Annotated in this window: 56 protein-coding genes (2 of these 56 running past the window's edge); 37 read left to right on the top strand and 19 right to left on the bottom strand. The window is 73.4% G+C overall.

The genetic code is table 11. The features are described 5' to 3' along the window. On the bottom strand, window positions 1–577 hold the 5' portion of the coding sequence (locus ACPZVR_RS21200; protein WP_436701671.1) for a choice-of-anchor P family protein. It extends 665 nt beyond the left edge of the window; only the first 577 of its 1242 coding nucleotides appear in the window; its start codon is at window positions 575–577; its stop codon lies beyond the left edge, outside the window. Between the two features lie 190 nt (window positions 578–767). Here ACPZVR_RS21200 and ACPZVR_RS21205 point away from each other — a divergent pair, with 190 nt between their 5' ends. The 9 genes from ACPZVR_RS21205 to ACPZVR_RS21245 all read left to right on the top strand — a co-directional run bounded on the left by ACPZVR_RS21205 (window position 768) and on the right by ACPZVR_RS21245 (window position 9336). After that, window positions 768–1859, top strand: a complete 1092-nt coding sequence (locus tag ACPZVR_RS21205; RefSeq protein WP_436701672.1) for an NAD(P)-binding domain-containing protein — start codon at window positions 768–770, stop codon at window positions 1857–1859. A 104-nt stretch (window positions 1860–1963) separates the two neighbouring features. Further along, window positions 1964–2566 carry a thiamine phosphate synthase gene (gene thiE / locus ACPZVR_RS21210; RefSeq protein ID WP_436701673.1) on the top strand — a complete coding sequence of 201 codons (603 nt, stop codon included), beginning with the start codon at window positions 1964–1966 and terminating at the stop codon, window positions 2564–2566. A 4-nt stretch (window positions 2567–2570) separates the two neighbouring features. Beyond that, entirely contained in the window at window positions 2571–3590 is a 1020-nt protein-coding gene (locus ACPZVR_RS21215) for an FAD-dependent oxidoreductase (protein WP_436701674.1), read from the top strand. Next, complete coding sequence (gene thiS, locus ACPZVR_RS21220) at window positions 3587–3787, top strand: sulfur carrier protein ThiS (protein WP_436701675.1); 201 nt, start codon at window positions 3587–3589, stop codon at window positions 3785–3787. The genes ACPZVR_RS21215 and thiS overlap by 4 nt, the downstream gene beginning before the upstream one ends. Next, a complete protein-coding gene (locus ACPZVR_RS21225; protein ID WP_436701676.1) occupies window positions 3784–4560 on the top strand; it encodes a thiazole synthase in 777 nt (258 codons plus the stop codon). The genes thiS and ACPZVR_RS21225 overlap by 4 nt, the downstream gene beginning before the upstream one ends. Then, window positions 4557–5120 carry a thiamine phosphate synthase gene (locus ACPZVR_RS21230; protein ID WP_436701677.1) on the top strand — a complete coding sequence of 188 codons (564 nt, stop codon included), beginning with the start codon at window positions 4557–4559 and terminating at the stop codon, window positions 5118–5120. Before ACPZVR_RS21225 ends, ACPZVR_RS21230 begins: the two co-directional genes overlap by 4 nt. Further along, the gene (gene thiD / locus ACPZVR_RS21235; RefSeq protein ID WP_436701678.1) at window positions 5117–5788 is read left to right on the top strand and encodes a bifunctional hydroxymethylpyrimidine kinase/phosphomethylpyrimidine kinase; all 672 of its coding nucleotides are present in this window, start codon (window positions 5117–5119) and stop codon (window positions 5786–5788) included. Before ACPZVR_RS21230 ends, thiD begins: the two co-directional genes overlap by 4 nt. After that, window positions 5785–7482 carry a phosphomethylpyrimidine synthase ThiC gene (gene thiC, locus ACPZVR_RS21240; protein ID WP_436701679.1) on the top strand — a complete coding sequence of 566 codons (1698 nt, stop codon included), beginning with the start codon at window positions 5785–5787 and terminating at the stop codon, window positions 7480–7482. Before thiD ends, thiC begins: the two co-directional genes overlap by 4 nt. A 513-nt stretch (window positions 7483–7995) precedes the next feature. After that, window positions 7996–9336 carry an HNH endonuclease signature motif containing protein gene (locus ACPZVR_RS21245; protein WP_436701680.1) on the top strand — a complete coding sequence of 447 codons (1341 nt, stop codon included), beginning with the start codon at window positions 7996–7998 and terminating at the stop codon, window positions 9334–9336. Window positions 9337–9408: 72 nt separating this feature from the next. Here ACPZVR_RS21245 and ACPZVR_RS21250 read toward each other — a convergent pair whose 3' ends face one another. Continuing rightward, window positions 9409–9900 (bottom strand): DUF6194 family protein, encoded by a 492-nt coding sequence (locus ACPZVR_RS21250; RefSeq protein ID WP_436701681.1) that lies wholly within the window; start codon window positions 9898–9900, stop codon window positions 9409–9411. A gap of 26 nt (window positions 9901–9926) precedes the next feature. Here ACPZVR_RS21250 and ACPZVR_RS21255 point away from each other — a divergent pair, with 26 nt between their 5' ends. Further along, window positions 9927–10697 carry a MerR family transcriptional regulator gene (locus ACPZVR_RS21255; protein WP_436701682.1) on the top strand — a complete coding sequence of 257 codons (771 nt, stop codon included), beginning with the start codon at window positions 9927–9929 and terminating at the stop codon, window positions 10695–10697. On the opposite strand, the gene ACPZVR_RS21260 is transcribed toward ACPZVR_RS21255, so the two are convergent. Next, window positions 10621–11289: a YdeI/OmpD-associated family protein gene (locus ACPZVR_RS21260; RefSeq protein ID WP_436701683.1), complete on the bottom strand. Its 669-nt coding sequence runs from the start codon at window positions 11287–11289 to the stop codon at window positions 10621–10623. The two genes, ACPZVR_RS21255 and ACPZVR_RS21260, sit on opposite strands and share 77 nt — an antisense overlap. Before the next feature lie 55 nt (window positions 11290–11344). Here ACPZVR_RS21260 and ACPZVR_RS21265 point away from each other — a divergent pair, with 55 nt between their 5' ends. Beyond that, window positions 11345–12358, top strand: coding sequence for an asparaginase (locus tag ACPZVR_RS21265; protein WP_436701684.1), 1014 nt, complete (start codon window positions 11345–11347; stop codon window positions 12356–12358). Window positions 12359–12360: 2 nt separating this feature from the next. Here the strand turns inward: ACPZVR_RS21265 and ACPZVR_RS21270 are convergent, their stop codons facing one another. Beyond that, window positions 12361–13563: a DUF4032 domain-containing protein gene (locus tag ACPZVR_RS21270; protein ID WP_436701685.1), complete on the bottom strand. Its 1203-nt coding sequence runs from the start codon at window positions 13561–13563 to the stop codon at window positions 12361–12363. A 130-nt stretch (window positions 13564–13693) separates the two neighbouring features. Here ACPZVR_RS21270 and ACPZVR_RS21275 point away from each other — a divergent pair, with 130 nt between their 5' ends. From ACPZVR_RS21275 to ACPZVR_RS21290, 4 genes are read left to right on the top strand one after another with little or no spacing between them, the layout of a single operon-like run. Further along, a complete protein-coding gene (locus ACPZVR_RS21275) occupies window positions 13694–15028 on the top strand; it encodes an extracellular solute-binding protein (protein WP_436701686.1) in 1335 nt (444 codons plus the stop codon). After that, window positions 15025–15948, top strand: coding sequence for a carbohydrate ABC transporter permease (locus ACPZVR_RS21280; protein WP_436701687.1), 924 nt, complete (start codon window positions 15025–15027; stop codon window positions 15946–15948). Before ACPZVR_RS21275 ends, ACPZVR_RS21280 begins: the two co-directional genes overlap by 4 nt. Window positions 15949–15952: 4 nt before the next feature. After that, window positions 15953–16798 (top strand): carbohydrate ABC transporter permease, encoded by an 846-nt coding sequence (locus tag ACPZVR_RS21285; protein ID WP_436701688.1) that lies wholly within the window; start codon window positions 15953–15955, stop codon window positions 16796–16798. 7 nt (window positions 16799–16805) lie between these two features. Continuing rightward, window positions 16806–18005 carry an ABC transporter ATP-binding protein gene (locus tag ACPZVR_RS21290; RefSeq protein ID WP_436701689.1) on the top strand — a complete coding sequence of 400 codons (1200 nt, stop codon included), beginning with the start codon at window positions 16806–16808 and terminating at the stop codon, window positions 18003–18005. Here the strand turns inward: ACPZVR_RS21290 and ACPZVR_RS21295 are convergent, their stop codons facing one another. Continuing rightward, on the bottom strand, window positions 18006–18908 hold the full coding sequence (locus ACPZVR_RS21295; RefSeq protein WP_436701690.1) for an alpha/beta fold hydrolase: 903 nt from the start codon (window positions 18906–18908) through the stop codon (window positions 18006–18008). Window positions 18909–18965: 57 nt separating this feature from the next. Here ACPZVR_RS21295 and ACPZVR_RS21300 point away from each other — a divergent pair, with 57 nt between their 5' ends. Beyond that, complete coding sequence (locus tag ACPZVR_RS21300) at window positions 18966–19796, top strand: esterase/lipase family protein (RefSeq protein ID WP_436701691.1); 831 nt, start codon at window positions 18966–18968, stop codon at window positions 19794–19796. A 42-nt stretch (window positions 19797–19838) separates the two neighbouring features. Here the strand turns inward: ACPZVR_RS21300 and ACPZVR_RS21305 are convergent, their stop codons facing one another. After that, on the bottom strand, window positions 19839–20570 hold the full coding sequence (locus ACPZVR_RS21305) for a DUF981 family protein (protein WP_436701692.1): 732 nt from the start codon (window positions 20568–20570) through the stop codon (window positions 19839–19841). A 109-nt stretch (window positions 20571–20679) separates the two neighbouring features. Between ACPZVR_RS21305 and ACPZVR_RS21310 the strand changes: the two genes are divergently transcribed. Beyond that, window positions 20680–21300, top strand: a complete 621-nt coding sequence (locus ACPZVR_RS21310; protein WP_436701693.1) for a TetR family transcriptional regulator — start codon at window positions 20680–20682, stop codon at window positions 21298–21300. Between the two features lie 49 nt (window positions 21301–21349). Here the strand turns inward: ACPZVR_RS21310 and glpX are convergent, their stop codons facing one another. The 5 genes from glpX to ACPZVR_RS21335 are packed head-to-tail and all read right to left on the bottom strand — an operon-like array spanning window position 21350 to window position 25532. Further along, a complete protein-coding gene (gene glpX, locus ACPZVR_RS21315) occupies window positions 21350–22363 on the bottom strand; it encodes a class II fructose-bisphosphatase (RefSeq protein WP_436701694.1) in 1014 nt (337 codons plus the stop codon). Between the two features lie 41 nt (window positions 22364–22404). Then, window positions 22405–23475, bottom strand: a complete 1071-nt coding sequence (locus ACPZVR_RS21320) for a sulfate/molybdate ABC transporter ATP-binding protein (protein WP_436701695.1) — start codon at window positions 23473–23475, stop codon at window positions 22405–22407. Then, window positions 23472–24257: an ABC transporter permease gene (locus ACPZVR_RS21325; RefSeq protein ID WP_436701696.1), complete on the bottom strand. Its 786-nt coding sequence runs from the start codon at window positions 24255–24257 to the stop codon at window positions 23472–23474. Before ACPZVR_RS21325 ends, ACPZVR_RS21320 begins: the two co-directional genes overlap by 4 nt. 7 nt (window positions 24258–24264) lie before the next feature. After that, window positions 24265–25080 carry a molybdate ABC transporter substrate-binding protein gene (gene modA, locus ACPZVR_RS21330; protein WP_436701697.1) on the bottom strand — a complete coding sequence of 272 codons (816 nt, stop codon included), beginning with the start codon at window positions 25078–25080 and terminating at the stop codon, window positions 24265–24267. Window positions 25081–25091: 11 nt separating this feature from the next. After that, window positions 25092–25532 (bottom strand): TOBE domain-containing protein, encoded by a 441-nt coding sequence (locus tag ACPZVR_RS21335; protein ID WP_436701698.1) that lies wholly within the window; start codon window positions 25530–25532, stop codon window positions 25092–25094. A gap of 81 nt (window positions 25533–25613) precedes the next feature. Between ACPZVR_RS21335 and ACPZVR_RS21340 the strand changes: the two genes are divergently transcribed. Beyond that, complete coding sequence (locus ACPZVR_RS21340) at window positions 25614–26195, top strand: DUF4245 family protein (RefSeq protein WP_436701699.1); 582 nt, start codon at window positions 25614–25616, stop codon at window positions 26193–26195. Window positions 26196–26198: 3 nt separating this feature from the next. Here the strand turns inward: ACPZVR_RS21340 and ACPZVR_RS21345 are convergent, their stop codons facing one another. Then, the gene (locus ACPZVR_RS21345; protein WP_436701700.1) at window positions 26199–26447 is read right to left on the bottom strand and encodes an exodeoxyribonuclease VII small subunit; all 249 of its coding nucleotides are present in this window, start codon (window positions 26445–26447) and stop codon (window positions 26199–26201) included. After that, window positions 26440–27687: an exodeoxyribonuclease VII large subunit gene (gene xseA, locus ACPZVR_RS21350; protein WP_436701701.1), complete on the bottom strand. Its 1248-nt coding sequence runs from the start codon at window positions 27685–27687 to the stop codon at window positions 26440–26442. The genes ACPZVR_RS21345 and xseA overlap by 8 nt, the downstream gene beginning before the upstream one ends. 28 nt (window positions 27688–27715) lie before the next feature. Here xseA and ACPZVR_RS21355 point away from each other — a divergent pair, with 28 nt between their 5' ends. Genes ACPZVR_RS21355 through ACPZVR_RS21370 form a run of 4 tightly spaced genes read left to right on the top strand, consistent with a single transcriptional unit; the run spans window position 27716 to window position 30842 of the window. Next, window positions 27716–28681: a PfkB family carbohydrate kinase gene (locus ACPZVR_RS21355; RefSeq protein WP_436701702.1), complete on the top strand. Its 966-nt coding sequence runs from the start codon at window positions 27716–27718 to the stop codon at window positions 28679–28681. A 9-nt stretch (window positions 28682–28690) separates the two neighbouring features. Then, entirely contained in the window at window positions 28691–29551 is an 861-nt protein-coding gene (gene truA / locus ACPZVR_RS21360; protein ID WP_436701703.1) for a tRNA pseudouridine(38-40) synthase TruA, read from the top strand. Continuing rightward, on the top strand, window positions 29548–30147 hold the full coding sequence (locus ACPZVR_RS21365) for a class I SAM-dependent methyltransferase (RefSeq protein ID WP_436701704.1): 600 nt from the start codon (window positions 29548–29550) through the stop codon (window positions 30145–30147). The genes truA and ACPZVR_RS21365 overlap by 4 nt, the downstream gene beginning before the upstream one ends. Window positions 30148–30170: 23 nt before the next feature. Beyond that, on the top strand, window positions 30171–30842 hold the full coding sequence (locus ACPZVR_RS21370) for an SIMPL domain-containing protein (RefSeq protein ID WP_436701705.1): 672 nt from the start codon (window positions 30171–30173) through the stop codon (window positions 30840–30842). Window positions 30843–30860: 18 nt separating this feature from the next. On the opposite strand, the gene ACPZVR_RS21375 is transcribed toward ACPZVR_RS21370, so the two are convergent. Then, the gene (locus tag ACPZVR_RS21375; RefSeq protein ID WP_436701706.1) at window positions 30861–31535 is read right to left on the bottom strand and encodes a maleylpyruvate isomerase family mycothiol-dependent enzyme; all 675 of its coding nucleotides are present in this window, start codon (window positions 31533–31535) and stop codon (window positions 30861–30863) included. A gap of 74 nt (window positions 31536–31609) precedes the next feature. On the opposite strand from ACPZVR_RS21375, the gene ACPZVR_RS21380 reads away from it, so the two are divergent. The 6 genes from ACPZVR_RS21380 to ACPZVR_RS21405 all read left to right on the top strand — a co-directional run bounded on the left by ACPZVR_RS21380 (window position 31610) and on the right by ACPZVR_RS21405 (window position 38676). Continuing rightward, a complete protein-coding gene (locus ACPZVR_RS21380; RefSeq protein WP_436701707.1) occupies window positions 31610–32158 on the top strand; it encodes a PadR family transcriptional regulator in 549 nt (182 codons plus the stop codon). Further along, window positions 32155–32880 (top strand): ABC transporter ATP-binding protein, encoded by a 726-nt coding sequence (locus ACPZVR_RS21385; protein ID WP_436701708.1) that lies wholly within the window; start codon window positions 32155–32157, stop codon window positions 32878–32880. The genes ACPZVR_RS21380 and ACPZVR_RS21385 overlap by 4 nt, the downstream gene beginning before the upstream one ends. Then, the gene (locus ACPZVR_RS21390; RefSeq protein WP_436701709.1) at window positions 32877–35630 is read left to right on the top strand and encodes an FtsX-like permease family protein; all 2754 of its coding nucleotides are present in this window, start codon (window positions 32877–32879) and stop codon (window positions 35628–35630) included. Before ACPZVR_RS21385 ends, ACPZVR_RS21390 begins: the two co-directional genes overlap by 4 nt. A gap of 53 nt (window positions 35631–35683) precedes the next feature. Beyond that, a complete protein-coding gene (locus ACPZVR_RS21395) occupies window positions 35684–37393 on the top strand; it encodes an ABC-F family ATP-binding cassette domain-containing protein (protein WP_436701710.1) in 1710 nt (569 codons plus the stop codon). Next, on the top strand, window positions 37390–38427 hold the full coding sequence (locus ACPZVR_RS21400; RefSeq protein ID WP_436701711.1) for a GNAT family N-acetyltransferase: 1038 nt from the start codon (window positions 37390–37392) through the stop codon (window positions 38425–38427). The genes ACPZVR_RS21395 and ACPZVR_RS21400 overlap by 4 nt, the downstream gene beginning before the upstream one ends. Window positions 38428–38493: 66 nt before the next feature. Further along, window positions 38494–38676, top strand: coding sequence for a DUF5302 domain-containing protein (locus ACPZVR_RS21405; protein WP_436701712.1), 183 nt, complete (start codon window positions 38494–38496; stop codon window positions 38674–38676). Between the two features lie 76 nt (window positions 38677–38752). On the opposite strand, the gene ACPZVR_RS21410 is transcribed toward ACPZVR_RS21405, so the two are convergent. Continuing rightward, window positions 38753–39988 (bottom strand): S1C family serine protease, encoded by a 1236-nt coding sequence (locus ACPZVR_RS21410; RefSeq protein ID WP_436701713.1) that lies wholly within the window; start codon window positions 39986–39988, stop codon window positions 38753–38755. Between the two features lie 94 nt (window positions 39989–40082). Next, entirely contained in the window at window positions 40083–41720 is a 1638-nt protein-coding gene (locus ACPZVR_RS21415) for a long-chain-fatty-acid--CoA ligase (RefSeq protein WP_436701714.1), read from the bottom strand. A gap of 92 nt (window positions 41721–41812) precedes the next feature. On the opposite strand from ACPZVR_RS21415, the gene ACPZVR_RS21420 reads away from it, so the two are divergent. Then, on the top strand, window positions 41813–45670 hold the full coding sequence (locus ACPZVR_RS21420) for a Pls/PosA family non-ribosomal peptide synthetase (protein WP_436701715.1): 3858 nt from the start codon (window positions 41813–41815) through the stop codon (window positions 45668–45670). A 9-nt stretch (window positions 45671–45679) separates the two neighbouring features. Then, entirely contained in the window at window positions 45680–46981 is a 1302-nt protein-coding gene (locus ACPZVR_RS21425) for a M1 family metallopeptidase (protein ID WP_436701716.1), read from the top strand. A gap of 72 nt (window positions 46982–47053) precedes the next feature. Here the strand turns inward: ACPZVR_RS21425 and ACPZVR_RS21430 are convergent, their stop codons facing one another. From ACPZVR_RS21430 to ACPZVR_RS21440, 3 genes are read right to left on the bottom strand one after another with little or no spacing between them, the layout of a single operon-like run. Beyond that, on the bottom strand, window positions 47054–47656 hold the full coding sequence (locus ACPZVR_RS21430; protein ID WP_436701717.1) for an HAD family hydrolase: 603 nt from the start codon (window positions 47654–47656) through the stop codon (window positions 47054–47056). A gap of 47 nt (window positions 47657–47703) precedes the next feature. Further along, window positions 47704–48993, bottom strand: a complete 1290-nt coding sequence (locus ACPZVR_RS21435; RefSeq protein WP_436701718.1) for a citrate synthase — start codon at window positions 48991–48993, stop codon at window positions 47704–47706. A gap of 22 nt (window positions 48994–49015) precedes the next feature. Then, complete coding sequence (locus ACPZVR_RS21440; RefSeq protein WP_436701719.1) at window positions 49016–49915, bottom strand: bile acid:sodium symporter family protein; 900 nt, start codon at window positions 49913–49915, stop codon at window positions 49016–49018. 262 nt (window positions 49916–50177) lie between these two features. On the opposite strand from ACPZVR_RS21440, the gene rplM reads away from it, so the two are divergent. The 7 genes from rplM to ACPZVR_RS21475 form a co-directional block, all read left to right on the top strand. Beyond that, window positions 50178–50621: a 50S ribosomal protein L13 gene (gene rplM, locus ACPZVR_RS21445; RefSeq protein ID WP_436701720.1), complete on the top strand. Its 444-nt coding sequence runs from the start codon at window positions 50178–50180 to the stop codon at window positions 50619–50621. A gap of 39 nt (window positions 50622–50660) precedes the next feature. Further along, window positions 50661–51161: a 30S ribosomal protein S9 gene (gene rpsI / locus ACPZVR_RS21450; RefSeq protein ID WP_436701721.1), complete on the top strand. Its 501-nt coding sequence runs from the start codon at window positions 50661–50663 to the stop codon at window positions 51159–51161. 159 nt (window positions 51162–51320) lie between these two features. Then, window positions 51321–52676, top strand: coding sequence for a phosphoglucosamine mutase (glmM, locus tag ACPZVR_RS21455; RefSeq protein WP_436701722.1), 1356 nt, complete (start codon window positions 51321–51323; stop codon window positions 52674–52676). Window positions 52677–52696: 20 nt separating this feature from the next. Then, entirely contained in the window at window positions 52697–54055 is a 1359-nt protein-coding gene (locus ACPZVR_RS21460) for a sensor histidine kinase (RefSeq protein ID WP_436701723.1), read from the top strand. 4 nt (window positions 54056–54059) lie between these two features. After that, on the top strand, window positions 54060–54710 hold the full coding sequence (locus ACPZVR_RS21465) for a response regulator (RefSeq protein WP_436701730.1): 651 nt from the start codon (window positions 54060–54062) through the stop codon (window positions 54708–54710). Between the two features lie 84 nt (window positions 54711–54794). Beyond that, window positions 54795–55694 (top strand): ABC transporter ATP-binding protein, encoded by a 900-nt coding sequence (locus ACPZVR_RS21470; RefSeq protein ID WP_436701724.1) that lies wholly within the window; start codon window positions 54795–54797, stop codon window positions 55692–55694. Then, a protein-coding gene (locus tag ACPZVR_RS21475; protein WP_436701725.1) for an ABC transporter permease crosses the window boundary here: on the top strand, window positions 55691–55962 show its 5' portion. The gene runs 943 nt beyond the window's last position; 272 of the gene's 1215 nt are visible here — the first part of the coding sequence; it begins with the start codon at window positions 55691–55693; its stop codon lies off the right edge, out of view. The genes ACPZVR_RS21470 and ACPZVR_RS21475 overlap by 4 nt, the downstream gene beginning before the upstream one ends.

Consider the following 55962-nt stretch of genomic DNA (forward strand, 5'->3'; position numbering starts at 1 on the left):
GCAGCTGCACCGCGAGCGCCCAGTTGACGGCGATCGCGCCGTTGCCGTCCTGGCCGGACATGTCGTAGTTGAGGCTGACGGTCGCCACGCCGGGGACGGTCACGGCGAAGTTCTTGGGGATCTTCACCGGCAGGTCGACGCCGATGATCTTGATGCCCAGGAGGTCGGAGTTGCCCGTGTGGGTGACGGTGCCGTCGGCGTGGCCGGTCGTGACCGAGGTGGTCTCGATGGCGTCGACCTTGATCAGGCCGTTCAGCAGGCTGACGCCGGCGGTGCGGGCCCAGGAGGTCAGCGTGGTGCCGGCACTGGAGTAGTCGGCCGCTGTCTTGGTCTGGGCCGCGCCGATGGTCAGCAGCTGGCTGACCTGGCCGCCGACGGTGCTGTTCTCCGAGACGCGGGAGAAGTTGCCGCCGGACACGCCGGTCTGGGCGGTCAGGTCGGACTGGACGACGCCGCCGACGGCCTTGACGTAGGTTGCGCCGGTCGCGGCGTTGTAGGCCCAACCGGTGGTCTCAGCCGCTTGAGCGGGTGCCGGAACGGCGAGCAGGCCGACCCCCATCAGAGTGAAGGCGACCAAGGAGACGAATTTCCGCACGTTCACGGGACCCCATTCCCATCCGTGTTGACTGTATGAATTTGCCCCCCAAGCAAACCACCTTCCGGGCACGCCGAGCGGGCCGGGAGGTGTTCCCGAGAGGAAACAACGAGGAATCGCCCAGAATGTCACGGCTTGGGCATAAACGGGCGAGAATGGTCGTTCCTCCGGCGTGCACGTCTACGACGGGGTGGTGATCGGGGCAGGTCAGGCCGGGCTGTCGGCGTCCTTCCACCTCACCCGGCTCGGCGTCGACCATGTCGTGCTCGACGCCAACCCGCGGCCCGGCGGCGCATGGCAGCACCGGTGGGACTCACTGTCGATGCACGACGTCCACGGTGTCGCCGACCTGCCCGACGCGCCCGCGCCCGGCGACTCCGTCGAGCGCGCGAACGTCGTCGTGCCCGCCTGGTTCGGCGACTACGAGCGCAGCCACCACCTCCCCGTCGTCCGGCCGGTCCGCGTCGACGCGGTGACCGACGACGAGGGCCTCCTCGTCGTCCGCGCCGGCGAGCGGCGGTGGACGACGCGGACGCTCGTCAACGCGACCGGCACCTGGACGCGGCCGTTCATCCCCGCCTACCCGGGTGCCGAGACCTTCCGCGGCGAGCAGCTGCACACCTCGGCGTACCCCGGCGCCGCGCACTTCGACGGCAGGCGGGTCCTCGTGGTCGGCGGCGGGGCGTCGGCCGTGCAGTTCCTCGGGGAGCTGGGGCCGCGGACCGACGTCTTGTGGGTGACCCGTCGGCCCCCTGTGTGGCGCGACCACTTCGACGAGAACGCCGGCCGGCGCGCGATCGAGCTCGTCCAGGAGCGCGTCCGCGCCGGGCTGCCTCCGGCGAGCGTCGTCAGCGTGACGGGGCTGGCGCTGCGTCCCCAGGAGCAGGAGGCCGCGCGACTCGGCGTCTACGAGCGACGCCGCCCGATGTTCGCGCGGATCGAGCGCGACGGCGTGCGCTGGGCGGACGGCTCCTTCGAGCCCGTCGACGTGATCTTGTGGGCGACCGGCTTCCGGCCGGCGGTCGGGCACCTCGCACCCCTGCACCTGCGCAGCGAGCACGGCGGGATCGCCCTGCTGCAGAGCGGCGCGGACGTCCAGACGGCGACGACGGCGCTGCGCGACCCGCGGGTGCAGCTGGTCGGCTACGGCCCGTCGGCCAGCACCATCGGGGGCAACCGGGCCGGGCGTGCCGCGGCCCTGGCGGTCCGACGCCACCTCCTCGAGCACCCCCTGGAAGTCGGCGACGAGCGTGCGCTAGCGTGACGCCCGACCACCCACGGGAGTCCGCGGCAGCGGGCTGAGAGGGAGCTGACGCCGCTCCGACCGTCACACCTGATCCGGGTCATGCCGGCGAAGGAACGGACACGATGAGCGCATTGCCCCTTCCCAGGCTCTCCTGCCTGGTCTCGCACGACGACGACCTCGCGCTGCTGCCCGCGCTGACCGCGGCCGGCGTCGACGGCTTCCAGATCCGCGACAAGGCGCTGCCGACCGGCGCGCTGGTCACTCTGGTCCGGGCGGTCCTCGCCGCGGTCCGGCCGGCGGGTGCCACGGTCGTGGTCAACGACCGGCTGGACGTCGCGCTCGCCGCCGGCGCCGACGGGGTCCATCTCGGCGGCGACGACCTCGCCGTCGCCGACGCCCGGCGGCTCGCTCCCGGCCTGCTGATCGGTGCCACCTGCCGGTCGCGGGCGGAGGTGCTCGCCGCCGCGGCCGACGGAGCGGACTACGCCGGCTTCGGGCCGGTGTTCGCGACCGACTCGAAGCCCGGCCTGCCCGTCCCGCTCGGCGTCGCCGCCGTCACGGCGGCCGCCGGCCCGCTGCCCCTGGTCGCGATCGGCGGCGTCACCGCGCGCACCGCGGGCGAGGTCCGGGCCGCCGGCGCGCACGGCGTCGCCGTGATCGGCGCGATCTGGCGACATCCCGACCCCGTGGTGGCAGCGAAGGAGCTCGTCGCGGCGGTGGCCTGAGATGGTGACGGGACTGCGCGTCGACGTCCTCGGCGCGGGGATCGTCGGCCTCGCGGTCGCCGACGAGCTGCTCCGTCGCGGCCACGACGTGACGGTCGTCGATCCGCACCCGGCCGCCGGGGCGTCGTACGCCGCCGCGGGGATGCTCAGCCCGGCCGCCGAGGTCTGGCACGGCGAGGAGGAGATCCTCCGACTCGGGCTCGCGTCGCTGGAGCTGTGGCCCGACCTCGCGGCGCGCCTGGGGGTCGGGCTGCGCCGGACCGGCACCCTGCTGGTCGGGTACGACGCCGGCGACCTCCAACAGGTCGAGCGCCAGGCCGCGCTGGTGCACCGCCAGGGTCATCCGGTCGAGCTGCTGGGGCGGGCCGGCGTGCGGTCGGCGGAGCCGACGCTGGCCCGCGCGGCCGGCGGCGCACTGCTGCCCGGCGAGGCGAGCGTGGACCCGCGGGCGGTGTGCGCGGCTCTCCTCGACCGCGTCCCGCTGCGCGGGGCGCCGCGGGCGGACGCCGAGACGACCGTCGTCGCGACGGGCGCGTCGCTGCCGGAGCCGTGGACCAGCCTGGTGTCGGGGGTGCGCGGCGAGATCCTCCGCCTGCGCTCGGACGACCCGCCGCGCCGGACGGTCCGCGGCTGGGTGAGCGGAGAGCCGGTCTACCTGGTGCCGCGCGGCGACGGTCGGGTCGTGCTGGGTGCGACGTCCGAGGCGCACGCGGGACCACCGGTCGTCACGGCGGGCGGGGCGTTCCGACTGCTGGCGGCCGCGCGCACGCTGTGGCCGGCCCTCGACCGCGCCGAGCTCGTCGAGGGCACCGCGCGCGACCGGCCCGGCACCGCCGACGGGCTGCCGCTGGTCGGGCCCAGCGGGGTGCACGGCGTCGTCCTCGCGGCCGGGCACTACCGGCACGGGGTCCTGCTGGCGCCGCTGACCGCCCGCCTGGTCGCCGACCACCTGGAGACCGGCGCGATCGAGCCGGCCGTCGACCCGCGCCGCTTCGCCGGCGCCCAGCCGGAAGGAGCACGATGACCATCACCTGCAACGGAGAGCCGGTCGCCGCCGCGGCGACCGTCGCGGACCTGCTGGCGCACCGGCTCGGCGACCGGTGTCCGTCCGGCGTCGCCGTGGCCGTGAACGAGGAGGTCGTGCCGCGCGGCGCCTGGCCGGAGCGGCGTCTGTCCGACGGCGACGTCGTCGAGGTCGTGACGGCGGTGCAGGGCGGATGAGCGTCCCCACGAGCCCGCTGGTCGTCGCCGGGGAGCCCCTGCCGTCGCGGCTTCTCCTCGGCACGGGCGGGCTCCCCAACATCGCGCTGATCGGCCCCGTGCTCGCGGCGGCGCGACCGGCCCTCGTCACGGTCTCCCTGCGGCGCACCTCGTCCCTCGCGGAGGGCGGCCTGCTGGCGGCGCTGCGTGCGGCGGGCGCGCGGCTGCTGCCCAACACCGCCGGGTGCCTGTCGGCCCGCGAGGCGGTGCTGACCGCCGAGCTGGCACGAGAGGCGCTCGGCACGAGCTGGGTCAAGCTCGAGGTCATCGGCGACGAGCGCTCGCTGCTGCCTGACGCCGTCGAGCTGCTCGACGCCGCCGAGCAGCTGGTCCGACGCGGCTTCGTGGTGCTGCCCTACACGACCGACGACCCGGTGCTGGCCCGCCGTCTGGTCGACGCGGGCTGCGCCGCGGTGATGCCGCTGGGCTCGCCGATCGGCTCGGGACTGGGTGTGCTCAACCCGCACGCGATCGCGGCGGTGCGCGCGGCGGTCGACGTGCCGGTCGTGCTCGACGCCGGCGTCGGCACGGCGAGCGACGCCGCGCTGGCGATGGAGCTCGGCTGCGACGCGGTCCTCGCGGCTACGGCGGTCACCCGCGCCGACGACCCGGTCGCGATGGCGTCGGCGCTGCGGCTGGCGGTGGAGGCCGGCGCGCTCGCCCGGTCGGCCGGACGGATCCCGCGCCGCACGGAGGCGCGCGCGTCCAGCCCCGTGCTCGGGCGGATCGGATGACCGGCCGTCTCCTCCTGCTGACCGACCGCACCCAGGTCCCCGAGGGCCGCTCGCTGGCCGACGTGCTCGGCGCGGCCGCCAGAGCAGGGCTGACCACGGTGCTGCTGCGCGAGATCGACCTGCCCGACGGCGAGCGGGCCGCACTCGCCGACGCGGCGCGGACCGCCGGGCTCGAGGTCGTGGCCGCGCACCGGCCGGTGCCGGGGTGCGCGGGGGTCCACCTGCCGGCGACCGCGGCACGTCCGGTCGTCGCGACCCGGTGGGGGCGCTCGTGCCACAGCCGGGCGGACGCGGTCGCCGCGGCGGCCGACGGCGCCTGGTGGGCCACGCTGTCGCCGTACGCGACGACACCGAGCAAGCCCGGCCACGGTCCACCGCTGCCGACGACGGCGTACGCCGGGCTGCCGCTGCCGGTCTACGCGCTCGGCGGCATCACGCCCCGCAACGCCGCGGCGGCGCGGGCCGCGGGCGCGTACGGCGTCGCGGTGATGGGCGCCGTCATGCGAGCCGACGACCCCGGCGCGGTCGTGGCGGCGCTGCTGCGGGAGGTCGGTTCGTGAACCCCCCTGTCGTGGTGACGATCGCGGGCAGCGACTCCGGCGGGGCCGCCGGCATCGCCGCGGACCTGACGACCTTCGCCGCGCTCGGTGCCCACGGTGCCTGCGTGGTCGCCGCGGTCACCGCGCAGGACACGACCGGCGTGCGGGCGATCCACCCGGTGCCGTACGACGTCGTCGCGGCCCAGCTCGAGGCGGTGCTCGACGACCTCGACCCGGTCGCGGTCAAGACGGGCATGCTCGCCACCCCGGAGGTCGTCCGGCTGGTCGCGGAGAGGTGCGCGGACCGGCTGCTCGTGGTCGATCCGGTCCTGGTGGCCACCAGCGGCGCGGTGCTGGCGACCGACGAGGTCGTCATGGCCTACCGCGAGCACCTGCTGCCCGTCGCGACCGTCGCAACTCCCAACGAGGACGAGTTCGCGGCGCTGGGCCGGCCCCGCGGTCCCGGCGTCGTCGTCACCCGGGGTGGGGACATCCCGACAACCAACGACCACGGCACCGGCTGCACCCACAGCAGCGCCCTCGCGGCGTACCTCGCCCACGGCCTCGACCCGCACACCGCCGCCGCCCGCGCCGACGCCTTCGTCGCCCGTCAGCTCCGGCTCAGCAAGGACTGGACCCTCGGCCGCGGCCGGGGGCCCGTCGCCCACATCCAAGGAGATACCGCATGACCGTCCACCCTGCCCACACCCGGATCGAGGTCGGTGACCTCGGCGTGCCCCTGACCAGAGTCGCCCTGACCAACGGCGAGACGTTCGACCGCTACTGCACCGAGGGACCCGGCTCCGATCCCGAGGTCGGGCTCCCGCCGCTGCGGGCGGACTGGATCGCCGCCCGCGGCGACGTCGCGGCCTACGCGGGGCGCGAGACGCAGCTGGTCGACAACGGTCGCTCCGCCGTCCGCCGCGGCGCGGCCCGGGGGGAGTGGCGCGGCCCGCGCCGCGCACCGCTGCGCGGGGCCTCGACGGGCTCGGCCGTGACCCAGATGGCCTATGCCCGTGCGGGGATCGTGACCGAGGAGATGCGCTACGTCGCCGTCCGCGAGAGCTGCGACGTCGAGCTGGTCCGCAGCGAGATCGCGGCCGGGCGCGCGATCATCCCGGCCAACGTCAACCATCCGGAGTCGGAGCCGATGATCATCGGCCGGCGGTTCCTCGTGAAGGTCAACGCCAACATCGGCAACTCCGCGGTGACGTCGTCGATCGCCGAGGAGGTCGACAAGCTCACCCACGCGATCACCTGGGGCGCGGACACCGTCATGGACCTGTCGACGGGCGAGGACATCCACACCACCCGGGAGTGGATCATCCGCAACAGTCCCGTGCCCATCGGGACCGTGCCGATCTACCAGGCGCTGGAGAAGGTCGACGGTGAGGCGGACAAGCTCTCGTGGGAGGTCTTCCGCGATACCGTGATCGAGCAGTGCGAGCAGGGGGTCGACTACATGACCATCCACGCCGGCGTACTGCTGCGCTATGTGCCGCTCACGGCGGACCGGGTCACCGGCATCGTCTCGCGCGGCGGGTCGATCATGGCCGGCTGGTGCCTGGCCCACCACGAGGAGAACTTCCTCTACACCCACTTCGACGAGCTGTGCGCGATCTTCCGGCGCTACGACGTCTCGTTCTCGCTCGGCGACGGGCTCCGCCCGGGCTCCACCGCCGATGCCAACGACGAGGCCCAGCTCTCCGAGCTCCGCACGCTGGCCGAGCTGACCCGGCGCGCGTGGGAGTACGACGTGCAGGTGATGGTCGAGGGACCCGGCCACGTCCCGCTGCACCTGGTCGAGGAGAACGTCCGCCTCCAGCAGGACTGGTGCCACGGCGCGCCGTTCTACACGCTCGGCCCGCTCGCCACCGACATCGCGCCCGGCTACGACCACATCACCTCCGCCATCGGTGCCGCCACGATCGCGATGCACGGCACGGCGATGCTCTGCTACGTCACGCCCAAGGAGCACCTGGGCCTGCCCAACCGCGACGACGTGAAGACCGGCGTCATCACCTACAAGCTCGCCGCGCACGCCGCCGACGTCGCCAAGGGCCACCCGGGCGCCCGCGACTGGGACGACGCGTTGTCGAAGGCACGCTTCGAGTTCCGCTGGCGCGACCAGTTCGCGCTGTCCCTCGACCCGGTGACGGCGGAGTCCTTCCACGACGAGACGCTCCCCGCCGAGAACGCCAAGACCGCGCACTTCTGCTCGATGTGCGGGCCGAAGTTCTGCTCGATGCGGATCAGCCAGGACGTGCGCGACCGGTTCGGTTCCGAGTTGTCGACCGAGGAGGCCGCTCTCGGGATGAAGGAGAAGTCGGCGGAGTTCCTCGAGCTGGGGGCGTCGGTGTACGTCGAGCCGCCGGGGGAGTGAGGTGGGGAGCTGCCCGGATGCCGAGGAGGTCGTCTCGTAGAGAGGCGGCGGTGGTGTTGCCGGACTGTCCGCGGGCTTCGGCTGGGTGGGCGGTTGCGTTCCGTCAGGGCAGCGACGAGGACGTTCGCGACGGGGCTGGGTTCGGTGGTCGGGTTGCGGGCCGGTGGGCGGGACCGGGCTGGTGTCGCTCCTTGTTGCCGGTCGTGCTGTTGGGCTGTCCGTAGGCTGCGGTCGGGTGCATGGTTTCGTTCCGAAAGGCAGCGACGGGGAGGGCCGGGAGGGTGGCTGGGTTGGGTTGCCGGCTGCGGCTTTTGGCGGCGGTCGGGGGCCTGGCATGCGCCGGTGACACGTGCGGCAGGTCGGTGTGGGTCGTTGACCTGCCGTAGGTGTCACTCGGTTCATCTCCCACCGATCGAGACCTCCATTTCGACGCCCGCCGAAACGGGTTTCGCCTGTGCACAGGAGGGTTTGCGCGGGTCGGGTTGTGTCGTGGGTGGGTGGGAGGATCCGGTCATGGATCTCGGAACCCGCGCCACGTCGACAGCAGTCCTGCTGTCGCGGCTGAGCGCGGGGATCGAGGCCCGCAACCAGCTCCTCGTCGAGGAGTGGGCCGGGATCGTGGAGTGGGCGAGCGACCACGTCATCGCCGGTCCCGAGGGGGTCGCGACGATCACGGAGGGCTACCTCGACACGGGTGTCCCGATCGCCGGCGCGGGTGCCCCGTTGGTGTCGGAGTTCGCGTTGATGGAGCTCATCGCGGTCCTGGGCCGGTCGCCGGATGGTGGGCGGGCGTATGTCGGGCGGGTCATCGAGTGCGCCTGGCGCCTCCCGAACGTGTATGCCGCGGTGGTGGCCGGCAAGCTGGCGCCGTGGCGGGCCGAGCGGATCGCCGACCTCACCCGACCCCTGTCCGCCGAGGCGGCGGCGTTCGTGGACCGGCAGCTGTGGGATGCCTCCGGGGTGGGGTGGGCCCAGCTCGAGAGGTTGGTCGCCGAGGCGGTGCTGCGGTTCGACCCCGAACACGCCGAGGCCGCACGACGCGAGGCCGCGGACAACCGGCACTTCGACATGAGTGAGGTCGACGAGCACGGCCTGGTCCACCTCGACGGGCTCATGGATGCCGCGGACGGGCATGATCTGAATCTCGCGGTCGCCCGGCGAGCGGAGGTCCTGGGCCGGTTGGGTGACGAGTCGTCGTTGGATGTGCGGCGGTCGAAGGCTGCTGCCGAGCTCGCCCGCCAGGATTTTGCGTTGGACCTGTTGGTCCCCGACCCCGACACCGGAGAAGTGGTCGACACGGTCCCGGGACGCAAGGTCGTGCTCAACGTCCACATCACCGACACCACGATGACCAGCGACAACCGGGCCGACGACGTGGCTGGGTGGAATCCGGTGGGTCGGTGGGAGGAGGGCCGCTGCCCGGTCACGTCGGCCCAGATCCGCGAGTGGCTCCGTGCCCGGCACACCACCGTGATCGTGCGGCCGGTGATCGACCTGGCCGACCATGTCCCCGTCGGGGCGTACGAGATCCCCGAGCGCCACCGCACCCGGGTCACGCTGCGGGACCACACCTGCCGGTTCCCGCACTGCACCCGTCCCGCACGAGCCTGCGACCTCGACCATGCCCGTCCCTACAGCGAGGGCGGAGTCACCTGTCCGTGCAACGAAGTGCCGTTGTGCCGGCGGCACCATCGGGCCAAGACGCACTCGACCTGGCGCTACGACATCCCGACGCCCGCGACCTATGTGTGGACCAGTCCGAACGGTCACCGGTTCCGCGTCGACCATCGCGGCACCCACCCCCTCCGGACCGACGCGCGCCGGTCGAGCGACCCCGACCCACCCGACGAGTAGCCATCCCGCCCCGCACCCCGCAGAGGCACGCACCTGCGGGGCTTCAGGCATGTCCGGACCCGTCCGGACCGGTCAGTGCGCGGACCGCGTCGCCGTACGTCGAGCGTGACGTCGACGTGCGGCCTCGTGCGCCTCGCGCAGCAGGACCAGCGCCGCTGCCAGGGTGTCCGGTCCCGGGCAGACGATCGCCACCCAGCCCTGCGCCCGGTAGACGGGGTGCGGGAGCACGGTGTCGGTGACGGCGAGCTCGACGTCCGCGGGGGTGGGCGCACCCGGCTCCTCGCCGAGCAGTTCGACGAAACGCGCCCTCCCGACGTGGACGTTGAGCCGCCAGCGGTCGGGCGGGTTCAGGCGGCTGGCCGCGTCGTCGGGGTGGTCCTTGGTCACGATGGTCGCGAACGGCTGCTCGGTGCGGGGCACCTCGCCGTCGGTCGCGACGTAGAAGAAGTGGTCGCCCCACGCGATCTCCGGGTACGCGCTCCCGGCGGTCGGCGCGAGCTCGAGCACGTCCGGCAGGGCGCGCAGGGTGAGGAGGATCTGCTCCATACTGGTGGCTATCGTCATGGTTCGAGTGTGGAGTTGAAGTGCTAGTGGAGGGTTCGACCGCCGTCGTCGCCGCCGCGAGCGGCTACTCCGTCCAGCAGGTCCGCAACCTGGAGGCGCTCGGAGTGATCCCGGCGGCCGAGCGGACGCCGGCCGGGTACCGACGGTTCTCGGCGGTCCACGTGCGGGACCTGGAGGCCTATCGCGATCTCGCCGTCGCCGTCGGACCGGTGGTCGCCCGGCGGGTGATGCGGGACCTGCGCGCGCTCCCCGTCGAGGACGCGACCGCGCTCGTGGGCTCGCTCCACGCCGGGCTCGCCGCCGAGCGGGAGCAGGCACTCGCCGCGCGCAGGGCGCTCGTCGCGGTGAGCGGGGAGGTCGTCACCGATGCCCCGGCCGACGACGCCGACACGATGACGATCACCGAGCTGGCCGACGCGCTCGGTGTGCGAGCGTCGACGCTGCGGTTCTGGGAGCGGGAGGGCCTCGTCGCCCCGGAGCGGATCGCGACCCGCGCCGGCGCCGCCCGGCGCTATCCCGTGACGGCGATCCAGGAAGCGCGGATCGCCGTCGCCCTGCGCGCCGCGGGCTACCGGATCCCCGAGGTGCGGGAGGCGATCGGCGCGGTCCGCGAGCTCGGCGACACCGCGCGCTCGCTCGAGGCGCTGGACGCCCGGGTGACCACGATCGCCCAGCGCGTGCTGGCGTTGCTGCGGGCGGGGGCCGTCCTGGCCGAGATCGTCAGCGTGCCGCGGCCGCCGCGGCGGCGGCCCGCTCGACCCACTTCGGGATCTCGCCGTAGCGCTGGCTCGGGATGAGGCGGCCGGCGGCGGAGTCCTCGACCAGCTGGGTCATCCGGCGGTCGCGGGTGGCCTCCTGCTTCGCGGTCACCACCCAGTTGACGCAGATCCGACGATAGGTCCGGGTGGCCGCCTCGAAGAACGCGGTGGCGGCGGGGGAGGCGGCGAGCAGCGCGGCGTAGGCCTCGGGGAGCACGAGCTCGCCGTCGACCTCGTGGGTGTAGGGCGCGGCGTCGCGCCGCCGCTGCTCCCAGATCGCCAGCCCGGACGGCTGCATCCGGCCCTCGGCCCGCAGTTGCTCGACGAGCTCGAGGTTGACCTTGCTCCAGTTGCTCGTCCTCTTGCGCGGCGTCCAGCGCTGGCGGACGGCGTCGTCGTCGATGCGCTGGGCGACCGAGTCGATCCAGCCCCAGCACAGCGCCTCCGGCACCGCCTCGGCCCAGGTCAGACCGCGCTCGGGCACGTGCTTCTTGTACAGGCCCATCCACAGCTCGGTCTCGGTGTCGTGGTGCAGGGCGAGCCAGGCGCCGAACTCGGCGGCGTCGGCGAAGAAGCGGGCCGGCCGCTCGGCGGAACCGCCCATCCGGCCGGGGATCTGGTCCTCAGACATGCCGCCACCCTGCCACCGCGCACCGACATCCGACAGCATCCGGGAGGATGGCGCCATGATCGGCACGCCCACTGTCGCGATCGGCGCCCTCGGCGGCACCATCGCCTCGACCTCCCGTGCGAACGACGGCAGCGAGGTCGTGCCCACCCTCACCGCCGAGAGCCTCGCGACCGCCGTACCGGGGCTGGCGGAGCTGGCGAGCGTCCGCGCGGAGACGCTGGCCCAGCTGCCCAGCCCGTCGCTCGACGAGCCGACGATCATGCGCACCCTCCACTGGGCGCGCGCGGCGGTCGACGAGGGCGCGAGGGGTGTCGTGGTCACGCAGGGCACCGACACCCTGGAGGAGTCGGCGTACCTGCTCGACCTGTTCTGGGACCGCCCCGAGCCGCTCGTCGTCACCGGCGCGATGCGCTCACCCCAGGCAGCCGGCGCGGACGGGCCGGCCAACCTGCTCGCCGCGGTGCGCTGCGCGCTCGCACCGGCCTCGCGGGACCGCGGTGTCGTCGTGGCGTTCGACGACGAGGTCCATCAGGCGCGCTGGGTGGCGAAGACCGACTCGGTCTCGACCGGTGCCTTCCGCTCCCCGGTGTTCGGCCCGATCGGGCGCTGCGTCGAGGCCGAGGTCGTGTACGGCGCCCCGGCGGGCCGGGTGCCGCCGCTGCGGCTGTCCCCGGGCCAGGAGGCGGGCGATCCCCGGGTCCCCCTGGTCGCGACCTACCTCGGCGACGACGGCTACGTGCTCGACGCCATCGGCGGCGAGGACCGGATCGCCGGTGCCGTGATCGCCGGCTTCGGCGCGGGGCACGTGTCGGCGCGGATGGCCGAGGCGGTGGGCCGTCTGGCCCGCCAGGTCCCGGTCGTGTTCGCCTCGCGTACCGGCTCCGGGCCGACGGGGCGCGCGATGTACGGCTACCCGGGCTCGGAGATCGACCTCGTGGCCCGGGGCGCAATCGGAGCCGGATGGCTGCCACCGGTCAAGGCCCGGCTGCTGCTGTGGGCACTCGCCCTGCGCGGCCCCCTGACGCGCGCCGACGTGGTGGCCGAGTTCGAGCTCCGCGGCCGTCCCTGAGATCAGCCCAGTCCGGACGGCGTGTCCGGCGGCCGGTGGGGGAGCACGTTCGCGACGTAGTCGCGGGCGGAGTCGAAGATGTCGACCTCGTGGCCGGCCCGGTCCGACAGCGCCCAGCGGTGCTCCATGACCTCGTGGAAGTACTCCGGCGCGGAGATCGTCCGGCGCAGGCCGGCGGGCAGCAGGTCGACGATCGGCGTGTAGACCGTGGCCAGCCACCGCCGGGCCACGACCTCGCGGTCCTCCTCGTCGTACCCGCCGTGCGCGGTGAACGCGGCCAGGTCGTTGAGCAGCTTGCGCGCCTGGCTGTCCTCGGCGACCAGGCCCGTCAGCTCGCGCAGCTCGCGGCGGTGGTGCCCGGCCTCCACCACCTTCGGCTGGATCCGCACCCGGTCCGAGTCGGTCTGCACGTCGAGCTCGTCGACGTCGAATCCGAGATCGTTGAGCCGGGAGATCCGGTGTTCGACGCGGTACCACTCGTCGACGCCGAACTCCTCGACGGCGGTCAGCTCGGTCCACAGGGCGTGGTAGCGCTCGGCGAGCTGATCGACGATCGCGAACGCGTCGACCTCGACGTCGGTGTCGCCGCTGGCCTGCAGGTCCATCAGCTCGGCGAAGATGTTCTCGACGCCGACGGTGACGTCCTGCTCGCGCATCGCGTCGGACACGCTGGTGCGCAGCTCGCCGGTCTCGGCGTCGACGAGGAAGGCCGCGAAACCCCCGGCACTGCGCCGGAACAGCGCGTTCGACAGCGAGACGTCCCCCCAGAAGAAGCCGGCGAGGTGCAGGCGCACCAGCAGCACGACGAGGGCGTCGATCAGCGCCGGGACCTGCTCGGCGCGCAGCCCGTGCTGGAAGACCGTGCGGTAGGGCAGCGAGTAGTGGAGGTGCTCGGTCAGCAGCGCGGCCGGCAGCGGCCGGCCGCCCGCGCCGACCCGTCCGGTCACCACGCCGCGAGGTACGACGGCCGGCTGGTCGAGGCGCTGGAGGTCGCGCAGCAGGTCGTACTCGCGCAGCGCGATCGACTCCTCCGTTTCCTTCACGGCGAGGAACTGCCGGTTGACCTGGACCACGCGCACGACATGCCGCGACAGGCCGAGCGGGAGCGGCACGACGTACCAGTCCTCCCACTCCGCCAGAGGACGCGACCACGGCAGCCGGAACAGGGCCGGGTCGGTGCGAGCGGCGACGACATGCAGCGCCATGGAAGGAAACCTACGGCGTCTGAACCGACCCGTCACGGGCACCTGACCAGCACCGGGTCGTGGACAAAGCCCTCGACTGGGGGTAGGACTGAGTGACACACGCCACACTCTGGGAGGGGTGATCGGGGCGATGAGATCGACGAACCGTGCGTCCGGACGGGGATCCCGGCGCCGGCGTGCCGCGCTCGCGGTCGTCGGAACGCTCGCGGCGGGCGGCCTCGCGGCCTGCGGTGGCTCCGACAAACCGGTGCTCAACTGGTACGTCAACCCCGACGGGGTGGACACCTTCCAGAAGTACGCGAAGGAGTGCAGCACCGACGACTACGAGCTCGAGGTGCAGCTCCTGCCCAACGGCGCCACCGACCAGCGCACCCAGCTCGCGCGCCGCCTCGCGGCGAAGGACTCGTCGACGGACCTGATGAACCTCGACCCGGTCTTCGTCGCGGAGTTCGCCAACGCCGGCTGGCTCGAGGAGGTGACCGGCGACGTCGCCGACGCGATCACGAGCAGCGTCGAGGGCGACGGCGACTACCTCTCCGGTGCCGCCGAGACGGTCACCTGGGACGACAAGGTCTACGCGATCCCGCTGTGGGCCAACACCCAGGTGCTCTGGTACCGCAAGTCCCTGGCCGAGGCGGCGGGCCTCGACATGAGCCAGCCGGTCACCTGGGACCAGGTCATCCAGGCCGCGGCCGACAACGGCGGCACGGTCGGGGTCCAGGCCAACAAGTACGAGGCATATGTCGTGTGGATCAACGCGCTCGTCCAGGGCGCGGGCGGCGACATCGTCTCCGACACCGAGGCCGGTCGCGACGCGAAGGTCGACATCGACTCCGACGCCGGGCGCAAGGCGGCCGAGGTGATCAAGGCGCTCGCCGACTCGCCGGCCGCGCAGCCGGACCTGTCGGTCTCCAACGAGGGCACCAGCCTCGGGCAGATGTTCCCCGAGGGCGGCGCCGGCGAGTTCATGGTCAACTGGACCTTCGTCTACAAGAACTACGAGGGACTGGTCGGGAGCGACGTCACCGAGGAGCAGTTCGCGGACCTCGGCTGGGCCCGCTATCCCGCGACGGTCGAGGGCGAGACGTCGAAGCCGCCGATCGGCGGGATCGACATCGGGGTCGGGGCATACACCGACCACCCCGACTTCGCGATGGAGGCGGCCCGCTGCATCACCTCCGAGCAGGCGCAGGTCGACCTGGCCCTCGACAACGGGCTGATGCCCTCGACCAACGCGGCCTACGACCAGGTCGTGGCGAGCGGCGACTACCCGGCGGACCTCATCGAGCTCTTCCGCACCAGCGTCGACGAGGGCGGGCCCCGGCCCAAGAGCGCGTTCTACGCCATGATCTCCGGCGCCATCCAGGCGAAGTGGCATTCGCCCAACTCGGTCGACCCGGGGAGCACGCCGGAGGAGTCGGCGACCTACCTGAAGGACGTGCTGGAAGGGAAGGCGCTGCTGTGAGCACCGTGACCGCACCCGTGAAGACCAGGGCCGTCGTCAGCGACCGGGCCCGCGCGGAGACCCGTCTCGGGCAGAAGCTCGTCGCGCCGGCCATCGTGCTGATGCTGCTGGTGACGGCGTTCCCCATGCTGCGGGCGCTCTACCTGTCGACGTTCGACTACGCGCTGACCGCGCCCGACGACCGCAGCTTCGTCGGATTCAGCAACTACCTCACGGCCCTCACCGACTCCCTGTTCTGGCGCACGACCCTGATCACGGTGCTCTACATGGTGGTCACCGTGGCGATCGAGCTGGTCATCGGCTTCGCGTTCGCGATGGTCATGCACCGGGTGATCTTCGCCCGGGGCGTCATCCGGACCTCGATCCTGATCCCCTACGGCATCATCACCGTCGTCTCGGGCTTCGCCTGGCAGTTCGCCTTCTCGTTCCAGAACGGCTTCGTCAACGGCTGGCTGCCCTTCGTCGGCGACGACTTCAACTGGTTCGGCGAGACCGGGTCCGCCGTGGTCGCGATCATGGTCTCGGAGATCTGGAAGACCACGCCGTTCATGTCGCTGCTGCTGCTCGCCGGACTGGCCCAGGTCAGCGAGGACATGATCGAGGCGGCCAAGGTCGACGGCGCCACGTGGACCCAACGGCTGACCAAGGTGATCCTGCCGAACATGCGGGCGGCGATCATGGTCGCCGTCCTGTTCCGGGCGCTCGACGCCTACCGGATCTTCGACAACATCTTCGTGATGACCGCTGGGGCGGTGAAGACGGAGTCCATCAGCTTCCTGACCTACCGCCAGACCATCGAGCAGTTCCAGCTCGGCATGGGCTCCGCGCTCTCGGTGCTGCTGTTCCTCTCGGTCCTGGTGGTGGCGTTCGCGATCGTCAAGGTCTTCCGCGTCGACCTGGCGCAGGCACGGCAGGAGTGATGACATGAACAACCGGCTCAGCAATCGGGTGGGCATCATCGTCGGCTGCGTCCTGATCATGATCTGGTGCCTGCTGCCCGTGGCCTGGATCATCTCGCTGTCGTTCAAGTCGGAGGCCGCGATCACCAACGGCAGCCCGGGCTTCTTCCCCTCCGACGGCGGGGGAGCGGGCTGGGACAACTACCAGGCGGTCTGGGACAACGACCAGTTCTGGCGCGCGATCTTCAACTCGATCGGGATCAGCCTGATCGCGACCCTGCTCTCGGTCATCGTGGCCACGCTGGCGGCGTACGCGATCGCCCGGCTGGAGTTCCGCGGCAAGAAGGCGGTGCTGACCATCGCGCTGGCGATCGCGATGTTCCCGGTGGTCTCGCTGGTCGGCCCGCTGTTCGACATGTGGCGCGCGGTCGGGCTCTACGACACGTGGCCGGGCCTGATCATCCCCTACATGTCGTTCACCCTGCCCCTCGCGATCTGGACCCTGTCCGCCTTCTTCCGCGAGATTCCGTGGGAGATGGAGCAGGCGGCGCAGGTCGACGGAGCGACGTCGTGGCAGGCCTTCCGCAAGGTGATCGTGCCGCTCGCGGCGCCCGGCGTCTTCACCGCCGCGATCCTCACCTTCTTCTTCGCCTGGAACGACTTCGTGTTCGGCATCTCGCTCACCTCGACCGAGAACGCCCGACCGATCCCGGCGTCGCTGTCCTTCTTCGTCGGCTCCGACCCGTTCAACCGGCCGGCCTCGCTGCTCGCCGCGGGAGCGGTCATCGCGACCATCCCGATCGTCGTCATCGTCCTGATCTTCCAGCGCAAGATCGTCGCCGGCCTGACCTCCGGCGCCGTGAAGGGGTGAACCACTGATGGCTGCCATCACGATGAAGAACATCGTCAAGCAGTACGGCGACGGCTTCCCGGCCGTCAACGACGTCTCGATCGACGTCGCCGACGGGGAGTTCATGATCCTCGTCGGGCCCTCCGGCTGCGGGAAGTCCACGCTCCTGCGGATGATCGTGGGACTGGAGGACATCACCTCCGGCGACATGGTGATCGGGGAGAAGCGGGTCAACGACCTCGCGCCGCGGGAGCGGAACCTGGCGATGGTCTTCCAGAACTACGCGCTCTACCCGCACCTGACGGTCTACGAGAACATCGCCTTCCCGCTGCGGCTGGCCAAGAAGCCGGACGCCGAGGTCGACAAGCTGGTCCGCGAGGCCTCCGCGACCCTCGAGCTCGACGAGCACCTCGAGCGCAAGCCCGGCAACCTGTCCGGCGGCCAGCGGCAGCGGGTGGCGATGGGCCGGGCGATCGTGCGCCAGGCCGACGCGTTCTTGTTCGACGAGCCCCTGTCCAACCTCGACGCCAAGCTGCGCGGGCAGATGCGCACCGAGATCGCCCGGTTGCAGAAGCGGCTCGGCATCACCACCGTCTACGTCACCCACGACCAGACCGAGGCGATGACGCTCGGCGACCGGGTCGCCGTCCTCAAGCGTGGCGTGCTCCAGCAGCTCGCCACGCCGCGCGAGCTCTACGAGAACCCCGGCAACCTCTTCGTGGCGGGCTTCATCGGCTCGCCGCCGATGAACTTCCTGCCCGCGACCGTCGAGGGCAACCGCGTGCAGCTGCCGTTCGGCAGCGTCGAGATCCCGGCCGACCATGCCGAGCGCGCCGCGGGGCGCGGCCTGCTCATCGCCGGCATCCGCCCCGAGCACTTCGAGGACGCCTCGCTGGCGGCCGCCGAGGGGCGCAGCGGTTCGACCTTCTCGGCCACGGTCGACGCCGTGGAGTGGCTGGGCAACGAGACCTACGCCTACATCCCGTTCGAGGCGCCCGACGAGGTGAAGCAGCAGCTGCACCAGCTGGAGAAGGACCTCGACGGAGAGGCGATGCGCACCCAGCTCGTCGTCTCACTCGACGGGGCCAGCCGGATCGCGGAGGGGCAGGAGGCCGAGATCTGGGTCGACGGACGCCGGATCCACCTGTTCGACCCGGCCTCGGGTGAGAACCTCACCGTCGACCACTCCCGTGCCGGCCGGATCCCAGGCGCCGAGGTGAGCGCCTGATCAGGCCCCGCGACCCGCGCGGTCGGCGGTGCGGCGGATGCCGCGGATGAAGGTCGGGAACAGCGCGGCGGGCAGGTCGTGGCCCCAGCCCGGGATCACGACCAGCTCCGCGCCGCGGATCGCCGCGGCGGTGGCGCGACCGCCGGAGACGTGGACCATCTTGTCGGCCAGCCCGTGCATGACCAGCGTCGGCATCCGCAGCTCGCCGAGACGTCGGGTGCGGTCGGGCTGGGTGAGCACGGCCATCATCTGGCGCAGGACGCCGGCCTCGTCGATGCCGCGGTCCCAGGTCTCGCCGGCCCGCCGGCGCAGCTCCGCCTCGTCCATCGGGAACCCGGGGGAGCCGATGATGCGCCACACCACCAGCGCGCGGCGGATGTAGGCCTCGCGGCCCGGGCCACGCGGCGTGGCGAGGGTCGGCAGGAGGGCCGGGCTCTGCCAGCCGACGCCGCGCCGGCCGGTGGTGGACATGATGCTGTCGAGGCTGCGCACCCGCTCGGGCGCCGCGAGCGCCATCGTCTGCGCGACCATGCCGCCCATCGAGATGCCCGCGACGTGGGCCGAGGCGAGGCCGAGGTGGTCGAGCAGGCCGAAGGCGTCGTCGGCGAGGTCGCCGATCGAGTACGGCGCGCGGGTGCGCGCGCCGACGAAGGCGCGGGCCAGGCGCGCCGTCGTCACCCGCCCGCTCATCCGCGTCGAGCGGCCGGTGTCGCGGTTGTCGTAGCGCACGACGTGGAAGCCGGCGTCCGCCAGCCCTCGGCACAGGGCCTCCGGCCACCAGGTCATCGGACCGCCGAGGCCCATCACCAGCAGCAACGGATCCCCGGCCGGGTCGCCGAAGGTCTGGTAGCACAGCTCCACGTCCGGTGACACCGGTGCCAGCAGCTCCGCCGAGACGGTCATGCCACCAGTGTGCCGAAATGACGGTAGTTGTCGTTTCAACTGGGTACGGTCTGTGATGTGAGCAACACCTTGGCACCCTGGCTGCTGCCGGACGGCTACGGCCGCCCGGCGCTCGCCGCGCTGCTGCGCGAGGGGAGTGTGGTGACGGAGGCCGGCCGGCTCGCGGCCCGTCGTGGCGCGGACCGGCGGGTGCGGCGGCGTACCCCGGTCGCGGCGCGGTCGGCGGAGCGCCTCGCCGAGCCGGTGCTGCTGATCCCGGGTTTCCTCGCCGGCGACTGGACGCTCACCGCCCTGGCGCGCGACCTGCGCGGCCGCGGGTTCCGCACCTATCGCTCGCACATCCACGCCAACATCGGCTGCACCCTCGGCTCGGCGCTCGCGCTCGAGACCCGCCTGGAGCGGATCGCCGAGCGGCGCGATGCCCGGGTGCGGATCGTCGGCCACAGCCTCGGCGGGATGATCGCCCGCGGTCTGGCCGCCCGGCGTCCCGACCTGGTGTCGGGGATCGTCACCCTGGGCAGCCCGATGCGGGCCCCGGCCGCCCATCACGCGCTGCTGACCCGCGGCGTGCGGGTGCTCAACCGGCTCTCCGACGTGGGCGTCCCGGGCCTGATGAGCGAGGACTGTGTCGCGGGGGAGTGCGCGCACCTGAGCTTCACCGAGTCGCAGGAGCCGCTGCGCGCCGACGTCGCGATGACCAACGTCTACTCCCGCCGCGACGGGATCGTCGACTGGCGGGCGTGCATCGACCCCGCCGGGGTCGCCGTCGAGGTGCGTGCCTCGCACATCGGGATGGCGGTCGACCCGCGCGTGATCGACGTGGTCGCTGACGCGCTGCTGGTCCCGGACGCGCGTCGTACCGGACAACGGGGTCGCGACTCGGCCTGAGTGGCGACCCGTTCGTCCGGTACGACGGGTCCGGCTCGCGGGTCACATCGTGTTGACGATGAGCCCGATGTGGGTGAAGAAGTTCATCGCGCCGAACAGCAGGAAGAGGACACCCGAGACGCTCCACAGCCAGCCGGTGATGCGGGCCCAGGCGCCGGCCGAGCCGGTCGAGCGGAACCGGTTCACCAGGACGGCGAAGGCGAGGGCGCCGAGGCCGACGAGCGCGATGAGGCCGGACATGAAGACCGCCTCGACCATCGGGTGGTTCGCGAACTCACCGGAGATGGGCTCCTCGGCGGGCGCGGCGAACAGCTCGTACTTGATGCCGGCGACCGCGATCGCGAGCAGGCTCAGGCCGAGCCCGCCGACGAACACCGTGATCGGCTGGGCGACGCGGGCCAGCGCCTCGACCGGCCTGCTGCTGGCGAGGGCGGTGGCGCCGCGCTTCCACAGGTAGAGCGCTGCGCCGAGGAGCAGGACGCCGAAGCCGAGGCTGGTCTCTCCGAAGATGATGTTGTCGAAGGGGAAGCCGCCGGCGGCGAGGGGCCAGGTCAGCGTCATGTGCAGTCCGGTCGTGGTGAGGACGGTGCCGAGGACGCCGAAGGTGAGCGCCCAGCCGTCCGGCTCGACCTCGTCCGGCGCGCGGAGGAGCTCGCGGCCGAGCAGGACGAGTCCGATCAGGCCGGCGCCGACGGCGACCGCCATGATCGTGTTGTAGGTGGGCATGTTCGCCCAGTCGATCTTCAGGCCCTCCTGGGCCGCAAGGCTGTTCATCTGCTGCACCTCTGGTTGTGCTGTGGGGCCGGATCTCGGCTCTCGACCAGCAGAACCTATACGCGCGTATAGATATTCCTCCGACCACCCGCTGCGTAGGGTGGCGCACGTGGCCACCGCCCCCCGACGCACGCAGGAGCGCAGCGCCCAGCGCGCGCATGCGATGACCGAGGCCGCGGCGCGGCTGCTCATCGAGGAGGGCCCGGACGCTGTCACGCATCGCCGGGTCGCCGCGGCCGCGGGCGTGCCGGCCGGCTCGGCGGGCTACTACTTCCCGACCCGCCAGGAGCTGTACGCCGCCGCGGTCGCCGCCGCCGAGCGGGTCCGCACGGCGGGCGCGGCCGAGCGCGCCCGGTCGGTGCCTCGTCGGCGGCGCTCGGCGCGTGCCGCCGCGGCGCTGCTGCTCGAGGTGCTCTACGCGCCGTCGCTCGACGGCGCCGTCGTCACGCGCCGGCTGCAGCCGATGCTCGCGGCCACCGCCGACCCCGAGCTGCACCCGATCATGGCCGCCTCCCGGCCCGCGCTGCTGGACGCGCTGCGCGAGGCCCTCGAGCGGTGCGGCTGGGCGGAGGTCGCGGGCAGCCCGGACTTCGACCTCGTCGTCCGGATGCTCGACGCCGCGCTGCTCTACGGCGCCGCCAGCGGGGACGAGGACCCCGTGGCCGACGCCGTCAACGACGTCGCGCGCCTGCTCGAGCTGGTCCGCGCCGCCCGACCCGGCGCAGATTGAACTGCCGGACGCACCGACCCGGCGCGTTTGAACGCGACGGGTCGACGGCTCAGTCGAAGTCGATGCTGCTGAAGCCGCGGAGCTTCGAGAGCTGGTGCTCGGAGGTGATGGTGCGGATCGTGCCGCTGCGCGAGCGCATGACCAGCGACTGGGTGACCGCGCCGCCGGCGCGGTAGCGCACGCCCCGGACCAGCTCGCCGTCTGTGATCCCGGTGGCGACGAAGAAGCAGTCGTCGCCGGTCACGAGGGTGTCGGTGGTGAGGACGTGGTCGGGGTCGAGGTCGTGGCCCGCGTCGATGGCGCGCTGGCGCTCCTCGTCGTCGGTCGGCCACAGCCGGCCCTGGATGGTGCCGCCCATGGCCTTCATCGCGCAGGCCGCGATGATCCCCTCGGGAGTGCCGCCGATGCCCATGAGCAGGTCGATGCCGGTGTCGGCCCGGGCGGCCATGATCGCGCCCGCGACGTCGCCGTCGGTGATGAACTTGATCCGGGCCCCGGTCGCGCGGATCTCGTCGACCAGGGTCGCGTGCCGCGGCCGGTCGAGGAGCACGACGGTCACGTCGGAGGGGTTCGAGCCCTTGGCCTTGGCGACCTGGTGGATGTTCTCGGCGACGGGGTAGCGGATGTCGACGACCTCGGCGGCCTCGGGGCCGGTGACGAGCTTCTCCATGTAGAACACCGCGGACGGGTCGTACATCGTGCCCCGCGGCGCGACGGCGAGGACGGCGACCGCGTTGGCCATGCCCTTGGCGGTCAGGGTGGTGCCGTCGATCGGGTCGACCGCGACGTCGCACTCGGGGCCGGTGCCGTCGCCGACGCTCTCGCCGTTGTAGAGCATGGGGGCGTTGTCCTTCTCGCCCTCGCCGATCACGACGGTGCCGTTCATGCTGACGCTGGAGATCATGACCCGCATCGCCTGCACCGCGACGCCGTCGGCGCCGTTCTTGTCGCCTCGCCCGACCCAGCGCCCGGCCGCCATCGCGGCCGCCTCGGTGACCCGCACCAGCTCGAGGGCGAGGTTGCGGTCGGGGGCGGGCGGCTCCACGATGAGGGCTTCGTTCATGAGGCGAACCTTATCGTTCCGCGCGTCCCACCCCGCGACTCCTACCGTGCGTAGACGTCGACCTCGGTCGCCTTGACGACGAAGGTGACCGCGGCGCCCGGTGCCAGCGCCAGCTCGGCGACCGACGCCATGGTGACGTCGGCGGCCAGGTCGCCGGCGCGCACGCGCACCACGTCGCCGAGCGGCTCGAGCTCGCTGACCACGACCGGCAGCACGTTGCGCGGGCTGCCTCCCGGCGGCTCCCGGTGGACGGCGACGGCGGACGGCCGGAAGACCGCCACGGCGGCGGCGCCGTCGCCGGGCGCCGGATCGCCGGAGTGGCCGTGCAGGACCAGGCCGTCCGGGCGTCGTACGCCGTCGGGGGTGGCCTGACCCGCGACCAGGTTGAGTCCCGCGAACCGGGCGGCGAAGGCGCTGCGGGGACGGGACAGCACCTCGCTCGTGGGCCCCTGCTCGACCACCCGGCCGCCGTCGAGGACGACCACGCGGTCGGCCAGCAGCAGCGCGTCGAGCACGTGGTGGGTGACGATGACGGTGGTCCGGTCGGCGAGGACCCGGCGGAAGAGCGCGCGCAGCGCCGGGGCGACCGCCACGTCGAGGGCGGCCATGGGCTCGTCGAGGAGCAGCAGTCGCGGCCCGGCCGCCAGGGCTCGCGCGACCGCCACCCGTTGCGCCTGGCCGCCGGAGAGCTGGGCGGGTCGGCGCTGGGCGAGCTCGCCGGCGTCGACCTCCGCCAGCCAGTGCTCGGCCGCCGCGCGGGCCGCGCGGCGCCCGGCGCCGGTGCTGCGCGGGCCGAAGGCGACGTTCTCCAGCACCGTCAGGTGCGGGAAGAGGAGGGGGTCCTGGGCGAGGAGGGCGGTGCGGCGCGCGTGCGGCGCGACCCACCGGGTCGGACGACCGGGCCCGCAGCTCGTCAGCACCTCGTCGTCGAGCACGATCCGTCCGGCGTCGGGGCGCAGCAGCCCGCCGAGCGCAGCGAGCGTGGTCGACTTCCCCGCGCCGTTCGGGCCCAGCAGTGCGACCGTCTCGCCGTCGGCGACGTCGAAGGCGACGTCGACGCCCCGCTCCGCGACGGCCACCTCGACGAGCGCGCTCGTCCGTCGGCGGTTCACAGCGCGCCCCGCGGGCGGACCAGGCCGATGACGAGCACGGCGACGACCACCAGGACGAGGGACATGGCGACGGCGGCGTCGGCATCGGTGACCCGGAGGTTGTAGATCAGCAGCGGGAGGGTGCGGGTGGTGCCCTCGAGGCTCCCGGCGAAGGTGATGGTGGCGCCGAACTCGCCCAGGGAGCGGGCGAACGCGAGCACCGCGCCCGAGGCCAGGCCGGGCAGCACGAGCGGCAGCGTGACCCGGCGCAGCACCGTGGTGGGCCGCGCGCCGAGGGAGGCCGCGACGACGTCGTACCGCTCGCCGGCGGTGCGCAGCGCGCCTTCGAGGCTGACGACCAGGAACGGCAGGGACACGAAGGTCTGGGCGAGGACGACCGCGATGGAGGAGAAGGCGATCCGGAGGCCGAGCGTCTCGAGGTGCTCGCCGAGCAGGCCCTGCCGGCCGAAGGTCGCGAGCAGCGCGATGCCGCCGACCACGGGCGGCAGCACGAGGGGGAGCAGCACGAGGGAGCGCAGTACGCCGAGCCAGCGGGCCTCGCTGCGGGCCAGCACCGTCGCCAGCGGGATGCCGAGCAGCAGGCACAGGAGGGTGCTCGCGCTCGAGGTCTTCAGGCTCAGCACGAGGGCGGAGCGGGCGGCCTCCGAGCCGATCAGTCCCGGGACGTCGGCCCAGGCGATCCGGGTGGTCATCGCGGCCACCGGGAGCACCACGAACACGCCGGCCAGCAGCGCGGGGGCGAAGAGCCAGCGCGGCAGGCCGACGTGCCGGGTGCGGGTCATGCGGCGGTCACTCGGCCTCGGGTGCGCCGAATCCGGCCGCGGCGAGGACGGCCCGGCCGTCGCCCAGGACGAGGTCGATCCACGCCTGCGCGAGGTCGGGGTGCGGCGCGCCGTCGACGGCGACGATCGGGTAGCGGTTGACGACGCCGGCCGCCTCGGGGAACTCCACGCCCTCGACCGCGTCGCCGGCGGCGGTCACGTCGGTGACGTAGACCAGGCCGGCGTCGGCCTCGCCCGACTCCACCTTGGCGAGCACGTCGGTGACCGACTGCTCCTCGCTGACCGGGGCCAGGGTGAGCCCCGCGGCCTCGGCGACCTTCAGCGCGGCACTGCCGCAGGGGACCTCGGGCTGGCAGAGGACCAGGTCGACGTCCTTCTCGGTCAGGTCGGCGAGGGTCGCGATCCCGGCCGGGTTGCCCGGCGGGACCGCGATCATCAGCGTGTTGGTGGCGAACTCCGTCGGGTCGCCGGCCGCGAGGTCCGCGGCCACCAGCGTGTCCATGGTGGCGGTGTCGGCGGACGCGAACACGTCGGCCTGCGCGCCCTCGATGAGCTGGGCGACGAGGTCGGAGGAGCCGCCGAACGACAGCTTCACGTCGACGCCGTCGTGGGCGTCCTCGAACTCCTGCTCCAGCTCCTCGAATGTCATCGTGAGCGAGGCGGCGGCGAACACGGTCAGCGTCCGGGTCCCGTCGTTCTCGCCGCCGGTGGAGCCCCCGCCGTCGTCGCCGCAGGCGGCGAGCGGGAGGGTGAGCAGGACGGCGGCGCCGGTCGCGCTCAGGACACGTCGCGGCCGGAGCCGGGTCTTCTTCGACGTCTTCATGGGGGCGTGCCTCAGGACTTCCTCGGGACGGGTCGTTCGACGACGACGGTGGTGGACTTCACCGAGGCGATCGCACGGACGCCGGGCTCCAGGCCCAGCTCCGCCGCCGCCTCGGCGCTCATCAGGGAGACCACGCGGTAGGGACCGCAGACCATCTCGACCTGGGCCATCACCGTGTCGGCGAGGACCCGGGTCACGATGCCGGTCATCCGGTTGCGCGCGCTGACCTCGCCGGCCCGGGTCCGCTCGCGATCGGCCTCGTCGACGAGGGAGGCGGCGAGCGCGGCGAGGTCGGCACCGGGCACGACGGTGCGGCCGTCGACCGTGCTGCTCGGCACGCGGCCGGCCTCGATCCAGCGGCGGACGGTGTCGGTCGAGACGCCGAGCAGCTCGGCGGCCTCGGCGACGCGGTAGGTGGCCATGAGCGACAGACTGACGCATCTGCGTCTCAATGATCAAGTATCCGCCGCAGATGCGTGTCTGTCGGGGGTGCGACGCCGCCGTTTCCGGACGGCTGGGACACTGGTCGGGACATGAGCACGCAGCAGGCAGAGCCGTCCGGCAGCCCGGGCCGCTATCAGCGCTCCGCGGTGGGGCTGGTGACCTCCCTCGTCGTCACCGTCGTCGCCATCGTCGGGATGCTCTACTTCATGGGCGCCTTCCGGTCCGACCTCGAGATCGAGCCCGAGTCGGTCGACTACCTCGAGACGGTCCAGTCCGCGCAGCAGGCGGGACTCACGCCGATCTACCCCGCGGCGCTCCCGAAGGGCTGGATCGCCACGGGTGTCGACGTGACTCCCGGTGACGACCCGCTCTTCATGGTCCGGATGCTCACCGACGACGGGAAGTTCGCCGCCGTGCGCCAGGAGGACGCCTCGGCCGCCGCGCTGCTGTCGCAGTGGGTCGACGAGGAGACCGAGCCGGCCGACGGCTACACGGTCCCGGCCGACGTCCCCGGCCCCGTCGCCCGGGACTGGAAGGGGTACACCGACTCCGGCGGCGACTCGGCGTACGTCGCCGAGGTCGGCGACGAGACCGTCCTGGTCTTCGGCTCCGCACCGGCGAAGGACCTGCGGGCGCTGGTCGACGCGCTCGTCACCGCGCCCGTCGGCTGACGGTCAGCCTGCGTCGTCCTCACCCTCGTCCGCACCCTCGTCCGCGCCGTCCAGCACGGCCTCGAGCCGGGCCCGAGCGCCGTCGAGCCAGCCCTGACAGGTGGTGGCGAGCGCCTCGCCGCGCTCCCAGAGCGTGAGCGACTCCTCCAGCGTGGTGCCGCCGGCCTCGAGCTGACGGACCACCTCGACCAGCTCGGCGCGGGCGTCCTCGTAGGACAGCTCGGAGATCGGGGCGGTCGTGTCGTCAGTCATGGGACTCCTCGGTCGATGCGGCGATCGGCTCGGTCGTGGTGGCGGTGACGTGGATGCGACCGTCGGCGACGCGCACGGACAGCGGGGCGTCCGCGGCGACGGCGTGGACGGAGGTGACGACGTGGCCGTCGGCGTCCTGGAGGACGGCGTAGCCGCGGCGCAGGGTGGCGAGGGGGGAGAGGGCGCGCACCCGGGCGCGGCGGTGGTCGAGGTCGTCGGCGGCGCGGTCGAGCTGCCACTCGAGCTGGCGGCGGATCCGGGAGCGCCAGTCCGCGAGCTCGTCGAGGCGGGCGTCGATCAGCGTGCCCGGGTGGGCCAGGGCCGGGCGTGAGCGGAGGGCGTCGAGCTGGGCCTGCTCGCGGTCGAGCCGGTGCCGGACGGCCCGGCGCAGGGCGTCGCGGGCCCGGTCGACCATCAGTCGCTCCTGGGCCATGTCGGGCACGATCAGCTTGGCCGCGTCGGTCGGCGTGGACGCGCGGACGTCGGCGACCAGGTCGAGCAGCGGCGAGTCCGGCTCGTGGCCGATGGCGGAGACCACCGGCGTGCGGGCGGCGGCGACCACCCGGATCAGGCCCTCGTCGGAGAACGGCAGCAGGTCCTCGACGGACCCGCCGCCCCGGGCCACCACGATCACGTCGACCTCGGGGTCCGCGTCGAGCCGCCGGACCGCCTCGATCACCTCCGTCGCCGATCGCTGCCCCTGCATCGACGCGTAGGCGGTCGTGAACGCCGCGGCCGGCCAGCGACGGGCGGTGTTCTCGAGGACGTCGCGCTCGGCCGCGGACTTGGGGGCGGTGACCAGGCCGATGCGGCGCGGGACGGCGGGCAGCCGGCGCTTGCGCTCCTGGGCGAAGAGCCCCTCGGCGGCCAGCAGCTGACGCCGGCGCTCGAGCCGCGCGAGCAGCTCGCCGAGGCCCACCATCCGGATCTCGCGCGCGTTGAGCGACAGGCTGCCACGGTTGGCGTAGTAGGACGGCCGCGCGTGGATGACGATGCTCGCCCCCTCCGTGACCGGCGTCGGCAGGCCGTCGAAGAGGACCCGCGAGCAGGTCACCGGGATCGAGATGTCGGCCACCGAGTCGCGCAGGGTGAGGAACACCGTCGCGAGCCCGGGCCGCCGGGTGACCTGGGTGACCTGTCCCTCGACCCACACTGCGCCGAGCCGGTCGATCCAGCCGGCGAGCGCGTTCGCGATCGCCCGGACCGGAGCCGGCTTCTCCAGCGATGTCTCGAGGGCCACGGCCGCGAGCCTATGGGACAGTGTCGACATGACGGCGACGGCGCTGGTGATCGGGGAGGCCGTGCTCGATGTCGTCCACGCCGACGGCGGCGCGGCACCCGACGAGCGCCCCGGCGGCTCGGCCGTCAACGTCGCGGTCGCGCTGGCCCGGCTCGGGCGCCCCGTCCGCCTCGCCACCGCCTACGCCGACGACGCGGCCGGCGCGCGCATCGCCGCGCACCTGGGGGCGGCCGGCGTGGACCTCGCCGGCGACCCGCACGTGTTGGCGAGCACCCCGCGCGCGGACGCGGTGATCGACGCGACCGGCGCGGCGTCGTACTCCTTCGCCGTCGGGTGGCGACTGCCGGACCTGCGCGAGCTGCCGAGCCGGCCGCCGCACGTCGTGCACCTCACGTCGCTGGCGCCCCTGCTCGCGCCCGGCGGCGACGACGTCCTGACGCTGGCCGAGCGGGTCGCGCCCGCCACCTGCGTGACGTACGACGTCAACGTGCGTCCCGCGATCACGGGGACCGGTCCCGACGTTGTGGACCGGGTGCTGCGGACGGCCGCGGCGGCGACGCTCGTGAAGGCCTCGGACGAGGACCTCGCGGCGCTCTGGCCGGAACGGTCGGTGGGGGAGTCGGCCGCCGCGCTGCTCGCCCTGCCCGGCGGGCCGGTCGCGGTCGTCGTGACCCACGGCGGCGAGGGCGCGTCGTGGCACGCCTGCTCCGGGTCCGACTGGTCGACCGGCGGCGTGCACGCCGCGCCGGTCGAGGCCGCCGACACCATCGGTGCCGGCGACACCTTCGCCGCGGCTCTCCTCGACCACCTGTGGCCGCTCCTCGGCCCGGGCGCCCGCGACCGGATCGCCGCGCTCGGCCCGGAGGCGTGGACCGCGGCGCTGTCGTGGGCCGCGCGCGCCGCGGCGGTGACCGTCGGCCGGGTCGGCGCGGACCCGCCCACCCGGGCCGACCTCGGCCCTGCCGACCTCGGCCCTGCCGACGCGAGCCCCTAGGCTGGCCCGGTGCGCCTGCGGATCGACCTCGCCTACGACGGCGGCGACTTCCGGGGCTGGGCGAGCCAGCCGGGCCTGCGCACGGTCCAGGCGGAGGTGACCGCCGCCCTCACGACGGTCCTGCGGCTCCCGGAGGGCTCGCTGCGCCTGACGTGCGCCGGCCGCACCGACTCCGGCGTGCACGCGCGCGGTCAGGTCGCGCACGTCGACGTGCCCGAGGACCCGGAGGCGGGCTCGGCGACGGCGGCGCGGCAGCTGACCCAGCTGGACGTCCTGGCCCGCCGGGTCAACGGTGTGCTCGACAAGACGGTGCGGGTGCACCGGATCAGCGTGGCACCGGAGGGCTTCGACGCCAGGTTCGCGGCACTGTGGCGGCGCTACGCCTACCGGATCGTCGACGACCCCGCCCGGGCCGACCCGCTCACCCGCAACCACGTGCTCTTCTGGCCCCGCCCGCTCGACGTCGCCGCGATGGACCGGGCCGCCCGCTCGCTGGTGGGCCTGCACGACTTCGCCGCCTTCTGCAAGCACCGGGAGGGCGCCACCACGATCCGCACCCTGTTGGAGTTCGGCTGGACGCGCACCGACGACGAGCTGGTCGTCGGGCACGTCAAGGCGGACGCCTTCTGCCACTCGATGGTGCGGGCGCTCGTGGGCTGCATGCTCGCCATCGGCGAGGGCCGCAAGGACCCGGCCTGGGCGGTCGAGATCCTCACCGGCCGCCGCCGGGACCAGGGGGTGGTCGTCGTCCCGGCCCACGGGCTCACCCTGGAGGAGGTGGCCTATCCCGACGCCGCCGGGCTCGCCGCGCGGGTGGCGCAGACCGCCGCCCGCCGTACCCACGCGGAGACGGAGGGGGCCGAGGGATGAGCGACGAGCACTACTTCTCCGCCGACCCGGCGGTCGCGTTCCAGCGCGCGCCGGTCGAGGCCGAGGTGTGGGGGCAGCGGCTGCGCCTGGTCAGCGGGTCCGGCGTGTTCGCGCAGGGCCGCCTCGACATCGGCACCTCCGTGCTCTTCCGCGAGACCGAGCCGCCGTCCGGCGGCCGGATCCTCGACCTCGGCTGCGGGTACGGCGTCATCGGGCTGGCCTGCGCGCTGGCGGCCCCCGAGGCCACGGTCACGGCCGTCGACGTCAACCGGCGGGCGGTCCTGCTGGCCACCGAGAACGCCGCGACGCTCGGTGTGACCGACCGCTTCACGGCGCTGGCCCCGGAGGACGTCGACCCCGCCGCGACGTACGACGAGATCTGGTCGAACCCGCCGATCCGGATCGGCAAGGCGGCGCTGCACGACCTGCTGCTGACCTGGCTGCCGCGGCTCGCGCCCGGCGGCCGCGCGGTGATGGTCGTCGGCAAGAACCTCGGCGCCGACTCGCTGCAGCGCTGGCTCGGTGAGCAGGGCTTCCCGACCGAGCGGATCGCCAGCGCGAAGGGGTTCCGGGTCCTCGAGACCCGCCGGGCCTGACCTCGGGCTCCTAGAGTGGCGCCATGCCGACCGAGTTCACCGTGCGCGGGTCGCACTCCGCGTTCCAGCCGCCCGAGCGCGGCACCGCGCAGGTCACGCTGTCCTTCCAGGGCCCGGCCCCGCAGCCGGTCTACGAGCGCGTCGCCGGGGACCTCGAGGCCGTGAAGGCGTCGGTCCAGGAGCTCCACGACCCGGCGAGCGGCCCGGTCACCTGGTGGGCGACGCAGCAGGTCCGCACGTGGGCGGAGCGCCCGTGGAACCAGGACGGCCGGCAGTTGCCGCTCGTGCACCACGCCAGCGTCGGCGTGCAGGTGAAGTTCCGCGACTTCGCGCGGCTGAGCTCCTGGGTGGGCCGGCTCGTCGAGGCCGCGGAGGGCTTCCGGCTCGACGGTGTCGTCTGGTCGCTCACCGAGGCACACCGCCTCGAGCTCGAGCGCACCGTGCGCAGCCGGGCCGTGCAGGACGCCGTCCGCCGCGCCCAGGAGTACGCCGACGCGCTCGGTCTCGGCCCGGTCCGGCCGGTCGCCGTGGCCGACGCCGGCATGCTCGGGCCGGGGCTCTCGCCGATGGGCGGGGATGGCGGCGCCTACCTGCGGATGGCGGCCAAGGACACGGGCGGCGGTGGGACCGAGCTGGAGCTCTCGCCCGAGGACATCGAGGTCTCCGCGGAGGTCGACGCGCGCTTCGTCGCCTGAGCACGCGCGGCGGTCCGCTCAGGAGGTGACCGACGCCCGGGCGAGGACCTCGGCGGCGGGGCCGGTCGCCGGGACCCGGCCCCACAGCGCCAGCAGCAGCCGGGTCGCGGGCGCGGCCAGCTCGACGGGCTCCCCGGCCGCGTCGGGCGCGAGCACCAGCGACCGGTCGAGGTCGGTCGCGACGAGCCGCACCGGCGCCGTCAGCGGCTCGCTGCGTCCCAGCCGCACCTGGCGCGGGTAGAACAGGGTGGCGACCTCGTCGACGCCGTCCCAGGCGAGCTCGGGGGCCGGCCGCCAGGAGTCGGTGCGGCCGACGGCGGCCAGGGCGTCGTACAGATGCATGGTGACCTCGTGGACCTGCCGGCGTCGCCAGAAGCCGGCCCTCGTCTCGGGGCCGAAGGCCCAGGCCGGGGCGTCGGGGGAGGTGCGGCGCAGGACGTCGACGAGGTGGGCCGCGGCGGCGCGGTAGCCCGCGACCAGCGGCTCCCGCTCATGGCCCGGCGCGGGAGTGTCGCCGTCGGGGTTGCCGTCGGTGACCGCGTGCGCGGCCCACGCGTGCACCCACCGGGTGTGCTCGCCCAGGTCGGCGAGGGTCCAGCCGGGACACGTCGGCACCGGCGCGGCGAGGTCGCCGGTGGTCAGGACCTCCGCGAAGCGTCCGGTCGTGTCCTCCAGCAGGTCGATCCACTCCATGGCGCGATCTTCGCAGGCGCGTCCCGCGGCAGGATGCTGGACAGATGGATACGGCGTATGCATACTCCGTACTCATGTCGATCAAACACGGCCTCCTGGCGCTGCTGGCGCCGGGGCCGAAGTACGGCTACCAGCTCAAGGCCGAGTTCGAGGCGGCGACCGGGTCGGCCTGGCCGCTGAACATCGGGCAGGTCTACTCCACCCTGCAGCGGCTGGAGAAGGGCGGTCAGATCGAGGCCGACGGCGTGCCGGACGACGACGGCCGCGTGGTCTACGCCCTCACCCCGGCGGGCCGCGCGGAGCTGACCGGCTGGTTCGGCTCGCCCATCGCGCAGGAGTCGCGGCCCCGTGACGAGCTCGCCATCAAGCTGGCGATGGCCGTCAGCACGCCCGGGATCGACGCCCGCGCGGTGGTCCAGGCCCAGCGCCACCAGGCGATGAGCTCGCTGCAGTCCCTCACCCGGCTCAAGGCCACCGTTCCCGACGAGGACCTGGCCCGGGTGATGGTGATCGACTCGCTCATCTTCGCCGTCGAGGCCGAGGTGAGCTGGCTCGACCGCTGCGAGTCCCGGCTCCGCAAGGCACGCCCCGTCCAGACCCCCGAGAAGGAGGCCGTCCAGTGACCGCCAACCCCGTTCTGGAACTTCGCAGCGCCGGCAAGGTGTACGGCGTCGGCGCGACGCTGGTGACCGCCCTGCACGGTGCCACCCTGAGCGTCGCCCCGGGCGAGCTGGTCGCCGTGCGGGGTGCCTCCGGCTCCGGCAAGAGCACGCTGCTCCACCTCGCCGGCGGACTGGACGCGCCCAGCAGCGGTGACGTTCTCGTCGAGGGCGAGTCCCTGTCCGCGCTGACGCGCAAGGAGCTGGCCCGGCTGCGCCGCCGCTCGATCGGCTACGTGTTCCAGGACCTCAACCTGGTGCCGTCGCTGACCGCGGCGGAGAACATCGCCCTGCCCCGCGAGCTCGACGGGATCCGCTCCGCCGCCGCGCGCACGGAGGCGCTCGCCGCGCTCGACGAGATCGGGCTGCGCGAGGTCGCCGACCGCTTCCCGGACGAGATGTCGGGCGGCCAGCAGCAGCGGGTCGCGATCGCGCGGGCGCTGGTCGGCCCGCGGCGCCTGGTGCTCGCCGACGAGCCCACCGGCGCCCTCGACAGCGAGACCGGCGAGGGCGTGCTTCGCATGCTGCGCGCCCGCTGCAACGCCGGTGCGGCGTGCCTGCTGGTGACGCACGAGCCGCGACACTCGGCCTGGGCCGACCGCGTCGTCTTCATCAGCGACGGCGCGATCGTCGACGAGACCACCGCCGCCGCTCCCGTCGCCGTCGACCTGGGGGCGCTGACATGAGCGTGTGGCGCCCCGCGCAGCGGATGGCCCGCCGGTCGATCCGCCGCAACCTGGCCCGCTCGGTCCTGATCGCGCTGCTCGTCGGGCTGCCGGTGGCGGTGGCCACGGTGGGCGACGTGCTCTACCGGTCGACCGAGTCGCCCGAGCGCGACGCCTACCTGGCCCTCGGCAGTGCGGACGCCAAGGTCGTGGTGACGGACCTGGCCGAGCTCCGGGACTTCCGGCTGACGGCCGAGTGGGAGGGCTTCTACTACCGGGAGGGTGCCGAGAAGCGCGACCCGGAGGCGGTCGACGTCGCCGGCCTGCTGCCCGGCGGCACCAGGATCGAGGAGGTCGACGAGGACGGGTCGGGGTCCGGACTCCTCCTCACGACGGAGGGCGGCTCGACCTACCAGGAGATGCCGCTGCAGTTCGCGACCATGCCGTCGCGGTTCCGGCCCGACGGGCTCCAGCTGCGCGAGGGCAGGTACCCCGAGGCCGGCGAGGTCGTCATCACGGCGTCGGCGGCCGAGCGCCTCGAGGTCGCGGCGGGCGACACCGTCACCGACGACCTCACCGGAACCCGCCTGCCCGTCAGCGGGATCGTCCGCGACGAGCAGTGCTGGCAGTGCGACGCCGCCTACGCCCAGCCGGGGCAGACGCTGCTCCCGACCGGCCCGGAGGCCGGGGGCTACGGCTGGGAGCCGAGCCGCCCGACGTACCTCGTCGACCTGCCGCCCGGCATCGACGCTCACGGCCTGGCCTTCGCCCTCGCCGAGCACGGCGTGGCGCTCTATCCGCGCGACACCTACCTGCACCCGGACCGGTACGCGGTCATGCAGAACCCGCCCCTCTCGGCCGACGAGCTGCGCGGTGCCGCGTTGACGACGTTGATCGTCGGGCTGGGCCTGCTCGAGGTGATCCTGCTCGCCGGCGCCGCCTTCGCGGTCGGAGCCCGCAAGCAGGTCCGGGACATGGGCCTGATCAGCGCGGGCGGTGCCTCGCCCCGCCAGCTGCGCGCGGTGCTCCTGCTCCAGGGCGCCACTCTCGGCGTCCTCGGCACGGCGGGCGGCCTCGTCACCGGTCTCGTCGTGGCCCGGCTGGGCTGGCCGCTGTGGGAGTGGCTCAACGGCTCGGTGCTGCCGGTCTACCGGCTCGGACCCGAGGTCCTCATCGCGGTGGTCGTCGGGGTGCTCTCGGGGGTGCTGGCGGCGCTCGTCCCGGCCGTCGGCGCGGCGCGCCAGCAGCCGTTGGACGCCCTGTCCGGCCGCTTCCGGATCTCCGGGGCGCGGTCGCGACGAGCCGGTCTCCTCGGCGTCGCGGGCATCGTCGCCGGCGCGCTGCTGGCGTTGGTCGGCAGCGCGCAGATGGCCGACGACTTCGACGCCTACACCGAGGCGCTGGCCCTGGCCAAGCAGACCGGGAGCTATCTGTCGGCGCCGAGCCCGACCGTCCCGATCGCGCTCGTGCTGCTGGGTGCCGTCCTCGCGGTCGCCGGGCTGGTCGTGGCGATGCCCGTGCTGATCGGGGCGCTCGGCCGGCTCGGCACCCGGCTGCCGCTGTCCGGCCGGATCGCCGTCCGTGACGCGGACCGGCACCGTCACCGCACCGGCCCGGCGGCGAGCGCGATCATGCTCGCCGTCGCCGGCTCCGTCGTCGCGGCCTTCGCGATCGCCGGCACCGCGCGGGCGGAGGAGGCGTCCTGGATCCCGGACCTGCCTCCCGGGATGATGCAGGTCCACCCGTCCTACGTCGTCGGTCCCGAGGAGCAGGCGGCGGCCACCGAGGAGGCGGCCCGACGGGCCGCCGAGGCGCTTCCCGACGGGCGGGTCGTGCCGGCCGCCGAGCTCGGCTACGCGACGTCCGCGGCCCGGCAGGAGCTGGGCGGTGCCCCCGTCGAGCAGCTCTGGTTCAACGCCGGCGTCGGCTGCCCGTCCAGCTGCGTCAGCGTCGGTGTCAGCGGGAGCGCGGCGATCGCCGACCCGGCGCTCACCCGAGCCCTCCTCGGCCGGGACCTCACCGCCGCGGAGACGGCCGCGTTGGCCGGCGGCGAGGTGCTCGCCCTCACGCCGGGCCTGATCGGCGGCGACGGCACGGTCACGGCCGACCTCGAGGGCCGGGCCCAGGACGGTGGCGACGGCGTCGTCCAGGAGGGCGACATCCCGTCGCTGACGCTGCCCGCCCGGGCCGTCGAGACGGAGACCACCTACGCCGCGATGCCGACGGTGCTGATGAGCGCCGAGACCGCCGAGCGGCACGGCCTGGTCGTGTCGTCGGCGACGAGGTACGTCGTCTACGACGCGGGGGCCACCCGCGCCGAGGTCCGCGCGGGGCTGCGGGCGGCGACGGCCGAGCGCCGGGCCGGAGCCTCCGTGGCCCACCCCTACCGATCGGAGAGCGGGCTCGCCCTCCTCGTCGTGGGCGGCGTGGCCGCGCTCGTCACGCTGATCGGCGTCGCGATCGCGGTCGCGCTCTCGGCGGCCGAGGGCCGTCGCGAGCTGGCGACCCTGTCCGCGGTGGGAGCCGATCCCGCCGTACGACGCCGGCTGGCCGGTGCGCAGGCCCTGGTGATCTCGGGAGCCGGCGCGCTGGTCGGCGTGGCGCTGGGGACCTTCGTGTCCTACGCCCTGCGGGCGACCTTCGGGGCACCGTCGTTCACGGTGCCGTGGGCGAACCTCGCCGGGGTGGCGCTCGGGACTCCCTTGCTGGCGGCGCTGGTCACGGCGGCGTGCACGCGGTCCCGGGTGCCGATGCTGGAGCGGCGGGCGTGACGCCCGGTTAATCGGGTCGCAGCCGGCGACCTCTTCGCGGACAATCGTCCCTCGTGGGTCATGTGGAGGTCTCCGGGGTCCGGTACGAGCTGCCCGACGGACGGGTGCTGCTCGACGATGTGTCGTTCCGGGTGGGCGAGGGGGCGAAGGTCGCGCTGGTCGGCGCCAACGGCGCCGGCAAGACCACCCTGTTCCGGATCATCACCGGCGACCTGCTCCCGCACGCCGGCGCGGTGACCCGCTCCGGCGGGCTCGGCGTGATGCGGCAGATGGTCGACCGCGGGGTGGCGACCGGCGACGCGGCGCCGACGGTCGCCGACCTCCTGCTGGGGCTCGCGCCCGAGCGGGTGCGCGCCGCCGCGGGCGAGGTCGACCGCCTCGAGCTCGCGCTGATGGACACCGACGACGAGGCGACCCAGCTCGCCTACGCCCACGCCCTCGCGGAGTACGCCGACGCCGGCGGCTACGACGTCGAGGTGGTCTGGGACGTGTGCACCGTCAAGGCGCTGGGCGTGGCCTACGATCGGGCGAAGTACCGCGAGCTGCGGACCCTGTCCGGCGGCGAGCAGAAGCGGCTGGTGCTGGAATACCTGCTCGCCGGGCCGGAGGAGGTGCTCCTGCTCGACGAGCCCGACAACTTCCTCGACGTGCCCGGCAAGATCTGGCTCGAGCGGCGCATCGCGGAGTCCGAGAAGACGATCCTGTTCATCAGCCACGACCGCGAGCTGCTCGCCAACGCCGCGACCCACGTGGTGACCGTCGAGCTCGGCGCCGGCGGCGGGGGGAACAGCACGTGGACGCACCCGGGCGGCTTCGCGTCCTACCACGAGGCCCGCAAGGACCGCTTCGCCCGCTTCGCCGAGCTGCGCCGCCGCTGGGACGAGGAGCACGCGAAGCTCAAGGCGCTGGTGCTGATGTACAAGCAGAAGGCTGCCTACAACGACGGCCTGGCCTCGCAGTACAAGGCCGCCCAGACCCGGCTGCGCAAGTTCGAGGAGGCGGGACCGCCGACCGAGCAGCCGCGCGAGCAGCAGGTCAGCATGCGGCTGTCCGGCGCCCGCACCGGCAAGCGCGCCGTCGTGTGCGAGGACCTCGAGCTGTCCGGTCTGATGAAGCCCTTCGACCTCGAGGTCTGGTACGGCGACCGGCTGGCCGTGCTCGGCTCCAACGGATCCGGCAAGTCCCACTTCCTGCGCCTGCTCGCGGCCGGCGGCAGCGATCCCGACGTCGAGCACCGTCCCGTGGGCGACGTACCGATCGCGCCCGTCGCCCACACCGGCCGGGCCCGGCTCGGGGCGCGGGTGCGGCCCGGATGGTTCGTGCAGACCCACGAGCACCCCGAGCTGGCCGGTCGGACGCTGTTGGAGATCCTGCACCGCGGCGACGGGACACCGTCGGGCCGGCAGGGCATGGGACGCGAGGCGGCGAGCCGGGTGCTCGACCGCTACGAGCTGGCGGGCAGCGCCGAGCAGTCGTTCGACTCGCTCTCGGGCGGCCAGCAGGCGCGCTTCCAGATCCTGCTGCTCGAGCTCTCCGGGGCGACCCTGCTGCTCCTCGACGAGCCCACCGACAACCTCGACGTGCAGTCGGCCGAGGCGCTGGAGGAGGGGCTCGAGGCGTTCGACGGGACCGTCGTCGCGGTGACCCACGACCGCTGGTTCGCCCGCGGCTTCGATCGGTTCTGCGTGTTCGGTGCCGACGGGACGGTCTACGAGTCCGACGGGCCGGTCTGGGACGAGGGAAGGGTGGCGCGGGCCCGATGAGCGAGCTGGAGCTGGTCCGGATCGGACCGGACGACGGTGCGGCCATCGCGGCGTGGGCCGACGTCGTGGCGACCTCGCTGCGCCACGAGCTCGGCGAGCATGCGACGCCGTGGGCGGCCGCGGAGCTCGCGGTCGTCGTCCGCGAGCCGGACACGCTGCGCCGCGACACCTTCCTCCTCGGTCTCCTCGGCGCAGAGCCGGTCGCCGCGGGCTGGCTGGCGATGCGGCTGCTGGACAACCTCGACGGCGCGCAGCTCGACGTCCACGTGCTGCCCCGACACCGTCGCCGCGGCTTCGGGGGGCGGCTCCTCGACCGCCTCGAGGAGCTGGCGGCGGCCGCCGGGCGGACCCGCCTCGACGCGCGGGCGCAGTGGCCCTACGACGGTCCGTCCGACGGCGCCGGCACGGCGGGGATCGGGTTCGCGGCGCGCCGCGGCTACGGCTTCGGGATCGGCGAGGTGCAGCGCGAGCTGCCGCTCCCCGCTCCCGACGGCCGGCTCGCCGCCCTGGCGGCCCAGACCGCACCGCATCACGCGTCGTACCGGATCGTGTCCTGGTCGGGGTCGGTCCCCGACGACCTCGTCGCCGGCTGGCTCGCCGTGTCGAGCACGCTGCTGACGGAGGCGCCGGCGGGGGAGGTGCAGCGCGAGGACGAGACCGCCGACGTCGCTGCCTTCCGCACCGCCGAGGTGCTGCAGGCGCGCCAGGGACGCACGCCGTGGCACTCGGTCGCGCTCGACGCGTCCGGGGAGGTCGTCGCCTACACCCAGCTGATGGTTCCCGAGCACGATCCCCGGTTCGTCCACCAGTGGGGCACCCTGGTGCGGCGCGATCACCGCGGGCATCGGCTCGGGCTGGCCCTGAAGGTCGCCAACCTCCGGGCGCTGCAGCGCGACCTCGACACCGCGGGCCGGCGGGTCGTGACGTGGAACGCCGAGGTCAACGGACCCATGATCGCCGTCAACGAGGCGATGGGCTTCGTGGCGACGGCGCGCTCGGCGGACCTGCAGCGGATCGTGACCGCGCCGGGTTAATCGCTTGGCTCCGGGCCGGCGGGATGCGACGGTGGAGGAAGCACCCGTTGCGAGGAAGGACACCCCATGGCTGCCGACGGCGCGAACGACGATCTCAAGGCCAAGATGCGCGAGGCCCTCGACCGCAAGAACCGCAAGGAACACGGGGTCCACGAGGACGGACCGATGAAGGAGAAGGCGCACGGCTCCGAGGTCGTCGGCGGAGCTCCGAAGATGCACCGGCGCAAGGCCGGGGGCGGCGGCTCCTGAGTCCGCGCACATGGTCGAGGGGGCGGTCTCCCGTCGGAGGCCGCCCCCTCGCGTTCGGGGTGGGTGGTGGGGCCGGTCAGCCGTCCGAGCCGAGTTCGAGCTCGGTGGTGCGCTCCTTGTCGCCGCGCAGGTAGGTCACCTTCACGGTGTCGCCCGGTCGGTAGGAGCGCACGGTCGCGATGAGCGCCTCCGATCCCTCGATCCGGCGGTCGTCGATGGCTGTGATGATGTCGTCCTGCTCGAGTCCGGCGTCGGCCGCGGCCGACCCCTCCTCGATGCCGGCGATCCGGGCGCCGCTGAGGGTCGTGTCGCTGGACCCCGCCGCGCCGGCCACGTCGGACACCTGGATGCCCAGTCGGGCATGGGTCGGCGTCTCTCCGGCCCGGAGCTGGTCGATGATCGGCAGCACCTCGTCGATCGGGATCGCGAAGCCGAGGCCGATCGAGCCCGACTCGGCGCCCTGACCCGAGGACGTCGAGCGGATCGAGGCGTTGATGCCCACCAGCTGACCGTCCATGTTGACCAGCGGGCCGCCGCTGTTGCCGGGGTTGATCGCGGCGTCGGTCTGGATGGCCGGATAGGCCGTCGCGTTGCCCTGGGCGTCGCGGGCGACCTCGACCGGGCGGTCGAGCGCGCTGACGATGCCGCTCGTGACGGTCGCGTCGAGGCCGAACGGCGACCCGATCGCGACGACCTGCTCGCCCACGTCGAGGTTGCTCGACTTGCCGATCGTGATCGGCTTCAGGTCGTCGACCCCGTCGACCTTGACCAGGGCGGTGTCGGTGAGCGGGTCGGTGCCGACCACGGTCGCCCGGACCTTCGTGCCGTCGTTGAACGACACGGTCACCTCGGCCTGGTCGGCGGGGATCTCGCCGCCGAGCGTGATGACGTGGTCGTTGGTCAGGATCAGGCCGTCGCCGTCGAGGACGACCCCTGATCCGCTGCCCGCGCCGCCGGCGCCCCGGACGTCGAGCGCCACCACGGACGGCAGGACCGCCGACGCCACCGACTCCACGCTCCCGGACACCGCGGGACGGTTGCCGTTGTCGACCACCGGCAGCGACGTCGTGCCGCTGGTGCCGCTGCTGCCGTCACCGGCCGCGGCGTCGTACAGCGCCGCCCCGCCGATCCCCGCCCCGCCCCCGACCAGCAGGGCCCCGGTGAGGACCGCCACCGCGAACCCGGACCGCCGCGGTCGCCGGGGCGGCGGCGACCACTCCGGGGACGCGGGCGGCGGGAAGGCCGGCGGGTGGGACGGAGGGAGGGACGACGCCGGCTGGGCCGGCGTGATCGGCGGCAGGGACTGGGTCATGCCTCCACTGTGCGAGTCGTCCCTGTGACCCGGCTGAGGACGGCGTGAGGAGTTCCTCTGAGAGCGCGACCCGCTCGGACCCGCTCGGACCCGCTCAGACCTGCCGGGCCTGCTCGTCCCAGTAGGGCCGGCGCAGCTCCCGCTTGAGGATCTTGCCGGTCGGGTTGCGGGGGAGCGCCTCGAGGATGTCGACGGACTTGGGCGCCTTGAAGTGCGCGAGCCGCTCGCGGGTCCACTCGATGAGCTCGACCTCGCTGGCGTCGGAGCCCTCCTTGAGCGCCACGACCGCCTTGACCGACTCCCCCCAGGTCGGGTCGGGGACGCCGATCACGGCGACCTCGAGCACGCCGGGGTGCTCGGAGAGGACCCGCTCGACCTCGGGGGAGTAGACGTTCTCGCCGCCGGTGATGATCATGTCCTTGAGCCGGTCGGAGACGAAGACGTAGCCCTCGGCGTCGACGTGGCCCATGTCGCCGGTGCGGAACCAGCCGTCGTCGGTGATCACCTCGGCGGTGGCCTCGGGCTTGTTCAGGAAGCCCTTCATCAGCTGCGGCGTCCGCAGCCAGATCTCGCCGTGCTCGCCGACCCCGACGTCGGACAGGGTCGCCGGGTCGACGATCCGGACCTCGCACTCCGGCAGCGGCTTGCCGGCCGAGAGCAGTCGTTCGGGGTGGCCGTCCGCCTCGGCGGTGCGGTGGTCCTCGGGCATCAGGTGGGTCGCCACGCCGGCGACCTCGGTGAGTCCGTAGACCTGGATGAAGTCGGTGTCGGGCCAGGCCTCCATCGCGGCGCGCAGCAGCGGTGGCGGCATCGGCGCGGCGCCGTAGGTGTAGGTCTTGAGCAGGCCGAACAGCTTGATCGCGTCCGGTCCCGCCTGCAGCACCTGTGCCAGCACGGCCGGCACGAGGAAGGTCCGGTTGGCGCCGGCCATGATCGCGCCGGCGAGGGACGCCGCGTCGGGCTCGCGGGTCATCACGCTGGGGATGCCGTCGTGGATGCCGAACAGGACGTAGGACGACCCGCCGACGTGGAACAGCGGCATGGCCACCATCGACTTGTCGCCGGGCTCGAACGCCCAGCCGTCGTGGGCGTTGATCGTGTGCCGGACCATGTTGCGGTGGGTGAGCATGACGCCCTTGGGCCGGCCGGTCGTGCCGGAGGAGTACATGACCAGGCACACGTCGTCCTCGAGGACGTCGGGGCCGTCGTCGCAGGGAGTGGCCCCGGCGAGGAACTGCTCGTACTCGTCGTCCGCTGCCCCCTCCGGGGTGACCTCGATGATCCGCTGCACGTTCGGCAGCCGGTCGCGGATCGCCTCGATGGTCGGCATCAGCTCACGGCCGACGAAGAGCACCTTGGCGCCGGAGTCGTTGACGGCGTAGTCGATCTCGTCGCCGGCCGAGCGCCAGTTGATGATCGCGTTGGCGGCGCCGATCGAGCCCGCGGCGAGGCTGATCTCCACGCAGGCCGGGTGGTTCTTGTCGAGGAAGGACACGACGTCGCCGCGGGCGATGCCGAGGTCGCGCAGACCGCCGGCGGCACGGTGGACCCGGTCGTGCCACTCCTTCCACGTCCACGTGCGGCCGAGGTAGGTCATCGCCTCGGCGTCGGGGGTGGCCTCCGCCCAGTAGTTGAGCCGGTCCTCGACGTACGTCGGCTCGGGCGGCGTGGCCGGCGGCCACGCGCGGGCAGCAGCAGGGGCAGGGGACTCGGACTCCGTCGTCGCGCTCACGCGTGAGATTGTGGCTCAGATCACAAAACGGCACAACGGACCGCGCATCGGCCGGCCACCCTCCGTTCACCTGCACCGACCAGGATCGAGAGGTGAATCCCCTGCTCCGCGGTGCCGAGGCGCCGGCGCCGCGCACGCTCGTCGACGTGTTCCGTCGCACGGCCGCGGACCACCCGGACGCGATGGCGCTCGACAGCGGCAACGACACGGTGACCTACGCCGAGTTCGCCGAGGCGGCCGAGGCGGTCGCCGTCGACCTCGCAGCGCTGGGCGTCGGGCCGGGGGACAGGGTCGGGGTGCGCCTGCCGTCGGGGACCACCGACCTGTACGTCGCGATCATGGGCATCCTGTTCGCCGGCGCGGCCTACGTCCCGGTCGACGCCGACGACCCGGAGGAGCGCGCCCGGCTGGTCTTCGGGACGGCGGACGTCGCCGCGGTCGTCGGCGCGGGCCTGGTCATCGAGACCCGCCGCGACGGGGCGCCGCGAGCGCGCCGCGACCCCGGTCTCGGCGACGACGCGTGGGTGATCTTCACGTCCGGCTCGACCGGGACCCCCAAGGGGGTCGCGGTCACGCACCGCAACGCGGCGGCGTTCGTCGATGCCGAGGCGGGGATGTTCCTGCAGGACGTGCCGCTCGGCCCGGACGACCGGGTGATGGCGGGCCTCAGTGTCGCCTTCGACGCGAGCTGCGAGGAGATGTGGCTGGCCTGGCGGTACGGCGCCTGCCTGGTCCCGGCGCCCCGCGCGCTCGTGCGCAGCGGGGTGGACGTCGGCCCCTGGCTCACCGCCAACGCCATCACCGTGGTCTCCACGGTCCCGACCCTGGCCAGCCTGTGGCCCGACGACGCGCTGGAGCGGGTCCGGCTGCTCATCCTCGGCGGCGAGGCGCTGCCGCCGGAGCTCGCCGTCCGGCTGGTCCGCCCGGGGCGCGAGGTCTGGAACACCTACGGGCCCACCGAGGCCACCGTCGTCGCGTGCGGCGCCCTCGTCGACGCCGACGGGCCGGTCCGGATCGGCCTGCCGCTGGCCGGGTGGGACCTGGTCGTCGTGGACCCCGCCACGGGGGAGCCGGTCGCCGAGGGGGAGCGGGGCGAGCTGATCATCGGCGGCGTCGGCCTGGCCCGCTACCTCGACCCGGCCAAGGACGCCGAGAAGTACGCACCCATGCCGACCCTGGGCTGGGACCGCGCCTACCGCAGCGGCGACATCGTCGTCAACGACCCCGCCGGCCTGCTCTTCGCCGGCCGCGCCGACGACCAGGTCAAGGTCGGCGGCCGCCGGATCGAGCTCGGCGAGATCGACTCCGCGCTGCTCGCGCTGCCGGGCGTGAGCGCCGCCGCCGCGGCGGTGCGACGCACGAGCACGGGCAACCAGCTCCTGGTCGGCTACGTCACCGCCACCGCCGAGTACGACCCCGCCGCCGCGACCGCGCATTTGCGGGCCACCATGCCGGCCGCCCTGGTTCCCCGGCTCGCCGTCGTCGACGACATTCCGACCCGGACCTCCGGCAAGGTCGACCGCGACGCGCTTCCGTGGCCGCTGGCCGCCGCCGACCCTGCCGACGCGGGCCTGCACGGCACCGCGGCGCGGATCGCCGAGGTCTGGCGGCAGGTGATCGGAGCGGCGCCGGACGGCCCGGAGTCCGACTTCTTCGACCTGGGCGGCGGCAGCCTGACCGCCGCCCAGGTGGTCACCCTGCTGCGTGCCGACCACCCCGAGCTGACCGTCGCCGACCTCTACGAGCACCCGACCGTCGCCGCCCTGACCGGCCTCCTCGACTCGTTGGAGCCGACCGCCCTGGCCGAGCACAGCCGCCGGGTGAAGCCGATCCCGCGCAAGACCCAGCTCGGCCAGGTCCTCGCCGTCCCCCTGCTGCGGGCGCTGGCGGCGCCGCGCTGGATCGCGGCGATCCTGACCGCGGCGCGGCTCGGGCACGACCTGCTCGACGTCGCCTGGCTGCCGGCCGTCCCGTGGTGGGTGCTGGTGCCGCTGCTCGCCGTCTTCGTGAGCCCGCCCGGGCGCATGCTCGTCGCCGCCACGCTGGTCCGGGCCGTGCTCGGGGGCGTCCGGCCCGGCTCCCACCCGCGCGGCGGCAAGGTGCACCTGCGCATCTGGACGGCCGAGCGGATCGCCGACGAGCTGGGCGCGACCCGGTTGGCCGGCGCGCCCTACATCGCCTGGTACGCCCGCCTGCTCGGCGCCAAGGTCGCCCGGGGCGCCGACCTGCACTCGCTGCCCCCGGTCACCGGTCAGCTGACCGTGGGCAAGGGGGCATCGATCGAGCCCGAGGTGGACCTGACCGGCTACTGGATCGATGGCGACACCCTCCACATCGGCGGGATCCGGGTCGGCCGCCGGGCCCGCGTCGGCACCCGGTCGATGCTCTGCCCCGGCGCGGTGGTGGGCGACGACGCCGAGGTCGCGCCGGGCTCGGCCGTCTTCGACACGGTCCCCGTCGGCGAGTTCTGGTCCGGCGCTCCCGCGGTGCGGATGAGCGCCGCGGCCCGCGGTCCCTGGGCGGAGCGACCGCCGGCCTCGCGCCGCTCGCTGCGCCGCTGGGCCCTGGCGTACGCCGCCGCGGCCGGCCTCCTGTCCTGCCTGCCCGCGATCACGGTGCTGGTCGTGGTGGTGCCGGTGCTGCTGCTGGCCGACGTCGCCGCCACCACGGGCGCCGCTGACGCCGCCGCGGCCCTCGCGCCGTGGCTGGTGCCGGGCGTCCTGGCGGGCTTCGTCGTGCTGGCGGGTCTGGTCCTCGGCGCCGTCCGGCTCCTCGCGCGCGGCGTGACGGCCGGCGCCCACCCGCTGCAGAGCGGCCCGGCGCTGTGCGTGTGGGCGACGATCCGCGTGCTCGACGAGGCGCGGACCTGGCTGTTCCCGCTCTACAGCTCGCAGCTGACGCCCGGGTGGCTGCGCCTGCTCGGGGCGCGGGTCGGCAAGGACGTCGAGGCCTCCACGGCGCTGATGATCCCCTCGCTGGTGAGCGTGAGCGACCAGGCCTTCCTGGCCGACGACACCCTGATCGGCGGCTACGAGCTCGGCGGCGGCTGGCTGCGTGCCGAACGGGTCAAGGTCGGCAAGCGCGCGTTCGTCGGCAACTCCGCGATGGCCGCGCCGGGCCGCAAGGTGCCGAAGCGCTCGCTCGTCGCGGTCCTCTCCGCGGCCCCGGCCCGCGGCACGGTCAAGGCCGGCGGCTCGTGGCTCGGCAGTCCGCCGGCTCCGCTGCGGCGCGCGGCCCAGGGCTCGGCCGACGAGCGGACCTACGCCCCACCGACCCGGCTCAAGGTCGCCCGCGCCTGCTGGGAGGTGGCCCGGCTGCTCCCGCTCACGCTGGCGGCCGGTCTCCACCTCGCGGTCGTGCTGGGCACCCTCGCCGTGTGGGAGCGGCACGGCACCCCGGCCGGCGTGCTCGCCGTACCCGTCCTGCTGTGGCTGGCCGGCCTGCTCGCCGCCCTCGTCGCCGTGCTCGCGAAGTGGCTGCTGGTGGGCCGGGTCCGCGCCGGCTCCCACCCGCTGTGGAGCTCCTTCGTGTGGCGCAACGAGCTCGCCGACACCTTCGTCGAGGTGGTCGCGGCGCCGTGGTTCGCGGGCCTCGCGACCGGCTCGCCGCTCATCGCGGTCTGGTTCCGCGCGATGGGCGCGACGGTCGGCCGCGGCGTGTGGTGCGAGTCGTACTGGCTGCCGGAGCCCGACCTCGTCGAGCTCGGCGACGGCGCCACCGTCAACCAGGGCAGCGTCGTGCAGACCCACCTCTTCCACGACCGCCTGCTCGCGACCGACACCGTGCGCCTGCACCGGGGCGCCACCGTCGGCCCGAACTCGGTGGTGCTGCCGGCCGCGTCGTTGGGCCGGCACGCTACGGTCGGCCCGGTGTCGTTGGTGATGAGGGGGGAGTCCGTGCCGGACAAGACGCGTTGGATCGGCAATCCCGTCGGTCCGTGGGCCGACTGAGGTCCGCCCGTGCCGCAGCTGCCCACCGCCGACCCGTACCTGCCCGGCCACGGCGACCCGTCGTACGCCGTGCTCCACTACGATCTCGACCTCGGCTACGTCCCCGACGGCAACCGGCTCACCGGGACCGCGGTCCTCGACCTCCTCGTCCGCGAGCCGACGTCGCGCCTGGTGCTCGACCTCGCCCACCTGCGCGCCACCAAGATGCGCCTCGACGGAGCGGGCATCAGGAAGTGGTCGGCCCGTGACCACCGGCTGGTGCTCCAGCTCGACCGCGACGTCGCCGCGGGGGCCGAGCTGCAGCTGACCGTCGTCTACGGCGGCTCCCCGAGGCCGCTCGTCGACCGGCGCCACGGCGACGCCGGGTGGGAGGAGCTCGAGGACGGCGTCATCGTCGCCGCCCAGCCGCACGGCGCTCCCACCTGGTTCCCCTGCAACGACCGGCCCGACGACAAGGCGACCTACCGGGTCACCGTGACCGCGCCCGCCGGCTACACCGCCGTCGCCAACGGCGACCTCGTCGCCCACCACCGCCGGGCGAGCGTGGAGAGCCGGACCTGGGTGATGGACCGGCCGATGGCGACCTACCTCGCCACCGTCCAGATCGGCCGCTACACCACCACCGAGCACGACCCCCGCACCCGCACCATCGGGCCGCCGGACCTCGACCTGGCCGGCTCCTTCGACCAGCAGCCCGCGATGCTCGCGTTCTTCGAGCGGATCTTCGGGCCGTACCCCTTCGACGCCTACGCGGCCGTCGTCACCGACGACGACCTCGAGATCCCGCTCGAGAGCCAGAGCCTGTCGACCTTCGGCCGCAACTTCTGCTCGACCGACTGGTCGCGGGTGCGGCTGATCGCCCACGAGCTCGCGCACCAGTGGTACGGCAACGCCGTGACGCTGCGCCACTGGAGGGACATCTGGCTGCACGAGGGCTTCGCCTGCTACGCCGAGTGGCTGTGGTCGGAGGAGAGCGGCGGTCCGCGCAGCTGCGACGCGTGGGCGCGCCACCACCACGAGCGGCTCGCCGGCCTCGACCAGGACCTGCTCCTCGCCGACCCCGGCCCCGAGCTGATGTTCGACGACCGCGTCTACAAGCGCGGCGCGCTGGCGCTGCACGCGCTGCGGATCTGCGTCGGCGACGAGGCGTTCTTCGACGTGCTGCGCGGCTGGGCGGCCTCGCGTGCGGGGGAGTCGGTCACCACCGAGGACTTCCTCGCGTTCGCCTCGGAGCGCACCGGCGTCGACGTCGCCGCGTTGCTGCGGCCGTGGCTGTACGACGCCGCGCTGCCGGCCCTTCCGCGGGGCTGACGCGACCGGTTGCGCCATCGAGGCGCCGGTCGACGTCGACGCCCTGCTCGCCTGAGCAGGCTGAGCGGCGACTCAGCGGGGGAGCAGCCCGAGGGTCGTCAGCTCGGCGCGCAGCGCCGGGGCGTCGGTGAACACGAGGCCCGTCATCCCGACCGCTCGGGCCGCCTCGACGTTGCCCGCCTTGTCGTCGACGAACACCAGCTGCTCGGGCGCCAGGCCGGAGCGCTCGGCGGCGAGGCGGAAGATGCGCGGGTCGGGCTTCGCGATCCGCTCCGTGCCGGACACGACGACGTGGTCGAGCAGGTCGAGGAGGTCGAAGCGTCCGGCCGCGTGGTCGTGGTAGAGCTCGTGGGACCAGTTGGTCAGGCCGCACTGGGGCACGCCCGCGGCGTGCAGGTCGCGCACGACCGCCACCGACGCGGGGAGCTCGCTGAGCGCGGCGGCGAAGTGCCGGTGGTAGGCGTGACCGTGCGCCGACCACTGGGGATGGAGGCGATCGAGCTCGGCCAGCGCGTCCGCCCAGGGACGCCCGGCGTCGCAGGCGTGGTTCCAGGCGCCGAAGTCGAACTCGGCCAGGAACCGGTGGGCCTCGGCCTCGCCGACGCCCGCGGCGACCGCGACGACGGGCTGCCAGTCGATGAGGACGTTGCCGAGATCCCACACGACCCCTGCCACAGCCGGGGCAGGGGTCGTGTCGGAGGCAGCAGGAGACGGGGGCAAGCTCAGGCCCAGCGCTCCTCGGCGGGCACGAACGTCAGGCCGCGGTCGCCGGTGTAGATCTGCTTGGGACGGGCGATCTTCTGCTCCTTGTCGCCGGTCAGCTCCAGCCACTGCGCGAGCCAGCCGGGGGTGCGGCCGATCGCGAACAGGACCGTGAACATCTCGGGCGGGAACTCCAGCGCCTCGTAGATCAGGCCGGAGTAGAAGTCGACGTTGGGGTAGAGGCGCCGCTTGACGAAGTACTCGTCCTCCAGCGCGATCTTCTCCAGCTCGATGGCGACCTCGAGCAGCGGGTTGACGCCGGTGACCTCGAAGACGTCGTCGGTGGCCTTCTTGATGATCTTGGCGCGGGGGTCGTAGTTCTTGTAGACCCGGTGGCCGAAGCCCATCAGGCGCTCGTCGCCGTTCTTCACGCCCTCGATGAAGGCGGGGATGTTCTCCTTGGTGCCGATCCGGCGCAGCATCCGCAGCACCGCCTCGTTGGCACCACCGTGGAGGGGGCCGAAGAGGGCGCCGATGCCGGCGGCGACCGCGGAGTAGGGGTCCACCTGCGAGGAGCCCACCGAGCGGACGGCGTTGGTCGAGCAGTTCTGCTCGTGGTCGGCGTGCAGGATGAACAGCACGTCGAGGGCCTTCGCGATCCGCGGGTCGGCGGCGTACTTCGACTCGCTCATCTTGAAGAGCATCGAGAGGAAGTTCTCGGCGTAGGACAGCTCGTTGTCGGGGTAGACGTAGGGCTTGCCCTGCGCGTGCCGGAAGGCCCAGGCGCCGAGCGTCGGCATCTTGGCGATCATCCGGACGATCTGGATGTGGCGGTTCTCGGGGTCGTCGATGCGGCTCGACTCCGGGTAGAACGTCGACAGGGCCCCCACCGACGCCATCAGCATCCCCATCGGGTGCGCGTCGTAGCGGAAGCCCTGCATGAAGCCCTTGACGTTCTCGTGCACGAAGGTGTGGAACGTGATGTCGTGCACCCACTGCTCGTACTGCTCCTTGGTGGGCAGTTCGCCGTGGATGAGGAGGTAGGCGACCTCGAGGAAGTTCGACTTCTCCGCGAGCTGCTCGATGGGGTACCCGCGATACTCGAGGATGCCCTTGTCGCCGTCGATGTAGGTGATGGCACTACGGCACGAGGCGGTGTTGACGAACCCGGGGTCGTAAGTGGCCAGGCCCGGCTCGTCGTCGTTGAGCTTGATCTGCCCGAGGTCCGCGGCCTTGATGGTGCCGTCGACGATCGGGATCTCGTACTCCGCGCCGGTGCGGTTGTCGCGTACGGTGAGAGAGTCAGTCACGCAGCCAACCTAGTCGGCCACGTCACAGAGTCGGTAGCCGGTGTCCCGAACCGTGACCCCGGGCCGGCGGCCGCCCCCGCGTGAGCAGCCACCCGGCGAGCAGTGCGAGCGGGAACATCAGCACGCCGTACACCGCCGCGGGCACCGCCAGCGTGTCGTTGTCGAGCACGCTCAGCGCGATCGCGATGGCCAGGGTGCTGTTGTGGATCCCGACCTCGAACGCCGAGGCGAGGGCCTGCCGCTCCTCCACGCCGCACGCGCGGGGGAGCAGGTAGCCCAGGCTCAGGCTGAGGGCACAGAACAGGGTCGTGGCGATCCCGATGTCGGCGATGTAGTCGGCGAGGTTCTCGCGCTCGCCGAGCAGCGCCCCCACGATCACCAGGGCCAGGACCACCGCCGAGGCGACCCGCACGGGCCGGTCGGCGCGGGCGGCGAAGCCGGGCGACGAGCGCCGCACGAGCATGCCCAGCGCCACCGGGACCAGCACGATGGCGAAGACCTGGGCGGTCTTGCCGAGCTGCAGGCCGATGTCGTCGGCGCCGGGCGGGTCGAACCAGCCGACGGCGAGGTTGACCACCAGGGGCAGGCTCACCACGGCGATCAGGGAGTTCACCGCCGTCAGTGTGATGTTGAGGGCGACGTCGCCGCGGAACAGGTGGCTGAACAGGTTCGCCGTCGTACCGCCCGGCGAGGCCGCCAGCAGCATCATCCCGACGGCGAGGATCGGCTCGAGGTCGAGCGCGAGGACCAGCCCGAAGCAGACGAGCGGCAGCACGAGCAGCTGGGCGACCAGCGCGATCGCCACCGGCAGCGGCGTGCGGCCGATGCGGCGGAAGTCGTCGGTCGTCAGCGCCAGGCCGAGACCGAACATGATGATCGCCAGCGCGGCGGGCAGGCCCACCGACACGAGTCCTGAGTCCATGGGCGGGCTCCTCCGCATTTTGACCGTGGTAGGGCGCGCCCGTAGTGTTGCAGGTCGCGTCTTCTGCCGCTTCGCGCCACGACCACGGTCGCGGCCGCGGGGCAGACCCGGATCGCCCTCGGATCGTCGTGAGACGAGCGTGTGTGGGCCGGGCTGAGTTCGTCAGGAGTACGTCGCCCGAGCGGATCGATCCCTGGCCGCGCGGGCAACCCGGGCGGCGACCGTCGTACGGGCAACGAACTAGCAAGGAAGGGTACGCATCATGCGCACCTACGCTCCGAAGCCCGGCGACATCGAGCGCGCCTGGCTCGTGATCGACGCGACCGACGTCGTCCTCGGTCGGCTGGCTGTCACCACCGCCAACCTGCTGCGCGGCAAGCACAAGCCGATCTTCGCGCCCAACACCGACACCGGTGACTACGTCATCATCGTCAACGCCGACAAGATCGCCCTGTCCGGCAACAAGCGTGCCGACAAGATGGTCTACCGCCACTCGGGCTTCCCGGGTGGTCTGACCGCGACCCCGATCGGTGACGTCATCGACAAGGACGCCCGCAAGGCCGTCGAGAAGGCCGTGTGGGGCATGCTGCCGAAGAACCGCCTCGGCCGGCAGATGATCAAGAAGCTGAAGGTCTACAACGGCCCGGCTCACCCGCACCAGGCCCAGAAGGCCGTCCCCTACGAGATCTCCCAGATCTCCCAGTGACTTCTCGACAGAGCTGACCAGGACTGAGGACTTAGAAAAGTGACCGAGAACGTGAACGAGGTCGAGGAGACCTTCGAGACCGACGAGCAGGGTGTCGCCTACACCAGCGAGACCTCTCCGTCGGCCGCCGTCGACAACCGCCCGGTGACCGTTGCCCCCGGCGCCGCCACCGGCCGCCGCAAGGAGGCCGTGGCCCGGGTGCGCATCGTCCCCGGCACCGGCAATTGGACCATCAACGGCCGGACCATCGAGGACTACTTCCCCAACAAGCTGCACCAGCAGGTCGTCAACGAGCCGTTCGCGGCTCTCGGCCTCGAGGGTCGCTTCGACGTGATCGCCCGCATCCACGGCGGCGGCATCACCGGCCAGGCCGGCGCGCTGCGCCTCGGTGTGGCCCGCTCCCTCAACGGCGTCGACGTCGAGGCCTACCGCCCGACCCTGAAGAAGGCCGGTCTGCTGACCCGCGACGCCCGCGCGACCGAGCGTAAGAAGGCCGGTCTCAAGAAGGCCCGCAAGGCTCCGCAGTACTCGAAGCGCTGATGCGTTCGGGCGGCCGGTGGGCTCGCGGCAACGCCGTGAGTTTCACCGGCCGGCCGGTGAAACTCACGCCGGGACGAGGAAGCTTCCTCGTCCAGGCGTGAGTTTTGTCGTCCCACCCCCTGAACGCCCGCGACCGCCCGCGACTGCAAGGAGCATGACGTGACGCGCATCTTCGGGACCGACGGGGTCCGCGGCCTCGCCAACGACAAGCTGACCGCCGAGCTCGCGGTCGACCTCGGCAGCGCCGCCGCCCGGGTCCTCGTGGCGCACGGCGGCTACAGCCGCCCGCGACCGCTGGCCGTCGTCGGCCGGGACACCCGGATCTCCGGTCAGTTCCTCGAGCACGCCGTCGTCGCCGGCCTCGCCTCCGCCGGGGTCGACGTCCTGCGGCTGCGGGTGCTGCCGACCCCCGGCGTCGCCTACTTCACCGACGCCCTCGGCGCCGACGTGGGCGTCGTGATCAGCGCCTCCCACAACCCGATGCCCGACAACGGCATCAAGTTCCTCGCCCGCGGCGGGGTGAAGCTCGACGACTCCCTCGAGCGCGAGATCGAGGCGCTGCTCGGGCAGGACTGGGACCGGCCCACCGGCGCCGAGGTCGGCCGCGTGACGCCGTACGGGCCCACCGTCAAGGAGTACGTCGACCACCTGGTCCGCACCCTCGACGCGCCCGCCGGCAAGCCTCTCGCCGGGCTCAAGCTCGTCTTGGACTGCGCGCACGGCGCGGCCAGCGAGGTCGGTCCGCGGGCGCTCAGCGCCGCGGGCGCCGAGGTGGTCACCATCGGCGCCTCGCCCGACGGGGTCAACATCAACGAGGGCTGCGGCTCCACCCACCTCGACCCGCTCCGGGCGGCGGTCGTGCAGCACGGCGCCGACGCCGGGTTCGCGGTCGACGGCGACGCCGACCGGTGCCTGGCCGTCGACCACACCGGCGAGGTCGTCGACGGCGATCAGATCATGGCGATCCTGACCCTCGCGCTCCGGGAGGCCGGCGGTCTCGTGGGCAACACCCTCGTCGCCACGGTGATGAGCAACCTCGGTCTGCTCCAGGCCATGGACGCCGCCGGGGTCGAGGTCGTCCAGACCGCGGTCGGCGACCGCTACGTCCTCGACGAGATGCGCCGGGGCGGCTACAGCCTCGGTGGGGAGCAGTCCGGTCACGTGATCATGCGCGAGCACGCCACGACCGGCGACGGCATCCTCACCGCCCTCCACGTCGCACGCCGGATGGCGACCTCCGGCCGGTCCCTGCGCGACCTCGCCGGCGTGATGACGCGGCTCCCGCAGGTCCTCGTCAACGTCGCCGGCGTCGACCGCTCCCGCACCGACGACCCCGCGCTCCTCGAGGCGGTCGCGGGCGCCGAGGCCGAGCTCGGCTCCACCGGGCGGGTGCTGCTGCGCCCCTCCGGCACCGAGCCCCTGGTCCGCGTCATGGTCGAGGCGCCGACCGCCGCGCAGGCCGAGGCCGTCGCGGAGCGGCTCGCGGACGTCGTACGCGAGCGGTTGGCGCGGTAGCGGCCTACTAGAGTCGCTGCGTGTCTGCCGTCGGTCCCGCCCTGCGTGCCCGCCTCGGCGAGTACTTCGCGGTCGACGACGAGTGGGACCGGGGGACCCCTCCGATCACCACGCGCGACCTCGCTACCGGTGCGGCGTTCGAGGTCGCCGGCATCGTCACGCTCGAGCTGGCGCGCAGCGCCGGCGCCTTCGACGGCGTCGACGCACCCTGGTGGGCGATCTATCTCGCCATGTCGGCGGCCGCCCTCGCGCTGGTGCTGCGCCGCCGTTACCCGCTCGCCGTGGCGGTCTACCTGTCGACCCACATGTTCGTCATCGGGGTCGCGATGCCCCCGGTGATGGGTCAGGCGGCACTCCAGATCTGCTACTTCATGGGCCTGTTCTCGGCCATGGCGTGGGGCCGCAGCCGCCGCTCGGCGCTGGTGGTCACCAGCTCGATCCTCGTCTTCATGCTCTGCTGGGTGGCCTGGCAGTTCGCCGTGGGCCAGGGGGCGCAGAGCTGGCTGGACAGCGCGGGCGAGGACGATCGCTTCGGCTTTCTCCCGCCCGTGCCCGCCATCATCCTGCTCACCTTCATCGTCAACGTCGTCTACTTCGTCGGGGCGATCATCGGCGGACAGGTCGCGTGGCGCGGTGCCCGGCAGCGGGCCGCCCTCGCCGATCAGGCGCGCACGATCGCCCGCCAGACGGCGACCCTGCAGCAGCGCGCCGTCGTGGACGAGCGGCTGCGGATCGCGCGCGAGCTGCACGACGTCGTCGGCCATCACGTGTCGGTCATCGGCGTCCAGGCCGCGGGCGCCCGCCGCGTCCTCGATCGCGACCCGGCGACGGCGGCCGGTGCGCTCGGCGCGATCGAGGCGAGCTCGCGCGAGGCCGTCACGCAGATGCGCTCGCTGCTCGGCACGCTGCGCGACATCGAGACCGGCTCCCAGCAGGACCGGCCCGCGGAGAGCTCGCGCACCAGCACGCCCGGCGTGGCCGACCTCGAGGAGCTCGTCGCCGGCCGCGCGTACGACGGGCTGCGCACGTCCTACGCGGTCGTCGAGGACCGGCCCGGCGCCGCGGCACGGCTCCCGGAGACGGTCGGCCTCACCCTGTTCCGGACGGCCCAGGAGGCGCTGGCCAATGTCGTGCGGCACTCGACGGCGTCCAGCGCGTCGGTGCGGCTGCGGATCACCGAGCTCGGCGACCGGCCGTTCGCCGAGGTCGAGGTGCTGGACGACGGCCGGCCGCGGCCGGGGACGTCGGGCTCCGGCATGGGTCATCTCGGCATCCGCGAGCGGGTCGCGTCGCACCGGGGCGAGGTCGAGATCGGTCCCCGGGCCACGCGCGGCTACCGGGTGCGCGCCCGGCTGCCGCTGGGAGGCAGCGGTGGCTGAGCAGCTGCGCGTCCTCCTCGCCGACGACCAGGCACTGGTCCGCTCCGGCTTCCGGATGATCCTGTCGGCCGAGCCCGACATCGAGGTGGTCGGCGAGGCGGCGGACGGCGCGGAGGCGGTCGAGCTGGCCCGGCGGTTGCGACCCGACGTCGTCCTCATGGACGTGCAGATGCCGCGCGTCGACGGGATCGCCGCCGCCGCCGAGCTGGTCGCCGAGGACCTCGGCCGCGTCGTCATCCTCACGACCTTCGACCGCGACGACTACCTCTTCGACGCCCTCCGGGCCGGCGTCAGCGGGTTCCTCCTCAAGAACGCCGAGGCCGAGCAGCTCGTCGAGGCGGTCCGCGCGGTCGGACGCGGGCACGCGCTGCTCTCGCCCGAGGTCACCCGCCGGGTCATCGCCGAGATGGCCGCGGGCGGCGCCCCCGCCGGGCCGGCCCCCGAGGAGGCGAAGCTCCTGGCGCGGCTCACCGAGCGCGAGAGCGAGGTGCTGCAGCTGCTGGGCGAGGGGCTGTCCAACGCCGAGATCGCCGGGCGGCTCGTGGTGGGCGAGGCGACGGTCAAGACCCACGTCTCGAGCTGCCTGGCCAAGCTCCACCTGCGCGACCGCGTCCAGGCCGTGGTGTTCGCCCACCGGGTCGGCCTGGCGGGCTGAGCTCCCTCCTCCGTCGTACGGCGGAGGAGGATCCCCGCCTCGCGACGGATCCCGTCCGGCGTCGATGTCCCTAGCGTGGACGTCATGATCGAGACCAGGGGCCTGACCCGCAGGTTCGGCGAGCGGAGCGTGGTCGACGACGTGTCGTTCGAGGTGCCCGCCGGGATGCTGACCGGCTTCGTCGGGGGCAACGGCGCCGGCAAGACGACGACGATGCGCATGATCATGGGACTGCTGGGGATCTCCGCGGGCGAGGTGCTCTGGCAGGGCCGACCGATCACTGCCGCCGACCGCCGCCGCTTTGGGTACATGCCCGAGGAGCGCGGCCTCTACCCCAAGCAGAAGGTCCTCGACCAGCTGGTCTATCTCGGCGAGCTCTCCGGGCTGACGGCGTCCCGCGCCCGCGCGTCGGCCGCGGAGAGCCTGGATCGCTTCGGTCTCGCCGACCGCGGCGGAGAGCGGGTCGAGAAGCTCAGCCTCGGCAACCAGCAGCGCGTCCAGATCATCGCCGCGCTGCTCAACCAGCCTCAGGCGCTGATCCTCGACGAGCCCTTCTCCGGCCTCGACCCGACCGCGGTCGACTCGATGGTCGACCTGCTGCGCGAGGAGACGGTGCGCGGCGTGCCCGTCCTCTTCTCCAGCCACCAGCTCGACCTCGTCGAGCGGCTCTGCGACCGGCTCGTCGTGCTCCGTGCCGGGGAGGTCGTGGCCCAGGGCGGGGTCGAGGAGCTGCGCGCCCGCGGACCGGAGCGGCTGCGGGTGGTCACCGACCGCGATGCCGGCTGGGTCCGCGACATCGCCGGCCTCCACGTCCTCGACGTCGACGGCGCCGAGGCCCTCATCGAGCTGGGCGACCACGACGAGCGCGCGGCGGACGCCGTACGCCGCGCGATCCTGACCGCCGGCCTCGACCGCGGCGAGATCCGCGAGCTCGCCACGGTCCGCACCCCGCTGTCCGAGATCTACCGGGAGGTCACCGCATGAGCTCGCCCGAGACGCACGAGGCGCACGAGACGGTCCGGACGCGACCGGCCGAGCGGCCCTGGCTGCTCGTCGCACGTCGCGAGGTCCTCACCCGGCTGACCGACAAGTCCTTCCTCATCGGCACCCTGATCACCCTCGTGCTCCTCGTCGGCTTCATCGGCTGGACGATCTGGTCCGAGGACCGCGCCGAGCGGGTCACGATCGCGGCGACCGCCGCCGACGCGGGCGTCGCCGAGTTGCTCGAGCGCGAGGTCCCCGAGGTCGACGA

The sequence above is a fragment of the Nocardioides segetis genome (genome assembly GCF_051390595.1).
Taxonomy (GTDB): domain Bacteria; phylum Actinomycetota; class Actinomycetes; order Propionibacteriales; family Nocardioidaceae; genus Nocardioides.

What these genes read in the sequence shown, in the direction of transcription:
- ACPZVR_RS21340 (WP_436701699.1), top strand. Translation starts at nt 25,614, where the DNA reads ATGAGCACGCAGCAGGCAGAGCCGTCCGGCAGCCCGGGCCGCTATCAG.
- ACPZVR_RS21365 (WP_436701704.1), top strand. Translation starts at nt 29,548, where the DNA reads ATGAGCGACGAGCACTACTTCTCCGCCGACCCGGCGGTCGCGTTCCAG.
- ACPZVR_RS21290 (WP_436701689.1), top strand. Translation starts at nt 16,806, where the DNA reads ATGGCTGCCATCACGATGAAGAACATCGTCAAGCAGTACGGCGACGGC.
- glpX (WP_436701694.1), bottom strand. Translation starts at nt 22,363, where the DNA reads ATGAACGAAGCCCTCATCGTGGAGCCGCCCGCCCCCGACCGCAACCTC.
- ACPZVR_RS21230 (WP_436701677.1), top strand. Translation starts at nt 4,557, where the DNA reads ATGACCGGCCGTCTCCTCCTGCTGACCGACCGCACCCAGGTCCCCGAG.
- ACPZVR_RS21245 (WP_436701680.1), top strand. Translation starts at nt 7,996, where the DNA reads ATGGATCTCGGAACCCGCGCCACGTCGACAGCAGTCCTGCTGTCGCGG.
- ACPZVR_RS21390 (WP_436701709.1), top strand. Translation starts at nt 32,877, where the DNA reads ATGAGCGTGTGGCGCCCCGCGCAGCGGATGGCCCGCCGGTCGATCCGC.
- ACPZVR_RS21270 (WP_436701685.1), bottom strand. Translation starts at nt 13,563, where the DNA reads ATGGCGCTGCATGTCGTCGCCGCTCGCACCGACCCGGCCCTGTTCCGG.
- ACPZVR_RS21260 (WP_436701683.1), bottom strand. Translation starts at nt 11,289, where the DNA reads ATGTCTGAGGACCAGATCCCCGGCCGGATGGGCGGTTCCGCCGAGCGG.
- ACPZVR_RS21405 (WP_436701712.1), top strand. Translation starts at nt 38,494, where the DNA reads ATGGCTGCCGACGGCGCGAACGACGATCTCAAGGCCAAGATGCGCGAG.
- modA (WP_436701697.1), bottom strand. Translation starts at nt 25,080, where the DNA reads ATGAAGACGTCGAAGAAGACCCGGCTCCGGCCGCGACGTGTCCTGAGC.
- ACPZVR_RS21370 (WP_436701705.1), top strand. Translation starts at nt 30,171, where the DNA reads ATGCCGACCGAGTTCACCGTGCGCGGGTCGCACTCCGCGTTCCAGCCG.
- ACPZVR_RS21375 (WP_436701706.1), bottom strand. Translation starts at nt 31,535, where the DNA reads ATGGAGTGGATCGACCTGCTGGAGGACACGACCGGACGCTTCGCGGAG.
- ACPZVR_RS21225 (WP_436701676.1), top strand. Translation starts at nt 3,784, where the DNA reads ATGAGCGTCCCCACGAGCCCGCTGGTCGTCGCCGGGGAGCCCCTGCCG.
- ACPZVR_RS21410 (WP_436701713.1), bottom strand. Translation starts at nt 39,988, where the DNA reads ATGACCCAGTCCCTGCCGCCGATCACGCCGGCCCAGCCGGCGTCGTCC.
- ACPZVR_RS21380 (WP_436701707.1), top strand. Translation starts at nt 31,610, where the DNA reads ATGTCGATCAAACACGGCCTCCTGGCGCTGCTGGCGCCGGGGCCGAAG.
- ACPZVR_RS21295 (WP_436701690.1), bottom strand. Translation starts at nt 18,908, where the DNA reads ATGACCGTCTCGGCGGAGCTGCTGGCACCGGTGTCACCGGACGTGGAG.
- ACPZVR_RS21440 (WP_436701719.1), bottom strand. Translation starts at nt 49,915, where the DNA reads ATGGACTCAGGACTCGTGTCGGTGGGCCTGCCCGCCGCGCTGGCGATC.
- ACPZVR_RS21470 (WP_436701724.1), top strand. Translation starts at nt 54,795, where the DNA reads ATGATCGAGACCAGGGGCCTGACCCGCAGGTTCGGCGAGCGGAGCGTG.
- thiS (WP_436701675.1), top strand. Translation starts at nt 3,587, where the DNA reads ATGACCATCACCTGCAACGGAGAGCCGGTCGCCGCCGCGGCGACCGTC.
- ACPZVR_RS21325 (WP_436701696.1), bottom strand. Translation starts at nt 24,257, where the DNA reads ATGACCCGCACCCGGCACGTCGGCCTGCCGCGCTGGCTCTTCGCCCCC.
- ACPZVR_RS21265 (WP_436701684.1), top strand. Translation starts at nt 11,345, where the DNA reads ATGATCGGCACGCCCACTGTCGCGATCGGCGCCCTCGGCGGCACCATC.
- ACPZVR_RS21285 (WP_436701688.1), top strand. Translation starts at nt 15,953, where the DNA reads ATGAACAACCGGCTCAGCAATCGGGTGGGCATCATCGTCGGCTGCGTC.
- ACPZVR_RS21275 (WP_436701686.1), top strand. Translation starts at nt 13,694, where the DNA reads ATGAGATCGACGAACCGTGCGTCCGGACGGGGATCCCGGCGCCGGCGT.
- thiC (WP_436701679.1), top strand. Translation starts at nt 5,785, where the DNA reads ATGACCGTCCACCCTGCCCACACCCGGATCGAGGTCGGTGACCTCGGC.
- ACPZVR_RS21345 (WP_436701700.1), bottom strand. Translation starts at nt 26,447, where the DNA reads ATGACTGACGACACGACCGCCCCGATCTCCGAGCTGTCCTACGAGGAC.
- ACPZVR_RS21355 (WP_436701702.1), top strand. Translation starts at nt 27,716, where the DNA reads ATGACGGCGACGGCGCTGGTGATCGGGGAGGCCGTGCTCGATGTCGTC.
- ACPZVR_RS21305 (WP_436701692.1), bottom strand. Translation starts at nt 20,570, where the DNA reads ATGAACAGCCTTGCGGCCCAGGAGGGCCTGAAGATCGACTGGGCGAAC.
- thiE (WP_436701673.1), top strand. Translation starts at nt 1,964, where the DNA reads ATGAGCGCATTGCCCCTTCCCAGGCTCTCCTGCCTGGTCTCGCACGAC.
- ACPZVR_RS21400 (WP_436701711.1), top strand. Translation starts at nt 37,390, where the DNA reads ATGAGCGAGCTGGAGCTGGTCCGGATCGGACCGGACGACGGTGCGGCC.
- ACPZVR_RS21250 (WP_436701681.1), bottom strand. Translation starts at nt 9,900, where the DNA reads ATGACGATAGCCACCAGTATGGAGCAGATCCTCCTCACCCTGCGCGCC.
- rplM (WP_436701720.1), top strand. Translation starts at nt 50,178, where the DNA reads ATGCGCACCTACGCTCCGAAGCCCGGCGACATCGAGCGCGCCTGGCTC.